The sequence below is a fragment of the Streptomyces sp. CB02009 genome, from assembly GCF_001905825.1.
GTDB lineage: Bacteria > Actinomycetota > Actinomycetes > Streptomycetales > Streptomycetaceae > Streptomyces.
This window is the reverse complement of record NZ_LIVV01000002.1, coordinates 1,073,688-1,131,358: the sequence shown is the minus strand read 5'-3', so window position 1 is coordinate 1,131,358 and position 57,671 is coordinate 1,073,688. Positions and strand designations below refer to the sequence as shown.

Sequence of the window (57,671 nt, the reverse complement as noted above, 5' to 3'; positions counted from 1 at the left end):
GACGAGCGCCCGGCGCTGCGGCGGTCCGGTGGTGCGCGGTGGACGGTGGTGGGTGCGGAGGCGCAACTGCGCCTCGGCGAGGACGGCCGCTGGTGGCCGTACCTGAAGGCGGGTGCCCGCTGGTCCCCCGCCGGACCGGCGGACCGGGATCCGGCGACGGCTCTGGCGACGGCCCTCGCCGCCGGTCCTACTGGAGCCGACGGCTGAGGGCGCCCTCACCGCTGGTGTTGGCGGCCAGGCTGCAGGCGATCGCGTCCGAGCCGAGGAGGTAGCTCGTCCGGTACGGGTACTGGACGAAGGTGGTCCAGCGCGTACCGAGCGGCTGACGTGCCGCCTTGCGGCGCAGTGGTTCACGGCAGAGCAGCGTGGCCGCCTCGCGGATCGCCGTGTCCGTGGCATGGAGACCGGTGAGGCGGAGCCGGGCGACGAGTTCGGCGTGGTGCGGCGTGTCGCAGGCCCGCCGGAGTGCGGTGCCCGGCGCGCCGCGGTCGATGTCGAAGCAGTCACCGACCCTCAGCGCCTCGAAGGAGACGGGACGGGGCGCACCGGCGCCACCGGTCGCGGGGCGGGTCGGCCGGGATGTGGCGGTCGTGCCGCCGGTCCGGGAGGGCGTCGCGGACGCGGTGCCCCCGGGGCCGGCGGTCCGGTGCGGGGAGGCGGTACGGCTCGGCGTGGCGTCCGAGGTCAGGGCCGCCGACGGCGTGTCGGCGCTGCGGACGGCGGTCGTCCCGGCGTCGCCCGTGGGTGTGCCGGTCGGTCCTCCGCCGCCCGGCGGGGTGGCCTCGGGGCGGCCCTCGTCGGAGACGACGGGTGAGGGCGCGCCGGCCTGGTCGCCGCCGGCCCGTTCGCCCGTGGACAGGGTCTGTTCGGTCCCGCCCCGGGAGGCGACGAACGCGGTCGCCACGAGCCCGGCGACGAGCAGCGGGACGAGCGGCACGCCGAACCGTCGGGCGCCTCGGGCGGCCGGTCCGGGCCGGGGCGCGCCGAGCCGGACGAGGCGGGGCGACCAGCCGGAGTCGGTGCCGGTTTCGGCGCCGGTTTCGGTACCGGTGCCCGTGCTGCTGCCAACGCGTGCACCGACACCGGCACCGGTTTCGGGATCGGGTGGTGCGGGTGCGGCAGAACGGGGAACCGGGTGCGTACCGGCGACATCATCCGCCCCGGGTTCATCACGCGTATCCGATGAATCTGACAATCTCGATATCCCGGGCAAGTCATCACGATCGGCGCGTTCGGCGCAACCGCCGCGATCGGTCGTGTCGAGCGAGTCGGGCTCACCGAGCGGATGGGAATCGCCCGGTCGGCGGTCCGGTGACGGCGGGGTGGAGGGGGACGGGTGGGGCACAAGGTCAAGGTTCGCCCGTCGGCGGCTCCGCGGCCACCTTTTTACGGGTGCGGGGAGCGGCCTGTACAGAAACGTGACCATCGTCGGCCCCGATCCCGCCCGCCGCTCCTTCCGCCGCCCCGTCACGAACCGCTCCTACAGGCCGAGCTGGCGCTCAGCGCCCTCGACGGTCTGGGCGAGGAGCACGGCGATGGTCATGGGGCCCACGCCACCCGGCACGGGCGTGATGAGGGAGGCGCGCTCGGCGGCCGAGGCGAAGTCGACGTCGCCGACGTTGCCCGGGTTGTAGCCGGCGTCGATGACGACGGCGCCGGGCTTGATGTCCGCGCCCTTGATGAAGTTCGGCTTGCCGACGGCGGCCACGAGGACGTCGGCCTCGCGGACGACCGAGGAGAGGTCCTCGGTGCGGGAGTGGCAGTAGGTGACGGTGGCATCGCGGCCGAGGAGGAGGAGTCCGGCCGGCTTGCCGAGGATCGCGCTGCGGCCGACGACGACGGCGCGCTTGCCTCGGAGTTCCACGTCGTAGGCGTCGAGGAGGCGGATGATGCCGCCCGGGGTGCAGGAGACGAAGCCGGGCAGGCCGAAGCCCATGGCGGCGAAGGAGGCCATGGTGACACCGTCGACGTCCTTCTCCGGGGCGATGGCCTCGAAGGCGGCGCGCTCGTCGATGTGGGGGCCGACGGGGTGCTGGAGGAGGATGCCGTGGACCTCGGGGTCCTCGGACAGGGCCGTGATCGCGGCGACGAGCTCCTCGGTCGTCGTGGTGGCGGGCAGCTCGACGTGCTTGGAGCGGATTCCGGCCTTCGCGCAGCGGTTCTGCTTCATCTTCACGTACGTGACCGAGGCCGGGTCCGCACCGACCAGGACGGTCGCGAGGCACGGTGTGACGCCGGTGCGGCGGGTGATCTCGGCGGCGCGGGCGGCGGTCTCCTCGACCGTACGGCGGGCGAGGGCCGTTCCGTCCATGAGGGTGGCGGTGCTGGTGGACATGGCAACTCCTGGGCGTCGTCTCTGACAGGTGATTCGCCCAGGCGCACGGCATCGGTACGGGCGCGCCGGTCGAGCACGCCCCCGCCGGACCGCTCCCCGGTGGTGATCCACCTCAAGCGCCAGTCACGGCCCGAGCCCCACTGTACGTGAGCGGTCGGGGGCCGGTCCCGGACAGGGTGGGCGGGAGGGGGCGCCCAGGTGCTTGTCGACGGCGTTCCCGCGCATCACGATGAGCCCGACGGGCCGGGACGACCTCGACGAGGAGGCCGAGTTGAGCGACGCGTGGGTGGCCGGACGGGCGAAGCGGGTGGACGGGACGGCCCGCGGCGGCGGGGAGGCGGGAGCGACGGTCGGGGGCAGGGAAACGGGACCGGCGACCGGCGGCGGCGAAACAGGAACGACGATCGGCGGCCGCGGGACGATCCGACCGCTGGTCGCCGCTTCGTGGCGGCGTTCCGCACGCGCGCGCGTGAGTCCGGACGGAGCGGCCCGGGTGGAGCTGGACGAGGACGAGCTCGCCGACTTCCGGGACGGCCATCCGCTGGCGGCGGCGATGCCGGTGATCCGGGAGCTGATGGGGGCGTACGCGACGGACGGGGAGCACCTCCTCGCGGTGTGCGACGCAGCCGGCCGGATGCTGTGGGTCGAGGGCCACCCGGCCACGCTGCGCAAGGCACGCGGGATGAACTTCGTGGCCGGGGCCCGCTGGTCGGAGGCGGCGGCGGGAACGAACGCGCCCGGCACGGCCCTCGCGGTCGACCGGCCGGTCCAGGTGGTCGCCGCCGAGCACTTCCGCCACCCGGTGCGGGCCTGGACCTGCGCCGCCGCGCCCGTGCACGACCCGCGCAGCGGGCGGGTGCTCGGCGCGGTCGACATCACGGGCGGACGCCGGCTCGCGCATCCGCACAGTCTCGGCTTCGTCCAGGCGGTGGCGCGGGCAGCGGAGTCGCAGCTGGCGCTGCTCGGGCCGGCCCCGGAGGCGGACAGGGCGAGCCTCGCGGCGCTCGGCCGCGACGAGGCGTCGCTGTCGCTCGGCGGCCGGCGGGTCCGGCTGAGCCGCCGGCACAGCGAGATCCTGGTCCTGCTCGCGCACCGCCCGGAAGGGGTCAGCGGCGACGAGCTCCTCACGCTCCTGTACGAGGACGAGTCCGTCACGCCGGTGACACTGCGGGCGGAACTGTCGCGGCTCCGGGCGCTGCTGGGTCCGGACGTGCTGCGTTCCCGCCCGTACCGGCTGGCGGGCGGGGTGGACGCGGACTTCGCGGCGGTGGACCGGCGGCTCGCGTCGGGGGCCGTCGCGGCGGCGGCCGGGGAGTACGGGGGCCCGCTGCTTCCGGCCTCGCTCGCCCCCGGGGTCGTACGGCTGCGGGAGCGGCTCGCGGGCCGGCTGCGGGCGGCGCTGGTCGACCGGGGCGACCCCGGGCTGCTCGCGGACTGGGCGTACAGCAGCTGGGGCGAGGACGACCTGGAGGTCTGGCGGGCGTTGTGCGCGGCCGTTCCGGCGGCTCGGCTCCCGCCCGTACGCGCGCGTCTCGACTCCCTGGAGGCGGAACTGTCCGCCGGTGCAACGGTCTTGCAACGTTCGGGGCCGCACACTCGCCGGTGAGCGCCGGCCAGGGACGGCCGGCGCGTCCCAGGGAGGCCATGCCATGACCCGATACGCCGCACCCGGTACCGAGGGCGCGCTCATGTCGTACGAGGCCCGCTACGACCACTGGATCGGAGGCGCGTACCTCGCTCCCGCGCTCGGCGGCTACTTCGAGAACCCCAGCCCGATCGACGGCCGCCCCTTCACGGAGGTCGCGCGCGGCACCGCCGAGGACGTGGAGCGCGCCCTCGACGCGGCGCACGCGGCGGCCCCGGCGTGGGGACGGACGGCGCCGGCCGAGCGGGCCTCCGTGCTCCTGCGGATCGCGGACCGGATGGAGAGCGGCCTTGAGGCGCTCGCCGTGGCGGAGAGCTGGGACAACGGCAAGCCGGTCCGGGAGACGCTGGCCGCCGACATCCCGCTCGCCATCGACCACTTCCGCTACTTCGCGGGGGTGCTGCGGGCCCAGGAGGGCGCGCTGAGCGAGATCGACGACGACACCGTCGCGTACCACTTCCACGAGCCCCTGGGAGTGGTCGCGCAGATCATCCCGTGGAACTTCCCGATCCTGATGGCGGTGTGGAAGCTGGCGCCGGCGCTCGCCGCGGGCAACGCGGTGGTCCTCAAGCCGGCCGAACAGACCCCCGCCTCGATCCACTTCTGGCTCAGTCTGGTCGCGGACCTGCTGCCGCCGGGCGTCCTCAACGTCGTCAACGGCTTCGGCGAGGAGGCCGGGAAGCCGCTCGCGTCCTCGCCGCGCGTCGCCAAGATCGCCTTCACCGGCGAGACCTCGACCGGCCGGTTGATCATGGGGTACGCCTCCGAGAACCTGAAGCCGGTGACCCTGGAACTCGGCGGCAAGTCGCCGAACATCTTCTTCGACGACGTGTGGGCGGCGGACGACGACTTCCGCGACAAGGCGCTCGAGGGCTTCACGATGTTCGCGCTCAACCAGGGCGAGGTCTGCACCTGCCCCTCGCGCGCGCTCGTCCAGCGCGGCCACTACGGCGAGTTCCTGGAAGCGGCGATCGCCCGCACGGAGAAGATCGTCCCGGGCCACCCGCTGGACACCGACACCATGATCGGCGCGCAGGCCTCGGCGGAGCAGCTGCGGAAGATCGTCTCCTACCTGGAGATCGGCCAGCAGGAAGGCGCGAAGATCCTGACGGGCGGCCAGATCGTCGAGCACGGGGGCGATCTGGCGGGCGGCTACTACGTCCAGCCGACGATCTTCGAGGGCGACAACCGCATGCGGGTCTTCCAGGAGGAGATCTTCGGTCCGGTGGTGGCGGTGACGTCGTTCACGGGCTTCGACGACGCGATCGACACGGCGAACGACACCCTGTACGGCCTGGGCGCCGGCGTCTGGACCCGCGACACGAACACGGCCTACCGTGCGGGCCGCGCCATCCAGGCGGGCCGCGTCTGGACGAACTGCTACCACGCGTACCCGGCCCATGCCGCGTTCGGAGGCTACAAGCAGTCGGGCATCGGCCGCGAGACCCACCGGATGATGCTGGACCACTACCAGCAGACGAAGAACCTGCTGGTGAGCTACTCACCGAAGAAGCTGGGCTTCTTCTAGGGACACGAAAGGAGGCGCCTGAGCTGGGCATTCGCCTGTCAGGCGCCTCTCTCTCGCACCGCAGAAACATGCCTCGACAGCGGCCGTATCCGAGTGACCTGTCCGATGCCCGGTAGGAGTTGATGCAGCCCATTCTGTCGGCCTGGCGGGCCGAGCGGAGGGCGAAGGGTCTGGGCATAGGCCGGCCGCCCGAGCACGACCTGCGGCGGATCATGGAAGCGGTCCTCTACGTCGACCGCACCGGCATCCCCTGGCGATATCTGCCGCACGACTTCCCGCCATGGGAAACGGTCTACGGCTACTTCACTGCCTGGCAGAAGGACGGAGTCTTCGACCAACTCAACGGGCCCCTCCGCCGTCTGGTCGGGGAGGCGGAGGGGCGCGACGGCAAGCCGAGTGCGTGCGTGCTGGACGCGCAGAGCATCAAGACTTCCGCGAACGTCCACGCGGCCGGCCAGGGCATCGACGCGGGCAAGAAGATCGCGGGCCGCAAGCGCCGTATCGGCGTCGACACCCTCGGTCTTCTCCTGGCCGTGCTGGTCACCGCCGCGAGCGTCTCCGACAACGCCGGCGGCATCCAGGTGCTCTCACAGATCTCGAAGGCCCACCCGCGAGTGACCAAGGCCTGGGCCGACAGCGGCTATCGAATCAAAGCCATCGAGCACGGAGCCCGCCTGGGCATCCACGTCGAAGTCGTCCATCGCGACCCGGCCACGAAGGGCTTCAAGGTGATTCCGCGGCGCTGGGTCGTCGAGCGGACCTTCGGCTGGCTCATGCACCACCGGCGCCTCAGCCGCGACTACGAGACCCACCCACACCGATCCGAAGCGATGATCAAGCTGGCAATGGTCGACCTCATAAGTCGCCGCCTCACAAGGGAGTCCACCCCGAACGGGCGTGATGCCTGGACACCGACCGCGTCAATGGAACGGGTGGGACCGCTGGCTCGGACCGGGAGGGTCGAAGCTCACCCCGTTCTCGTCGAGTGCGTTGAAGACGGTCACGCGACCCGAATCGCAGACGAAGCTGATGTCGACGTTGCCCTGAGCGATATCCCTGCCTGTCCATTCGAGCAGTTCGGCCCCCGTGAGGGGCGTCCCCAGCAGAGCGTGCAGTCCGGGGAAAGGTTCGGGGCGCCACTGCAGGTCGAAGCCAGGCCACCGGACTGGACGGGTGGGGTCGATCATGTTCCACGTGAGGGAGAGATCGCCGAGCTTTCGATGGTTGATCTCGACCTGCTCGCCATCGAAGTCGAACAGCACCGGGCAGTCGCAGAACCACTCGTCATCCCTGAGGTCCCAGACCATCCAGACTCTCGTGAGCGTCCGACCAGCAAGACCGCGCAGGCGATTTCCATGCTCCTGCACGACGTCACTACGGCCGTCCAACCATGCTGGCTGGTAGCCCGCGATGCCGAAATCGAGCATGACGTCATCCTGTCAGAAGTGCCCCTCCTCGGGTCAGAGCCGTCCCGAACGGCGACCAACCCGTCAACTTCTCAAACACCCCTGCCGGGACAGAACGCCCTTATAGGACCACGACCCATGTGAAAATCCGCCCATGGATCAGGGGGACGCGGCCGTCTGGGCCGCAGCAATCACGGGTGGCGTTGGTGTCGTCGCTGCCGTTGTGCTTTCGCCGCAGGTAAGGCTCAGGCCAACGGCAAAGTACGCGGCGTGAAGTTGCAGCTACCGGGCCAGCGTGAGGACGCGCTCTGGCAGTCAGAGGCTGACGCATACGCCGAGCTGGTAGTCCAGTTCAACAAGACTCGGATGCAGGTGGGCAACGTGTCGGCACTGTTCAGTGCGACCCGTAGTCAGGCTGCGAGCATGGCTCCATACGGGTTCGGAACACGCGAGGAGGCGCTCAGGGAGCTGATGGACCTCGCCAAGACCTGTGCGTAATCGCGCCCGGTCCTTCGACCGTACGCCCGACCATGGATCAGATGCGAACGTATCCACCCGGGCTGGCCGAGGAACACGGTCTCGGACGACGTACCGTCGTTCCTCCGGACGGATCTGCCGAGCTTGTGCGTGCCGTGAGTGATCCGGCCGTTGCCCGTCCGCCGGCGCAGCTCACCTGAGCCCTCGTAGCCGGCCCCGGTTCACCCGGTCGCCGGCCCGGCCGCGCACTGGCCAGGATATGGAACGTGGAGCCCTCCGCGATCCCCCACGATGGGCCGCCCACGCACGCCATGGAGATCTTCCGGCTCACGGAGCAGCACGAGGTGCGGATGCTGTGGATCAGTGCCACCGACCCGGCCGTCTCCCTGCCCGAACTGGCCCGGATCCGCTCGATCCTCGACCAGGAAGAGCTGTTCCTGGTGGTTCAGGACCTGTTCCTGACCGAGACGGCCCAGTTCGCCGACGTGGTCTTGCCGGCGGCGACCTGGGGCGAGAAGACCGGCACGTTCACCAACGCCGACCGCACCGTCCATCTCTGCGAGAAGGCCGTCGACCCGCCCGGCGACGCCCGCCCGGATCTCGACATCTTCCTCGACTACGCCGCCCGCATGGGCTTCCAGGACAAGCGCGGCGCACCCCTGGTGCACTGGAACGGCCCCGAGCAAGCCTTCGAGGCATGGAAGCACTGCAGTGCCGGCCGCCCCTGCGACGGCACCGGCCTCAGCTACGCACAGCTCCGCGGCCCCAGCGGAATCCAGTGGCCCGTCACCGAAGACGCCCCCGACGGCACCGACCGGCTCTACCCGGACGGCGTCACCTGGGCACACCCGGACCGGTGCGTGACCTACGGCAAGGACCTCGTCTCCGGCGAACCGCTGGGCGAGGAGTGGTACCGGTCGGTGAACCCGCGCGGCAAGGCACTGATCCGGTCCGCCCCCTACATTCCGCCGAAGGAGTGGCCCGACGACGAGCACCCCTCCCCGCTGACCAACGGCCGCACCCTCTACCACTTCCACACCCGCACCAAGACGGGCCGGGTCCCCGAGCTGGAGGTCGCGGCCCCGGGCGTATGGGTGGAGATCGCCGCCGCCGAGGGCGACCTCGTCGACGTCACCACAGAACGCGGCACACTGCACGCTCACAGCGCGGCTGGAGCAACTACGGACCCGCTACTCCGTCGACCTCGCCCTGCGGAACCCCTCCTCCCCCTCACGCACCGTCCGTCTGGTCTTCGGCTCGAACGTCACCGGGCCCACGGACGTTCCGGGCAACACGTGGAACGGAGCGGTGGCCGTGTCGGTAGACGGCGCAGCACCACAGATCCAGACCGTCTACGTGCGGCCCACAGCGCCCAGGAACACGATCGGCACCTACACTCTGGCCCCCGGGTCACGCGCTCGGTCGGACTCGATTTCACCGTCCCCGGCCTGATCACCGCAGGCTCCCAGCTCCTGCTGGAGAGCATCGCCGGCTGACAGCCTCCCGCACCCGCACAGATCCGGACGCCCCCGCGCTGTGCTCGGTGGGCGTCCGGGTGCCGGCCACGGCGGGCCTGGGTGGTGCGGCTAGGCGAACGTCGTTCCCCAGGTGGTCGGGCCGACCAGGCCGTCCACGGTGAGGCCCTTGCGGGATTGGAAGGTGCGGCAGGCCGCATCGGAACCCGGGCCGTACTGGCCGTCCACGGTGAGGGCGAAGCCGTGGGCGGTGTTCATGCGTTGCTGCCAGGTCGCCACACTCGCGTGCACGGTGGCCGGGGACTGGCGGAAGGTGACCCCGGGATACGGCAGGGGGCCGCCGCCGGGGTTGACCTCGCCGCTGACGACCCGGGTGTAGAGGGCGGCCGGGCATTCCGTCGCGTGGTGGTCCCGATGGCCGGTGATGGCCTGGGCGGCTCCACCGGACGAGCGCAGACGGTTGATGCCGTACCGGATGGCGTCGATCAGCTGGCTCGTGATGACGTCGTAGCTGCCGCTGGTGCCGCCGGTCAGCGCGCAGACCGCGTACCAGTCGTCGTTGCCCTGCGTCGTGCCCTGTGCCGCCGTGCGCACGTACTCGCCGCGCCCCTGGAAGAGGTAGCCGTGGACGCAGGCGAGGTGGCTGTAGGCGATGTCCGACCAGCCGTTCGAATCCATGTGGTAGTTCTGGATGCCCCGCACCTGAGCGGCGCAGTCGGCGTGGTCGGCCCTGGCCACTTTGACGGCGTCGACGTGGTGGACGACCACACCGCCCTCCGCGGGGGTGATGTTGCCGCTGGTGCTCTGGGGCGCTCGGGCGCCCCACTGGGCGCGGGTCACGAAGGTGGCCATCAGCGGTGCCCCCCACGGGCCGTGGCGCATGCGACGGCGGCGTTGAGCGGTTCGGCGTGCGCGGTGCGGGCGGCCTCGGGGCCGTAGACGGCGCCGGGGTCTCGGGGGTTGGTCACGGGGGCCTGCCCGCGTTCCGTCGGCGGAAGGGGGCTGGAGGCCTGCGCGGCGCCCGCCTGGACGACGGGCAGCACGAGTGCGCTGCCGACGGCCGCGCGCAGTGCGACGCGACGGGAGAGGTCCTGGGTCAACTTGGCTCCAGATGAGATGAGTTGGCGAAGCAGCTCGGGTGGTCAGGTGATGCGTGCCCCCTTCCGTACGGTCGGGGCTTCCAGAGTGCGCAGCCACGCCTCTCCGGCGGTCGCGACATGCGGACGCGGGAGATCACGTCGCCCGCATGCGCCTCCGGAGCCGGCGTCGCCTGCTGCCGAGCGGTGTGTTCGGCGGAGGGCGTGAGGTCCGGCTCCTGAGGCCGGCCACCCGTCCTGGGGCCGGCGCGCGTGCGGGGGGGCGGGTCAGCAGCCGCCGCAGTTGTAGAAGGTCACGTCCCAGTGGTTGCCCTCGTCGGCGTAGACGTTGCCCGCGCCGGACTTCCACTGCGGGGCGCCGTCACCGCGGACGCCGATGTACGTGAACGTGTTCTTCACGTAGTTGGTGAGGCAGGTGGCCTTGCCGAAGTCGAGCTTGTAGCCGTTCCAGTGGGAGTACGTGCCGCTCGCGTGGCCGGTCTCGGTGCCGCCGGTGATGTTGAGGGCGCAGCCGCTGGCGCTCCTCAGGGTCTGGGCTCCCTGGGCGGTGGCCAGGTTGAGCTGGTCGAAGGACGTGCACGTGGCGACGTTGCGGTTGGAGCAGCCGCCGGACGAGGACCAGGTGATCCCGGAGGACCGGAACATCGAGGTCGCGGTGGCGTGGCTGATCTTCGTGACGGCGTGGGCCTCGCCCGCGGCGGTGAGGACGCCGACACCCGGCGCGAAGAGCGCGCCGAGGACGAGGGCCAGCGCTGTCAGGACGGACCGGATTCTCATGCTGATTCTCCTGTCTGACGGGTGGGGGTGAAGCGGTCCACCGGTACGGATCACACGTGTGGAGCCCGGACCGGTGGCCGCCGGGGTTCGCTGCACTCGTCCCCCGTGGACGCGACGCGGTACCCGTGTGCCGATCCGGGTCCGATCGCACGCCTGTCGGCTCCGTCGGCCTCGGCAGATGCCCTCCCCCGGGGGGGGGAAGGCGGACTGCCTCGGCCGTAGTCCGTGCCGGCTCGACCGGCAGGCGTACGGTAGGAAGCGGGGCGGGCGCCTGGACATGGACGGAATGTCGATCCGCTCACGGGCGGCTTCGACTGTTCAGCCCTGTTGGGGGACGGCGTTCCGGTGTCTCCGCTGATGGGGCGCGGCGGTGCCGACCGCTCGTGCCGTCAGCGCGAGCCAGAGGTCGATCCGGTCCTCAGCGCGGTCCTGCTGTCTTCCCGTCAGTCTGGTCACTTTCTCGATGCGGTTCTGGACCGTGTGCCGGTGCAGGCCGAGCCGGGTGGAGGTCTCCGCCCAGGAGCCGTTCGTCTCAAGCCAGACGCGCAGCGTCTCGGTGAGTTCGCCGACGGGGTCGGCCGCGTCGAGGGGGGCCAGTACCGTGTCGGCGAAGGCTGCCAGCGTCGCGGGACTCCCCAGGCTGAGCAGGAGCCTGACGGACCCCGCCTCCGAGGCGCTGACGGGGCGTCCCAGCTCCGCGCTGGAGGAGAGCAGCGCGATCGCCTGCCGGAGCGAGAGGGCGGCGTGCTGGGGTGCGACGGCGGGACCGATCCCCGCCGGGCGGCCCGGCGCGAACCGGCCGAGCACGGCTGACGTGTCGAGTTCCTCGGAGACGACCATCTCGACGGTGTCGCCCGTCACGCGGGCGAGTCCACCCGGTACCGCCAGGGCGAGGTCTGCCGCGAGTTCGACCGGTTCGCCGGCGGCCCGCACCGCCACCGCCCGGACGGTCGCCGAGGGGACGCCCGCCGTGCGCAGCAGGGCCCGTCCCTGGTCCGCCGTGATGTCCGTGTGGAACAGCCTGGCGAGCAGGGCCGCCCGGCGACGGCGCTGCGGCTCGTCGGCCAGGTGGCGGCGTTCCAGTTCGACGGAGAGCAGCGAGACGAGGACGCTGATCAGCAACCGGGCCTCCGGCGAGTCCGCGTCCAGGAGAACGAGGAAGCCTCGCAGACGCGTGGTGCCGAGCGGCTGCACCACGAGCTTGCCGCACGGCAGGTCCGCGCGGCCGCTTCCCCGGAGACCGTGCAGCGAGACGGTGTCGATGACGGGTGCGGCGTCGGTCAGCAGTTTCTGCCCGTCGGTTCCGGCGGAGCCGAGGAGCCGCCCCGAGGGATCGCATACGGCCACGCCCGAGTTCACCGCCTGGAACCAGGACGAGAGCAGCCCCGTCAGCCCGTCGTGGGAGGCCGCCGCCGACGACAGGCGACGTTGTGTGCGCAGGGTTCGCTCCAGCAGGCGCCGTTCCTCGGCCCCTCGCGCCCCGAACACCGCCTTGGTGATGGAGGCGAAGGAGACGCTCGCGGGCGCAGTGAGCAGGGGCATTCCGAGGTGCTCGGCGTGCCGGCTCAGGGCGTCCGGCACCGACTGCAGGGGCAGTCCGGGGCCCACGCCCACGATGAGGGCGGCGGCCTTGCCGGAGGTGAGCTCTTCGACGTACGCCGAGCAGTCGGACTCGTCCGCCGACAGCAACAGGCCGCTGGTCATGACCACTTCTGCGCCTTCGAGCCAGGAGGCGGGGCGGGTGTTCTCGGTCGCGTGCGCAGCCTCGACCACTCTGCCGAGGCCCGTACCGCCCGCCACCAGGCGCAGACGCAGGGAGGGAATGGCCAGCAGATCGCGAACGGTGAGAGGCATGGGACGCATGGTCCAGGAAGGTCCTCCGCCTGTCGACCGTATGTCCAGGCCCAGGTGGTGAACGTTCCGCGCCCTCGCCACAAGCGACGCAGGAGGGGCGCGCGGCTCGTCGGTCGCTCCCCGCGCGGGGAGCGACCGACGACGACCGGGCCTGTCAGAAGGCGGGGCGGGACATCCTGCCCTGCCGCTGGACCCGGTCCACGGCGGACACCGCGTACCAGCACGCGGCCGGTGCCGCGGAATCGCGGTAGACGGCGTTCTTCCCGCCGGGCACCACGGCGACGAGGGTGCCGTTTCCACGGGAGGATCGGCGCCCGGGCCTGCCGGGGAAGCGGTGGACCGCGTACTGGAACGGGGTGTCGCCGCGGCCGTGGGTCCGTGCGGTGATGTGCAGCGTGGCGGCGCCGGTGACGGCCTCCCGCCGGACCTGGACGGTGGGCGGGGGCGGGAGGGGGCCCTTGTCCAGGCGGGCCGGGAGCGGGCCGAGGACGGGCTGTCCCCAGTGGGCGAGCCGCATGGCCGCGAAGTCGCCGACGCGATCCTCGCGGACGTCCTTGGCGCTGAAGAAGAGGTCGCCGCCGATCTCGGGGAGTGTGGCGTTGAGCGTCAGGTGGCGCGTGAGCTCCTTGCCGTCCTGCCAGGGAGCCGGTTGTCCCGCCGCGCCCGACTTGTAGACGGCCTGTCCGATCCACAGTTCCGTGTCGGTGTCGCGGACCACCTCGGCCCACCAGGGTGCGAGGACGGCGTAGTCGGCCACGGGCAGGCCGATGTGCCAGTACACCTGCGGTGCGATGTAGTCGAGCCACCCCCGCTCCACCCAGCCTCGGGTGTCGGCGTGCAGGCCGTCGTACGACTGGAAGGCGGCGGTGGCGGAGCCGCGGGCGTCCGTGGTCGCGTTGCGCCACACTCCGAAGGGGCTGATGCCGAAGAGCGCGTCCGGACGCACGGCGCGTACGGCGTCCCGCATCTCACGGACCATGAGGTCGACGTTGTGGCGGCGCCAGGCGGCCTTGTCGGCGTAGTCGGCGCCGTATGTACGGAACGTCTCGTCGTCGGGGAAGGCGGCACCCGCCACCGGGTACGGGTAGAAGTAGTCGTCGAAGTGGACGCCGTCGATGTCGTAGCGCCTGACGGCGTCCAGCATGGCCTCCTGGCAGAAGCGGCGCGCGGCCGGCACACCGGGGTCGTAGTAGAGCTTGCCGCCGTAGGAGACGGTCCACTCCGGGTGGGTGCGGGCCGGGTGCTCGGGAACCAGTGCGGAGGGGTCGGGCTGCATCGAGACGCGGTACGGGTTGAACCAGGCGTGGAACGCGAGGCCGCGGGTGTGGGCCGTCTCGACCATGAAGGCAAGCGGGTCGTAACCGGGGTCCTGACCCTGCGTTCCGGTGAGCCACTGCGACCATGGCTCGAAGGGCGAGGGCCAGAAGGCGTCGGCCGTCGGGCGGATCTGGACGAACAGGGCGTTGAATCCCCAGGCGAGGGCGTCGTCCGCCAGCCGTGTGAACTCCGCACGCTGGGCGGCGGCGTCCAGGCCGGTGCGCGTGGGCCAGTCGATGTTGACCACGGACGCGATCCACAGGCCCCGCATCTGTCGTTCGACGGGTACGACGGGCGCGAGGGAATCGGTGGGGGGAGCCGCGGCGTGGGCCGTCATGGACGGAAGGGCGGTGGTGCAGCCGGCCGCCGCGATGGCGGCGAGCACCGTGCGGCGGGCGAGGGCGGGCAGGGGCGTGGAACCGGCGGTGCGTTTCGGTGACATGCGGGCCTCCGCGGGCGAGGTGGCGACAGGGGTGGCGGACGAACACCGCCCTGTTCGGAATCGTGGTGCGGCCAGGACGGGCGCGTGCTGTCCCTCCGGACCGGACGGTCCACGCGGTCGCCGCCGACAGCCGGGCCGTCACGAGGGCGGCGGGGCCCGGGTGGCGGTGGACGCGCCGCGGCACATGCTCGCCCTCGTCGTCCCGCGGCGGCAACAACCCTTTGTCCAGTTCGTCGTGGAAGGCATGGACATGGTGTCGATCGTCTCCTCACCGGCCGGAACCTACTGTGTCGCCGCGGCCTCGTCACCGGCGCGCGCACGGCGCCCGCCCTTCCGGTCGCCGTCGTCCTCGGACCGCTGCGCGGCCCGTCGTACCGGGGATGGCTCGGAGCTGCTGGTCGGGAACTCCGGCCGTTAGCATGTGGGCCCCGCCCCGGCACCGGCATCGGACCGGGTCGCACCGGAGCTACGAGAGAGCGGCAGGAAGACCGTGACTGGCGAGAACCGTGGGCGAAGCGACGACCCGACCGTGCCGCGGGCGGTTCTCCACCGCTGGTCGGAAGCCCGTGACTTCGACGATGTCGTCCTCAGAGGTACGGCGTGGTCGGACGGCGCCCTGCGTCTGGAGTCCGTCGAGGGCGACGAGACCTTCGTGGACCAGCACGGCCACGCCGCCCTCGCGTGGCAGTACGCGACCTGCTCGACCGGCTGGCGCGAGCTGCCGTTTCCGGCCGAGGAGCTGATCCCCTCGTGGACGGCGCTCGCACCCGCCGGGACCCGCCTGATGGTCAGGCTGCGCGTACGCGACGAGGAGGGGGAGGTCTCTCCCTGGTACGTCATGGCGCACTGGGCCTCGGGCGACGAGGTGGTGCACCGCACCACCGTGCCCGGCCAGGCGGGCCCCTTCGGAGCGGTGGACGTCGACGTGTTCGTGGCGGCCTCCGGCCGACCCGTCCGGGCCTATGAGCTGGACGTCCGACTCGCGCGGACCCGCGACGTATCGGAGGGGCCCGTCGTGCGGGCCTTCCAACTCGCCGCCTCGTCGACACCTCCCGAACACCGACAGCCGGTGAGCGGCCCCGCCGGCGCCTGGGGTACGGTCCTCGACGTCCCGCGGCGCTCCCAGGAACTGCACACCGGCCACAGTCCGCAGTGGGACGGGGGCGGGGAGGCCTGGTCGGCCCCGGCGTGCACCTCGATGCTCGTCGAGTACTTCGGGCGCGGCCCGGCCGACGGGGAGATGACGTGGATCGACCCGGCGGACACGGCGCCGCAGGTCGACTTCACCGCGCGGGCCGTCTACGACTACGCCTACAAGGGGTGCGGCAACTGGGCCTTCAACGCCGCCCATCCGGCTCGCTACGGGCTCGACGGGATGGTCACGCGGCTGCGTTCGCTGAACGAGCTCGAACGCTTCATCAGCGCGGGCATCCCGATCGCCACGGCGCAGAGCTTCCGCATCGGCGAGCTCGCGGGCGCGGGCTTCTCGCCGGCCGGCAGCATCAAGATCGTGTGCGGATTCACGGCCGAGGGGGACGTGGTGGTCAACGACCCGCTGTCGGCCACCGACGAAGAGGTGCGCCGGATCTACCCGCGCGGGGAGTTCGAACGCGTCTGGCTGTCGGCGTCCGGCGGTGGCGGCGTGGTCTACCTGATTCACCCGCGCGAGCTTCCGCTGCCGGCCAACGTGCCGGGCCTCGAACCCAACTGGTAGTCCCTGGGGTGGGCCGCGGTCGATGGCCGGTGCTGCGGGCGGCCAACGTGGCCGTGTCCCTGACCTCGGGTCGAGCCGGACCGCGGACCGGGTCGGTCCACGGCGTCACGGTGGGTCGTCTGTCGGGGTGCACGCACCAAGCGGAGCAGGGGCGCCCCGCCGACCAGGGCGAGAACGGCCGCGGCACGCAGCACCGTCTCGATGGCCGAACCGTCCGAGGCCGCTCCCGAGGCCGAACCGCTGAGGGCTTCCAGCACCGTACCGGCGACCGCGACGGCGAGCGCGCCCAGGAGGACAAGGGACGTCAGGACGAAGCCGGACGCGGCGGCGAGATCGCCCCCGTCCGCTGCGGTACCCGCCACGGGTTGGTGGTCCGCAGAGGGTGCGGCAACAAGGCCTCAGGCATGTTCTGGTAGGCGACCGGACGCAGCCACCGGGCGACGGCGGTGCCGCCCACGCTGGTGTGCAGCGGGTTGGTCGTGGCCGGCCAGGGGCCGCCGTGGTGCATGGCGCGGGTGACCGCCACTCCCGTCGGCCAGTCGTTCCAGATCAGGCGGCCGGCCCGCAGGGCGGACCAGATCTCGCGGGACAGTTCCTCGTCCGCTTGCTCCTGGCCGTGCACCGTGGCCGTAAGGCTGCCAGGGAGCTTGCGGAGGCTGGAGAGCAGGTCCTCGGTGGAAGCGTAGGTGACAACGGTGGATGCCGGGCCGAAGCATTCTCGGAGGAGTTCGGGGTGGGCGCGTAGGTCATGGGCCGTGACGGTGAGGAGCGTCGCCGAGGGTCCTTCGGTGGATCGCCCGACGCGGTGGGCGTCGGTCGGTGCGGCCGCGATCCGTCGGACTGCGGGGTGGGCGGCCAGCTCGTCGAGGGTTGTGCGGTACGCCTCGGCGATCCAGGATCCCAGCATCGGTGCGGGAGGGGTCTGGGTGACGGCCAGGCGGAGAAGTTCGTCCAGGTCGTGCCGATCGGGCAGGAAGAGGAGGCCCGGCTTGGTGCACAGCTGACCCTGGCTGCGGGTGACGGACGCGATGTACTCGCTCACGAGGTCCGGCCCACGTGCTGCGAGGGCCTGGGGAGTGACCACCACGGGGTTGAGGGAGCCCAGTTCCCCGTAGAACGGGATCGGGTCGGGGCGGCGGGCGGCGAGGTCGAACAGCGCCCGGCCGCCGGGGGTGGAGCCCGTGAAGCCGACGGCCTGGACAACGGGGTCGGTGACCAGGGTGCGGCCCGCCTCGCGGCCGTGGACGACGGAGAGCGCCCCCGGTGGCAGGACTTCGGCCGCGAGGGCGGCGGTCCGGTCGGTGAGACGGGGGTGCCCCTCGTGGGCTTTGACCACGACAGGGCAGCCGGCGGCGAGCGCACTGGCCGTGTCTCCGCCGAGCACGGAGAAGGCGAAGGGGAAGTTGGAAGCGGTGAAGACGGCGACCGGGCCGAGCGGGACGAGCATGCGCCGTACGTCTGGGCGCGGGGCGGGGACGACCGTGTCGTCCGCCCGGTCGATCATGACATCGAGGTGGGCGCCCTCTTCGGCGATCTCAGCGAACATCTCCAGTTGTGCGCGCGTACGCAGTACTTCGCTCCGCAGTCTGACGTCGCCGAGTCGGGTCTCCTCCTCTGCGACGGCCACCAGTTCGTCGGTGTGCTCACGGAGGACGACGGCGAGGTCACGGAGGAGTGTGGCGACCTCGGCCGGGGCGAGGGCGGCAAGGGCGGGAGCGGCGGCGCGGGCGGCTTCGGTGGCCAGGGGGTCGAGCGAGGCGCGGGAGGGCATGTCTTCTCTCAGTGGTGTGGGAAGGAGCGTGCTGAAGTCGGTTTCCCGGGCGGGGCGTCGGGCGTCCTCAGGTGCTCGGGCATCCGTTCTCTTCTGCCATGAGCAGGAGTTCGGCGAGGTGCACGGCCTTGGCTTGCGAGCGTCTGCGGTGCAGGCCGGTGCGGAGCTGGCGCAGACAGCCCGGATTGACCGCGGCGACGAAGTCGACTCCGGCGGCCTCGATCTCGTCGATCTTGGCGGTGAGGATGCGTCGCGATGCACGGGGTCGCAGCAGGGAGTAGGTCCCGGCGGCACCGCAGCAGGTGCCGGCCGAGGGGAGTTCTACGTAGTCGGCGATTCCGGCGAGCAGATCACGCGGGGCCGTCCAGACTCCGAGGCCGTTGCGCAGGTGGCAGGAGTCCTGGAGGGCGACACGCGCTCGACGGCCGTCGACCCGGAGTTCACCGGGGGGCCGGAACGAGGAGTCGGCGGCAAGGTGGTCGGAGAGTTCGCGGACGCGGGCCCTGCCGAGAACCGAGGCGAGGTGGGCGGCGCAGCCGCCGGAGGTGGTGACGATGGTGCCGGGAAGGTCCTGGCCCATCCGGTGCGCGAGGCGCTCGCCGGTGGCGGTGTCGCCGTTGTGGGCGTGCAGCGCGCCGCAGCAGCCCTGGGAAGCGGGAACGGTCAGTCCGGGGACGAGAGCGAGAGCGGCGCGGCCGACGCGAGGGAAGAGGACGCGCTCGAAACACCCGAGCATGAGCGAGGCCCCGCCGGACGCGACGGCCGAGGTCTCGGCGACGTGCGTGCGCGGGGTCCCTCGCAGCCGTCCCAGCAGGCGGAAGATGCCCCGGCGGCCGGCGACCAGCATGAGGGCACGGGCGAGAACGGGCATCCGGTGCCCGCGCCACTGGTGGTCGCGCCACTGTTCCAGCAGCTGCCCGTACTCGACGCCGGCCGGGCAGACCGGTTCGCAGGCTCGGCAGCCCAGGCACTGCGAGGACTGTTCCTTCAGGGTGGGGTCGTCGGGTTCGAGATCGCCGGTCTGCAGGGCGCGCATGAGGTTGATGCGGCCTCTGGGAGAGGAGGCCTCGTCACCGGTCTCGGCGTAGGTGGGGCAGGCGGGGAGACAGAAGCCGCAGGAGATGCAGCGGGAGAGGAGGTCCGGGTCGAGGACGGGCTTCGGGAGTGGGCGGTCCGTGCGGTCGGTCATGAGCCCAGCTTTCCGGGGTTGAGGATGCCGGCCGGGTCGAAGGCCGTCTTCAGTCGGCGCAGGAGGCTGATCTGGTCGGCGCCCAGCTGCGTGGTCAGGTAGGGGAGTTTGGCCGCGCCGACGCCGTGTTCGCCGGTGATGGTGCCGCCCAGGTCGATCGCGGCGGCGAAGATGTCGGCGAAGGCGCTCTCCGCGAGGGCGATGCCGTCCGTGTCGTCCTGGGACTTCACCACGCAGGTGGGGTGGAGGTTGCCGTCGCCGGCGTGGCCGAAGGTGGCGATCGTGACGCCGTGTCGGGCTCCGATGGCGTCGATGCGGTCGACCATCTCCGCGATGCGGGGCCGGGGCACGGTGGCGTCCTCCAGGATGGTCAGCTCACCCAGCCGGGAGAGGGCGGGAAGCGCGCATCGCCGGGCGGCGAGCAGAGCCTCGGCCTGCGCCACTTCGGCTGCGGTCGTGACGTCGAGAGCCTGGTGGGCCGTGCAGACGTCACTCATGCGCTCCAGGGCGCGGGCGACCGTGTCGCTTTCACCGTCGTCGCCGAAGAGAAGCAGTGCGCCCGCGTCGGTGCGCAGCCCGAGACGGGCGAAGTCCTCCACTGCCTGGATGCAGGACCGGTCGAGGAATTCGAGGGTGGCGGGGAGGATCCCGGCGGCGATGATCGCGGTGACGGCCCGGCCCGCGGCTGCCAGGTCGGGGAAGTAGGCGACTCCGGTACCGGCCGTCGCAGGGGCGGGCCGCAGGGCGAGGGTGGCTTCGGTGATGACGGCGAGGGTGCCTTCGGAGCCGGTGAGAAGCCGGGTGAGGTCGTATCCGGCGACGTCCTTGTGGAGGCGGCCTCCGGTGCGGATCACCTCTCCCGTGGGCAGGACCGCCTCCAGGCCGAGGACGTAGTCGCGGGTGACGCCGTACTTGAGGCCGCGCAGGCCTCCGGCGTTGGTGGCGATCGTGCCGCCGATGGTGGCCACCGTCCGGCTGCCGGGGTCGGGTGCCCACAAGAGGTTGTCGCGGGCGGCGGCGTCGGCCAGGGCCGCGCTGGTGACGCCGGGCTGGACCCGGGTCAGGAGTTCGGCAGGAGCGATCTCGAGGATCCGGTTCAGACGGGTCAGGACCAGGACGACGCCTCCTTGGGAGGCGACGGTGGCGGCGCACAGGTTGGAGCCGGCGCCGCGTGGGATCACGGGGACGGCGTAGCGGGTGGCGATGTCGAGGACGGCGGCGACCTCGGCGGTGTCGGCCGGGAAGACGACGGCGTCGGGCCTGGCGTGGAACAGCGGCGTCGCGTCCCGGCTGTAGGGGACGAGTTCGCCGTCCGTCTCCCGGAAGTGGGCGGGTCCGACGACCGACCGCAGGGCCGCTCGTGCGGTGGCGTGCATGGAGGTCTCCTCGGAGCCGGGGCCCCGCCCGGGGCAGGGAGCGGGGCCCGGCGGTTCTAGAGCCTGATCGCGGAGCGGTCGGCGATGAGGACGGGCGAGTCGTACACGGGCACGTTGCGGAAGGTGTGGGTGCTGCCCGACACGGTCCAGTCAGCGGCGGGGATGTCGAAGACGGCGCCGGTCCGTACGTCGACGTAGACGGGGTCGGTGAAGTCGCCGTCGGGGAGGGTCAGGCGGACCGGGGTGCGGGTGGTGCTGTCGCCGGGGGTGGCGGTGCCGTTCCAGACGCCGACGATCTGGCGCCCGGTGTCGCGCTTCGCGAAGCCCTGGACGGTCAGGGTTGTGGCGGAGTCGGTGGTGAAGGGGTAGGCCGGCAGCGCCGTCACCGTGCTGTCGATGACGGAGGCGAGGGTCTGGACTGCGTAGTAGGACGGCTTGGCGTAGCGGATCGACTTGTCGCTGTTGGTCTGGAGCAGGCCCTTGCTGTTGATCTTCGACGGGTAGTGGAGGTCGGAGATGCTGAAGGCGCTGGTGCTGATGCCCTGGCCGAGGTCGTGCGTGAGGCGGCGCAGGAACCATTTGGTCTGGCTCAGTTCGGTCCAGTCGAGGTCGCCGAGCGCGCCGAAGCTGTTGGGGGCGCTGGGGGCTCCGTTCTCGCCCTGTCTGAGTACGGCTCCGGGTGCGTACTGGTTGATCAGGGCCCGGATCTTGTCGACCTGCTGGTAGGTCCAGACGTCGTCGGGGTTGGGGTTGTAGGGGTGGTAGCTGATGCCGTCGAGTAGGTGGCTCTTGCCCTGTCCGGAGAGCCGGACGAGGAAGTCGTTGGTGTACGGGACGTCGATGCCGGCCTCGCCCGGACCGTAGATGACGGAGTCGGGTTGTTCGGCGCGGACCCGGGCTGCGGTGCGGGCGAAGAAGTCGGCGTACGTGGCTGCCGGGATGCCGGCGAGGTTGGGCTCGTTCCAGATCTCCCACTCGGCGACCCGGTTCTCGTACCGCTTGACCATGGCGGTCACCCAGGCGTCCCAGGCAGCCAGGGCCTCGGTGGACGTCGGGATCTGGCCGCCGAGGCCGGAACCTCCGCCGCCCGTGTAGATGCCGTTGCCGTAGGACAGCTGGAGCCAGGGCTTGACGCCGCGGGCCGTGGCGTCGTCGACGATCCGGTCGAGCCATGTCCAGTCGTAGACCCCCTTGGTCTTCTCGGTCTTGGCCCAGCCGCCCTGCAGGCGGACCCCGGTGGCCCCCAACCGCCCCAGGTAGGGGGCGTATGCCTGGTAGTTCGTGTAGTCGCGGTCGAGGGTCTCGGCCCCGACGAGCAGCTGGGAGGTGCCCACCTGTGCGGCCGTGCGGGGGGCGATCGTGCCGAGGTGCGGCCAAGTCGTCGGGGATGCCTCGGCGGTGGTGCGGACGTCGTCGAGGTAGGCGGTACCGGTGTCGGCTACGGACACGCCGGCCTGCAGGCTGGCCAGATCGGTGGTGGAGGTGCGAAAGCGCAGGCCGGCTGCGCGGCGTTCGCCGTCGATGTGGAGGTCGGCAGTGGCGGTGCCGGGGCGGGCGACGAGACGGATGTCGTACCAGCGGTTGGCGACGTAGGTGCCGAGGTCGATCTGGGTTGCGCCGTCGTAGGTGTAGAGGCGGCCGGCGGGGCTCATGGCCACCGTGACGCTGTGGCCACCAGAGCCATCGAGGTGTACGCCGACCGTGGCGGTGGACTGGGCGGCCCGCAGCCGGAATCCGGCGACGACGGTCGACGTCGTGGTCCCGAACGTGGCGGCGGCGGTGGTGTTGGCGGTGGTGGAGGCGTCTCGCAGGCGGAGGCTTCGGTCGACGGTGCCGGTCACGTCCTGAACGGTGACGTCACCGCTGGTCGTCCAGCCGGGAGCGGCAGAGCCGGGGGCGACGGCGTCGAAGGTGCTGGAGAGGTTCGCGGCGGCGGCCGGGCCGGCCGAGGCGACGGAGATCAGGGCGCCGACCAGAGCGCCGGAGAGGAGGAGCGGGACGTTCCTTCCCGTGCGAGAACGTACGGAGCCGGATGGGGCGGGGTTGATCATGGTTCCTGCCTTCTGCGGGGGAGGGCGGATTGATCGGTGGACGGGATTGAGCCGTGCTTCCGGAGCGCCGGTTCCGGCGCTCCGGAGACCGGGCCCCCGGCGTGGTCCGGGGGGCGCCGGGCGGACGGGTGTGTCAGTCGGTCGCCGGGAGCGCGCGGCGCGATTCGGCGTAGGCGCGGCGGGTCGCCTCGTCCGGGGGGTAGGTGCCGCGGAGGGGGGCGCCGCCTGCGACGCGTGCGGCGATGAACGCCTCCTGCAGTTCCTGTTCTCGGGCCGCCTTGGCGATGACCGGAACGAGGTGGCGGGGTACGCAGACCACACCGTCGGCGTCGCCGACCATGACGTCCCCGGGGTAGACGGCGACGCCGGCGCATCCGATGGGGACTTGCAGGTCGACCGCGTGGTGCTGGGCGAGGTTGGTCATGGCCGCCGCCCCGGTGGCGAAGACCGGCAGGGGCAGGCGGCTGATCTCCTCGATGTCGCGCAAGGTGCCGTCGGTGACCACACCGGCCGCGCCGTTGACCGCCATGCGGGTCAGCAGGATGTTGCCCGCGGCGGCGGCGCGTCCCTGACCGCGGCAGTCCACGACGAGAACCTGGCCGGGGCCGGCCTGCTCGACCGCCAGGCGCTGCGGGTGGTCGTAGTCGTCGTAGACCTCAAGGGTGTCGATGTCCTCGCGGGCCGGGATGTAACGCAGGGTGAAGGCCTCGCCGACCATGCGCCTGGCATCGGGCGTGACACAGGTCAGGCCCGCCAGGAAGGTGTTGCGCAGACCGTGCTTGAAGAGCTGGGTGGTGATGGTGGCGGTGCTTGCCTCGCCCAGGGCGGCCAGATCATCGAAGTCGAGGGGCTGCCGGGGGGTCTGGGTCATGTCGGGCTTCCTTCGGTGCGGCAGAGAACGGCTGGCGGATACGGACCGGGACGGTGGTGCGGCAGGTCAGGGGACGGGACGGTCGAGAGCGGGGTCGGTCCCCGGCGGCCTGAGCTGCGCGCTCAGTCCTCCGTCGACGTTCAGCACCTGTCCGGTGATGAAGGACGCGTCCGCCGAGGCGAGGAACGCGACGGCCCCGGCGACATCGGACCCGTCGCCGACCCGACCCAGCGGGACCGGCTGCGCGCGAGTCTGCTGCTGGGCCGGATCAAGGAGGGCGAACCGGTCGTTGATGACCGGGCCGGGGGCGACCGCGTTGACGCGTATCCCCCGAGGCGCGAGCTCCAGGGCCATCGCACGGGTCGCCGCGTCGACTGCGCCCTTGCTGGCGTCGTAGGCGACGGCGGCCCGGTGGGCACGGGTGGCCCCGACCGAGGAGATGTTCACGATGGAGGAGCCGGCGGGCATCACCCGGGCGGCTGCCACCGTGCACAGGAACACCCCGCGGGCGTTGACGGCGAAACTGCGGTCCCAGTCGGCGACGTCGATGTCGAGCAGGGGACCACGGCCCAGCATGGGGGCGGCAGCGTTGTTGACCAGTAGGTCGAGTCCGCCGAGGGCATCGACCGTACGGTGGAGGCAGGCGTCGACCTGATGCGCGTCGGATACGTCGCCGGGGCAGGCCACCGCGGACATGCCCCTGTCGCGCATGGCCGCGGCCGCGGCTTCGGTCTCGGTCGGGTCGGGGCCGTTGAGGGCCACCGCCGCGCCTTCCTGCGCGAGCCGCCATGCGATGGCGAGGCCGATGTTGCGTGCGCCGCCGGTGACCAGCGCGACCCGGCCGCTGAAGCGGCCGTCGGCACGGGCGTCGCTCGTCGGCTGCGGTGCGTCGCTCACGTGGCGGCCACCTGTCGGTCGACGACAGCGGCGGCACTGGTGGCCGCCCATGTCAGCGGTCCGGCGGAGGCGGAAACCCGCTGCGGGTCGAGCGTCATGCCGAGGCCGGGGCCGTGCGGCACGGACAACAGCCCGCCGGTGTATCGGACGGGGTCGGTGACGACGTCCCGTGTGTACAGGAGCGGTCCGACCGGGTCGCTCGGGACGGTGACGGCCGACATGGCCATCGCGACGTGCGCGGCGGCCGCCGTGCCGATGGACAGCTCCTGCGTGGTGCCGACCAGGCACGCCTTGTCGGCGGCGTCGGCTATCGCGAAGATCCGGCGGGCCGGTGTGATCCCGCCGATGGCGATGACGCTGACGTTGAACACGTCCACTGCGTCCGCTGCGACGAGGTCCAGTGCCCACCGGAAGCTGTAGACGTGCTCGCTGATCGGGACGGCGAGCCGGTCGCGGGCCTGGACCAGACCCCGGATGTCGTGGTGCGGGGCGGGCGACTCGATGAGGTCGTAGCCGACGTCGGCCACCCGCTCGGCGAAGGCGCAGGCCGCCTTGGCGTCGAGGAGGTTGGAGAAGTCCAGGGACTTGACGGTGATGCGGTCGCCGAACCGTTCGCGGGCGGTGCGCAGGAACCGCTCGTCCAGGTCGAGGCGGCGTCCGACGTACACGCGGAAGAAGGTGAAGCCCTCCGCCAGCCGGCGCTCGACCATAGTGAGGTTGCGTTCGACGTCATCCTCGTGCTGCTGGCGGAAGATCGGGTACGCGATGGGCACGGACTCGCGGACCGCGCCGCCGAGCAGGTCGCACACCCGGACCCCGAGCTGTTTCGCGGCCAGGTCCCAGAAGGCGATGTCGACTCCGCACTTGATGGCGCGGCTCTTGTCGTAGATGTATCCGGCCTGCGGGAAGTTCGCTTCCAGTCGGCGTTCCATCTCCGTGATCTGAAGGGCGTCCAGGCCGACGAGGAGTTCGTTGAGGGTGGCCTCAAGATCGGGTACGTCGAGGTGGTAGCGCGGGAGGTGCTGGAGGTCGGACATCTCACCGATGCCCGTCAGCGCGTCGTCGTCGGTGAGGAGTTCGACCAGGATGTGTCCGCAGGTGATGCTGTTGTGTCGCGGCGTGTTGACCGAGGTCAGGCGGATTCGGGTCACTTTGGCCATGTGATGCTCCGTTCCTTGTCGGTGCCGGCAGTGCTCTGCGCGTCGGCGAGCCGGGGTGCGGTGCGCCCCGGAGCCATGGAGAGCAGCTCCCGGGTGTACGGGTGGGAGGGGGTCTCGTAGATCTGGTCCGCCGGTCCTTCTTCGACGATCCGGCCCTGCCTCATGACGGCGATGCGGTGGGCGACCGACCTGACGACGGCGAGGTCGTGGGTGATGAAGAGGTAGGCCATGCCGCGTGCGGCCTGGAGGTCGGCGAGCAGGTTGAGGATCTGGGCTTGGACGGAGACGTCCAGGGCGCTGACGGCCTCGTCGCAGACGATCAGTCGCGGCTGCAGGGACAGCGCCCGGGCGATCGCGATGCGCTGGCGCTGTCCGCCGGAGAAGGCGGAGGGGAAGCGTTCCAGCGCGTACGCGTCGAGGCCGACGTCCTGGAGGAGGTGTACGAGTTCGGGTTCCGCGGTGTCCAGCCCGTGGACCCGCATCGGCTCGGCAAGGATCTCGCGGACCGTCATGCGGGGATCGAGGCTGGCGTACGGGTTCTGGAAGACGACCTGGATCTCCCGCTGGAGCCGCCGCAGCTCCGAAGCGGACGGCCGTCGGACGTCGATGCCGTCGTAGCGGACGGTCCCCCCGGAGGGAGTCTCCAGCCGCAGCAGCATCTTGGTCAGGCTGGTCTTGCCCGAGCCGGACTCCCCCACGAGAGCGAGGGTCCGTCCCGGCTCGACCTTCAGGCTCACCTGCTGGACGGCGTCGACGTGCCCGGTGATCCGGCGCAGCGCCCCGGTGCGGACCGGATAGCGCAGGTCGGTGGCATCGAACTCGACGAGCGGTGTACCGCTCTCTCGTTCGACGTCCTGGGGCGGTTCGTCGGTCGCCACGGGCAGCGGCACGGGCCGTTCGCGTGGTGCGTCGGCGAACAGGCATGCCGCGGCATGGCTTTCGCCGACGGTGAGCAGCGGGGGCACCACGCTCTTGCAGCCGTCCGTGCGGACCGGGCAGCGCGGTGCGAAGGAGCAGCCCGTAGGGCGGTCGCTGAGGCGGGGCGGCCGGCCCTCGATGGAGGCGAGGCGGGTGCGGGCAGGTGCGTCCAGGCGGGGCGTCGCTGCCAGGAGCGCCTGGGTGTAGGGCATGCGCGGATCGGCCAGGACCTGAGCGGTGGGTCCGCTCTCGACGATCCGTCCGGCGTACATGACCGCGACCCGGTCGGCCTGTTCGGCGACCACGCCGAGGTCGTGGGTGATGAGGATCAGGCCCATGCCGAGGTCGTCGCAGAGCGAGCGGAGCATGGTCATGATCTCGGACTGGACGGCGGCGTCGAGGGCGGTGGTGGGTTCGTCGGCGATGAGGAGGCGTGGGCGGGCGGCGATCGCCAGGGCGATGGCGGCGCGCTGGCGCATGCCTCCGGACAGTTCGTGGACGTACTGGGTCAGGCGCTTCTCGGGCTCGGGCATGCGGGCCTGCGTCAGCGCCTCGACCGCGCGCTTCCGTGCTTGATCGCGGCTCATGCGTTCGTGCGCGCGGACGGCGTCCATGATCTGTGTGCCGATGGTCAGCAGCGGGTTGAGGGCGGTGCCGGGGTCCTGGAAGACCATGGCGACTCGGTTGCCGCGTATCTCACGCCAGGAGCGCCGGTCCAGGCTGCGCAGGTCGGTGCCGTCCAGTCGGATCGACCCGGTGGTCTCGCACAGGGGCGGGGGCGGGTTGAGGCCGAGCAGGCTCAGGGCGGTGACGGTCTTGCCCGAACCGGATTCGCCCACGATGGCGAGGGTCTCTCCGGTGTCGAGGTGAAGGCTGACGTCGTCCACAGCGTGCACGGGCGGCTCGTCGGAGGCGCCGTGGAAGGTGACGCCGAGCCCGCTGATGTCGAGGAGGGTCATGGTGGGCCCCTCAGGCGCCGAGCCGGGCACGCTCGAGGCGCCACTGGCCGTCGACGTCGAGGCCGACGCCCTTGAGGTCGCTGCTGTGGATCAGCGGGGACTTGGCCTGGTGCAGGAAGACCCAGTAGTTGTTCGCCAGGATGCGGCGCTGCACGTCGACGTAGGCCTGCTTGCGCACGGCGCGGTCGTCCGTGCTCAGGCCCTTGTCGAGCAGGGCGTCGAGTGCGGAGTCCTTCAGGCCCGACCAGTTGCTCGGGCCGTCGCTGGCGAAGTACGGGTCGAAGGTGAGGGAGGGGTCCAGGCGGGGGATGTCGATGACGAGGATCGCCGCGTCGAAGTCCTGATTCCGCATGCGTTCCAGCTGGGTCTGGAATTCGAGGATCTCCACCTTGGGGGCGAATCCCGCCGCGGTGAGCTGGCTCTGGAGCAGTTCCGCGACGGTGGGGTCGGGGGCGCGGCGGCGGGCGACGAGGGTGATGGGTACCTTTCCGCGCAGTCCGGCCCTGTCCAGGGTGGCGCGGGCCTTCTCGGGGTCGTGCGGCAGGGGGGCGAGGGAGTCGTCGTAGAACCAGTCGTCGGAGGTGGCGAAGGAGGGGGCGATGTCGAAGTCGCCGCCGGCCGCGGCCTTGCCGACGGAGCTGCGCTCGACGGCCATCGCGAAGGCCGCGCGTACCCGCGGGTCGCGGAAGGGTCCCTTGGTGACGTTGAGCGAGGCGTAGTAGTTGCGGCGTACGCCCTCGTCCTTGATGGTGACGCGTGAGGCTTCGGCCAGCTGCTTGTACTCCTCCGGAGGCAGGGCGCGCACCAGGTGCACTCCCCCGGTGGACAGTTCGGCGCGCAGCACCTTGGCCTCGGTGACGAAGCGCAGGACCACCTCGTCGAGGTACGGAAGCGCGTCGCCTTCCCCGGTCTTGGCCCAGTACGTCTTGTTGCGCTCGGCGGTCAGCTGCACCTTGGTCCGCCACTGGCGGAACGTGAAGGGGCCGGTCCCGACCGGCCTGCGGCCGAACTCGTCTGCCCCCTTGGCGAGCGCGGTGGGCGAGGCGATCATCCCGGGCTCGTGGGCGAGCTGGGTGAGCAGCAGCGGATCGGGCGCCTTCAGGGTGACGGTGACGGTCCGCGGGCCGGTGGCCTTCACTTCGCGGACGGAGGCCAGTGCGGCCGTCTTGGTGGAGCGGGTGGTGGGATCCGAGATCCGCTTCAGGTTGAGAACGACCGCATCGGCGTCGAACGGGGTGCCGTCGTGGAACTTCACGCCCTGGCGGAGCTCGAAGGTGATCTCGGTGCCCGTGTCGGTCCATCGGGTGGCGAGGGCCGGTTCGAACGTCCCGTCGCGGCGCTGACGCAGCAGGGTGTCGAAGAACAGGTTCAGGACGTTGCGGTCGGAGGAGATGGCCGAGCTGAGCGCCGGGTCGAGGGTGACGGGCTCGTTGTCGAAACCGGCGGTGAGCGTCCCCCCGGAGGTTCCGTCGGAGGAGTCCGAGGAGCCGCATCCGGCCAGGGTGACGATGGCCGCGGTGGCTGCGGCACCGGCCAGGATGGTGCGACGTGGTATTCCGGGCGGCGTGGCGTTGGGCATGACGAAGCACTTCCTCTGTACGGGGAAACGGGGCGGAGGGCGGGGAGACAGCTCAGCGCGCGGGTGCGAGGTCCGGGCGGTGGGCGTCCAGTGCGTCGCGCAGGGCGTCGGCGAGCAGGTTGAACGCGGCGACGGTGAGGAGGATCGCGAGGCCGGGGAAGACGCTGAGGGACCAGCTCGCGCTCAGGTGGTCGGTGCCGCTGGCGACGATCGCGCCCCAGCTGGGCTGCGGAGGCTGAACGCTCAGTCCCAGGAAGCTCAGCGCGGCCTCGGCCATGATCGCGGTGGAGACCTGGAGGGCGGCGAAGACCAGCAGGGTGCCGGCGAGGTGGGGCAGCAGGTGGCGGCGCATGATCGTGGTCCGTGTGACGCCCACGATACGTGCGGCGGACACCCATTCTCGGGTGCGCAGGGAGAGCACCTCGCCCCGGACCACACGGGCGAAGCGCGGGGTGGTGACGACGGCGATCGCGATCAGGGCGTTGCGCAGCCCGGGGCCGAGGGCCGCGACCACGGTGAGGGCGAGGACGAGGAGGGGAAAGGCGAGCAGTCCGTCGGAGACGCGCATGACGAACGTGTCCACCCAGCCGCCGCGGTATCCGGCGATCAGGCCGAGGACCGTTCCGGCGATCAGGGCGGCGCCCACGGTGATGGTGGCCACCCCTACGGTGACCACGGCGCCGGCGACGATCCGGGCCAGGACGTCCCGTCCGATCTCGTCGGTGCCGAGCAGGTGCCGGGAACTGGGGCCGGCCAGGAGCTGGCCGGTGTCCGCGGCGCTGACCGCGTCAGACATGAAAGGTGCGGCGGCAGCGGCCACAAGCAGAACGGACAGCAGGGGTACGGCGATGTGGGCGCGGCGGTCACGGCGCAGTCGGTCCAGAACCGGTCTGCGGGAGACTTTCGGCGCGAGGTCTATGGCCATCGGCGCTCCAGGAGGTGCGTGCGGGACGTGCGGTGCGGGACGTGCTGATCGGCGCGCGGGGAGGCGCGGATCGGGTGACGCTGTGCGCGAGGGCCGACTCAGTACGTGATGCGCGGGTCGAGCCAGGCGTAGACCAGGTCGGCCAGAAGGTTCACCAGGAGGACGAGGACCACGACCATCAGCACGGCGCCCTGGACGACGGGGAGGTCCCGGCTGAAGATGCCGTTGACGATCAAGGTGCCCATGCCGGGAACGGTGAAGACGGTCTCGGTGACGACGGTGGCACTCATCAGCGCCCCGATCTGGAGAGCTATCACGGTCACGACCGGCACGATGGCGTTCCGCAGGGCGTAGACGCCCACGATTCGGCCGCGTGAGAGACCTGATGCCTCGGCTGTGCGGATGTAGTCCTCGTTGAACGCGGCGAGGAGAGCGGCGCGGGTCTGGCGCATGGTGACCGCGGCGATGGTGGAGCCGATCGTGACGGCTGGGAGGATCATGCGTCGCAGGTTCTCGACGGGGTCCTCGGTGAAAGGAACGTATCCCGAGGGCGGGAGGACCTTGAGCCACAGGGCGAAGACGAGGATGAGCAGTGCGGCAAGGTAGAAGTGAGGTGCGGACAGGGCGAGCAGACCGACGGAGTTCAGCGCGGTGTCCGTACGGGTGCGACGGCGTACGGCGGCGAGAATGCCAGCGGGGATCCCGACGAGAACGGCGAAGACCAGCGCGATGACTCCGAGCTCGACGGTGGCTGCGAATCGGTCGGAGATGACCGTGCCCACCTTCTCGTCGGTGAGCCATGAGCTACCCAGGTCGCCGCGGACCAGATCGCCGAGCCACTGGGTGAACTGCTGCCACAGCGGTGCGTCCAGGCCGAGGTCCTCTCGGAGTACCGCTCGGTCCTGCTCGGTGGCTTCCTGGCCGAGGATGGCGAGGGTGGGGTCGCCCGGCATCAGCCGCAGGAGCATGAAGAGCACCAGGGAGACGACGAGGGCGACCGGGATCAGTTGGAAGAGTCTGCGTATGAGGTACCCGGTCATTTCACCGGCTCCGGTAGAGGGGGTGAGAGCGTGGGCTTGGCCGGGCCAGGGCGGGCGGTGGGGCGTGCGAGATCGCTCAGCCACGCGAGGCGCTGTGCCGGGGCCAGGTCGTAGGCGTACAGGGTCAGGGAGCGGGCTCCGGCCGCGTACGCGTCATGGGCGACATCCGTGAGTTGCTGTTCACCGGTGGTCCGGTCTACGGCCAGGTTCCATCCGGCGCTCACCCGTGCACCGGTCCGGGCCGCCGCGGTGAGTTCGCGGCGCAGGGCGTCATGGTCCCCCGACAGGTCGGTGACGGTGAGGGCGCCCGCCGCTGCGGCGAGGGCGCTCGTGTCGGCGGCGGACTTGCCGTCGCAGGCGTACGGGTCGCCGGTGGAGCGTACGGAGACGGGCAGCCCGCCTGCCGCGGCGACGGCGTCCCGCACAAGGGTCACGGTGATGCGCGAGCGCACGGCGAGGACGGTGTCGTGCAGTTCGGAGCCCAGGGCGGCGCGGGCGTCGGCACCGAGTTCGCCGGCCTCGCGCGGCTCGGCGAGTTGGGCGAGCAGTGTCGCGCGGACGGTTTCGGCCAGGGCGGGCACGTCGATGCCCGCGTCGGTGAAGCGTTCCGTGCAGGCGGAGCAGAAGCACAGTGAGAGGAGCCAGCGGTCCACCGGGCGAAGCGCCGCGCCGATCTTGTCGTGGGCGCTCTGGTGCTGCCAGCCGAGGTAGCCGAAGGCTTCGAGTTCGAGGGCGGTGACTCCGGGCCGGCGGGCGGTTCGGGCGACGAGGTCTGCGGCATAGGCGCGGACCTCGGGCCTTGCCGGGCACAGTGCGTGACGGTAGTGGTGTCCGAAGGCGTTGCGCAACGCCGATCGGGGACGGCGGGTGGCGGGTCCGGACTGGTGGAGCCCGACGAGCCAGGCGGTCACACCGAGGCCGGCCCGCAGCAGGGCGGTCGTGGCGGTCGTCGCGTCGTCGCCGAGGACCGGCAGGGCAAGGTTCCCGTCGGCGGGGGCGGCTTCGTCGCGGAACCACTGCCCGGCCTTGAAGTCGGCCACGGCACACGGGTCGCTGGTCGTCAGCAGCCACCGTCCACCGTGATAACTGAACGCCAGGCGGACACCGTTGACGCCGTGGGCGGCCAGTCGGTCCGCCTGGGCCTGCGGCTGCCGGCGGAAGGAGAGCGGGTGGGCGAACAGCTCGACTTTCATCGGCCGTCGCCGATGCCGTCGCCGAGTGCGCGGGAGATGGTCTGCTTGGCCTTCTCGATGTGCGCGCGGGTCAGCCGTTCCACGAGCGGACCGTCGCCCTGCTCCATCGCCTCCAGGATCGCCGCGTGTTCGGCGGCCTCTTCCTCCCAGGTGGCACGCAGTCGCCAGCCCAGGCCCGCTACGAAGGCCGTGAGGTCCTGGAGCTGGTCCAGGAAGCCGCAGAGGAAGCTGTTGCCGCAGGCGCTGTAGAGCTCGCGGTGGAATCGCCGGTTGGCGATGCCCAGACCCCGCGTCTCGCCCGAGCCGATCAGCGTGGTCGCGTCCTGGAGCGCCTGACGGGCGGGGGCGTGGGCGGTCGCCCCGAGACGGACCGCGCCCAGGCGTACGGCCTCGGGTTCCGCCGCGCAGCGGGCGGCATAGAGCTCCTGCACCAGAAGGTTGTCGGGGCGGCGGACACTGACTCCCTGGTAAGCGTTGATCTCCACCAGACCGGTGGAGTGCAGCTGCTTCAACGCTTCGCGTACCGGCGTCTTGGACACCCCGTACACCTCCGCGAGTTCTCGCTCGACCAGGGCCTTTCCGGGCGGGAGCACACCTTCGAGGATCGCCTGCCGCAACGCCTCCCGCACCCGGTCTGTTCGGGAGACGGCCTGACGCAAAGGGGGCAGTGAGCCGGGAGGCAGGGCTTCAGCACTGTTCACTGGGTAGTCGATCTGTGGCATGGCGGCATGCTGATATACCAGCATGCCAACTCGCAACCCCCGTGCAGAGGTTCTTCGAAATGACCTCGCAACAGCCGTAGACGCCGACCCGGCCTACCTGACCTACCGTCAGAACATTTACAGACGGTACAGGGTTGCGTTCAATTTCCACTTCTGTAACTGTCGTTCCCACACCACCCCACCCCCACAGCGGACTTCGGAGCGCACCCGTGTGTCGCGCGCCGCTCCGGGGCAGCGCTCTGACACGGCGTGACGCCCTGGCCCTGTCCTTCCCGGCACCCTCCTTCCTGTGCACGGTTCGCGACCGAGGGAGACACGGCCCGCTTCAGTCCGGACGACTTCGGAGACCAGGCACCAATGAAACGCACGCGCACCTTCGCCGTTACCGCAGCACTGCTCGCGTCGTCCACCCCGCTCGGCATCGTCACCATGGGAGCCGGTACAGCCCATGCGGCAGACCGCACCTACTTCGTGAGCCCCGAAGGGGACGACAGCAATCCAGGAACGTCGGCCGGAGCGCCCTTCCGCACCCTGCAGAAGGCCGCCGACAGCGCCGGCCCCGGCGACACCGTCTCGATCATGAACGGCACATACTCGGAGCGCTCCGCAGGATCCAATGTGCTGACCATCAAGCGCTCGGGCCGGCCCGGCGCACCCATCACCTTCACCGCGCACCCCGGCCACAAGCCGGTGATCCACCCGGTGAAGGCGTGGAACGGCATCAGCGTCTACGGCGCCTCCTACATCTCCATCAAGAATCTGGAGATCAGAGGCAACAACGGCGCCCTGAACCTGGCCGGGGCCGAACGCGGATCGAAGAAGGGTGACCCCACCTACAACACCAACTGCATCTCGATCGAACGAGACAGGTCAACGGGTGCGGTGTCGCACCACATCGACGTGACCGGCAACAGGGTGCACGCCTGTGCGGGCGGCGGCATATCGGCGATCGAATCCGACCACCTGACCATCTCCGCGAACCACGTGTACTCCACCTCGTGGTACACGGTCTACGGCACCAGCGGCATCTCCGTCCTCACCCCGCGCGACGTGGGAGGCTCCGACGCCAGGACGTACAAGATCCGCATCACCGGCAATCGTGTCCACGACAACGAGACCAAGATCAAATGGGAGGGATGCCGCTGCTACTCCGACGGTAACGGCATCATCATCGACACGCTCAAGGGCGACCCAGGCCACCCCGCCTACGGAGGACGCGTCCTCGTCGCCGGCAACCTCTCCTACGACAACGGCGGCTCGGGAATCCACTCCTACAAGAGCCAGCACGTCGACATCGTCCACAACACGGCGTACCTGAACGGCCGAAGCACCCGCATGAAGAGCTACGCCAACGTCTTCGCCCACGACAGCACCGACGTCCGGCTGCTCAACAACATCGCGTTCGGCCGACCCGGCCAGGCGACGAACAGCAAGTCGCGCAACGTGGACGTGACCTATGACTACAACGTCTACTTCGGCGGCAAGGCTCCCGAGGTCAAAGGTCCCCACGACATTCTCGCCGACCCGAAGTTCGCCGACGCCGGCACCACGGCGGACACGGCCTTCCGGCTGCGAGACGGCTCCCCGGCGATCGGTTCGGGCACTCCGTTCACCGCCGTCCCCACCGGCACCCGCCGGGCCGGTGGCGCGCCTGACCGCGGCGCCTACGGATTCGATGCCATCGCGCAGGGGGCTTCCGATTCCGACCTCGACGATTCCGGCTCCAGCGGTCAGCAGGACGAGGCTCAGCCCAGCGAAGAGCAGCCCGGTGAGACCGGCACAGGGACCTCGCCCGGCACCGACGGAACCACCGCCTCGCCCAGCGCGGCAGGACCGAGCGCCGGCAAGAGCGACAGCGGCTCCCACCTGAACGCGGACGGCGGGAGCGGTTCGCTCGCGCAGACCGGCGGCTCCGATCCCCTGCTTCCCCTCGGCATCGCGGCGGCCGTGCTCGTCCTCGGCGGCGGTCTCGTCATGGCTGCCCGTCGCAAGCGTTCCTGACCGTCCGGTTCACCCGGGCTCCTGACGTGGTGCCGGCCCCCGTCCCCCGTACCGAGGGGCCGGCACCACCGCGTACTCGTCCGGCCGCACCTTCGCGGACCTCCTCCGCTCCGGCGGCTCAACCCGCTGACAGGCTTCTGACATGGCAACCGACCGACAGCGCAGCACGAATGGCCTCGTAGGAGAAGACCCACCCGACTCTCCGCGCATCGCCTGGCGCAAACAGATGAGGGCGAGCATCCTTGATGCCGCGCACGAACTGACATGCGAAGCCGGGTGGGACGAGGTCAGCCTTACGGCCGTTGCAGCACGTGCTCAGGTCTCCCGCCCCTCCGTCTACAAAGAGTTCGGCAATCGAGCCGGTCTGGGACGCGCACTGGTGATCCGTGAGACCCAGCAGTTTCTCGCCGGGGTGGCCGACACGCTCCATCCCGGCCTACCCGACTCTCACGCCTGCCTCGAAGCCGCCATCCGGTACGTCCTCGAGGAAGCTCACACCCAGCCCCTCATAAGGGCTGTCATCGCAGCCGCCCGCCACGGCTCCGACAGCTTGCTCCCCTACCTCACCGCCCGGACGGACCCGATCTTCGACGCGGGCCAGTACCTGGTGCGCGAATGGTTGAGCACACGCTACTCGGAGCAGCCCACGGAGAATCGTGAGATGGCAGCAGACATCATCGTCCGTATGACCATCAGCCATCTCATCCTGCCTGCCGCAGAACCGCACGTCACCGCCCGAAGGCTTGCCACGGCCGCGCTGAAACTGCTGCACGGCCGGAACCGTCCACCGGCGGGCTCCTGACGGCCCGGCTGCGGCTACTGTGCGGATCATGGTGTTCAAACGACTGCTCGGCAGTGGAAGCGGTGGCAAGACGGCAGCAGGCATACCGCTGGAAGCCGACACACTCCTCCCGGACGAACCCGTGCGCCCCGGAGAGATCCTGCGCGGTGAGGTGGTGCTGCGCGCGCTCGACCGCGATGTTCGGATCCGGACGGTCAACGCGCGTCTGGTCGCCGACAGGGCCCCCTCCGCCGTCACCAAGAGCACGACGACAGACGTCGACACAGACACCGGCGTCACCCTCGCCCACTTTCAGGTGACGAGTCTCTTCACCATCCCGAAGGGCGAGGAACGCCGGGTGCCGCTCCGGTACCGGCTGAAGTGGGAGACTCCGGTCTCCGAGGTTCGCGGGTTGCCGCTGGCCGGGATGCGGATCGGTCTGTACACGGAGGTCGATGCCGACGGCATCGCGGACCGCACAGACGTCGACGCGGTCCGCATCGAGACGACGCCCCTGCACGAGACCCTCCTCGACGCGTTCGCCGCCGCCGGATACGCCTGCCACAGCGCGTGGGTCGACCCCGAGTACATTCCGCGCACTGAGCGGGAGATCCTCTACAGCCGACAGGGGTTCCATCTCGCCGCGACCGACGCCGACCACCCGAGGAACATGGAACTGTACCTCCACTCCAACGCGGTCGGCGCCGAGATCTACCTCCGAAGGGCCGCCTTGGCGGAGAAGGACTGGTGGGGCAAGCCTCCAGCCCTCCGGTACGTCGCCGCCCACCACGAGATCGGCCACGTGGACTTCGAGGCCAAGGCTCGGCAGTGGATCGACGATGTCGCCGCACTGCCCGATACCGCTGTCGATGACCGCGAGCGAGTCGACTACCACCTGGACAGCCCCCGATGGTGGCGCGACACCTGAGCACCACGGATCTTCCCGGCTGCCGGCTCGGACGGCGGCCGGGACGACTTCGGCAGGGCCACCTCACGTTGCTACACCGTCAAGTTCAGGGGATGAGCCCCTCGGCCACAGCGCGGTCGTCGAGCCGCTTACGCCACTCGTGGGCGTCCGGTCCGGGGTCGATGGTCAGAACGGGGTTCGGGCCCGTCTCGATGATATGGAGAAGCGTCCGGGCGACGCCGTAGCAGTCGTCGCTTCGCTTCGATGGCATCATCGATGTCCGGACCGACCAGGGCCAACGTAGGCGGCGCCGAGGTCGTCGGTAGTGCACGTCGAGTGGATCTGACGCCACAGCATGGTGACCAACCACCCCAGCCGGCCCTTGCGGAATCTGCCGGCCCGCCTCTCGCTTGTGCGCCGACTCGCCGCCGCCACGGGCCATCGGCTCAGGGCCCCTCCGCGCCGACCACGATCCGGGCCATACGCGGATCAGCCGCCTGCAGCTTGGCCGCATCGTGGCCGTTTCCGCTGGTCAGCGACCATGCGGGGCATGTACCACCAGCAGACGAAAAACCTGCTGGTCAGCTACTCACCGAAGAAGCTGGGCTTCTTCTAGGGACACGAAAGGAGGCGCCTGACCTGGGCTTTCGCCCGTCAGGCGCCTCTCATCGCGCCGGTCTGAGCGCCGGGATTTTGGTAGCCCGCGACTACGGGGCCGCCGGCCAGGAGCTTGGCCAGTCCTGCCTGACGGGCTTGGATGATGTCCGCACAGCTGCCGGGCTCGGTCGGGCTGCACCACAGCACCCGGCCCCCCGTCTGTTCGCCGGTGCCGAGGTGGTCGACGACCTCGGCCAGGGTCCGCAGCCGGATGCCGGGGCGGATCGTGCACCCCGCTCGGCGAGCAGAGGCCGCACCTCGCCGATGGCCCGGGTGATGGTGGAGCGGTCCACGCCGAACCAGCAGGCCAACACGTGCTGGATGCCCCCGTGACGGAGATGGCCGAGCGTGGCCAGGAGCCGGTCGACGAACACCAGCCGGTGCATCGCGTCGGCTCCCACACGCCGCTGCCGCGGCAGGGAGGCCCGCTTCGCCTGTTGACGCTCATGCCATAACGAGCCCAGCTCCGCGACGAGTTCAGCGATCACACCGGCGCGACAGGCCCGTGATCCGACGATTGCTACGGGAACGAGTGGAGAACGGAGGAGCGGTGGGAGTCCTGCCGTTCGTCCCTCTACTTCACCGCTGGCGACTCGCCGGACCAGGTGAAGCGGACCCAGCGGCAGCTCCAGTCGTCGTCGGCGTAGGACACCGCCGTCTCGTTGATCTCGTCTTCGGTCATGTACCGTCCGCGCGTTCCCTCGTGCCATCCGCAGGTGACGCGGTACGTGCCGGGCTTGACCCAGAGCACCGTGCCGAGACCCCGCTGGCCGTCCAGGTTGAGCTGGATCGGTGGACGGAGCCGGGCCAGGGCCTGGATCGCGGCTTCTCGTTCCCGCGGTGTGGCGTACGAGCCGGTCTCGTCGGCGCTCACCGCCGCCCCGACTATGACGGCCCTCCCGCTACGAAGGTTCAGTTGTCCCACACACTGCTCGTCGCCCACCGCTCGAGCTGCATGCCGACGCGGCGCCGGCGTCCTGTCCGTGGGAATCCATGCACGCATGATCAGAAAGCTGTCATCGTCAGTGGCGGGACCCCCCGGGGTCCGGGCACAAGCGATCTCCGCTGAGGCGTCGCCGTCCGTCTCCCAGACGAGACCGGTGTGCTCCTCCTGGTGGCCGAAGCGCACCGACGCGGCTTCGAGTTCATCGTCCTCGGGGTGGAGTGCCGACCAGGCGCGGGCATAGTCGCAGCCAGGGTCCAGCTCGAAGTCGCGGTCGTACACCGCACCGCCCCAGTCGGAGAAGGCTGTGACGTCGCAGACGAGCAGCCCACCGCCGAGGGAACCGACCCTCACGGACTCCCATCTGTACGGGGCTTGCGACATGGATTCCTCAGTGTTCACGGAAGCTGCTGCCGATCAATGACGGGTACGAGACACGGACGGGCACCAGTGTGCGTCACCACAGTGCCCCTTGCGTCAGTAGTTTCACCTCACCTCCTACGGGGGCGGAGGCCAGGCCCCGTCGACATACGTTCCGGGTCCCCTTCGACCTGCCTGACCCGGCTCACAAGGTCAAGTGCAGGCCAGTACGGGGGGGGCTGGACAGCGCTGGAACGACGGTCGCCAGGTACGAAGGGTGCGCGCACCGTGACCGTGCCCGCGCACGACCTGGTGAACGCGAACTGACCGCACACCGTACGGCGTGAACCCTCGCGTGCTCCCGGGAAGCAGCTCTCCCGGCGGTACGCGCGTCCCCGCACCTCCGGCTCAGGCCGTCGGGCGCGGGCACTCCGGCAGCGTCGGCCGCTCCTTGGTGCGCACGGCCGGCAGCCAGGCCACCGAGGGAGCGGACCCGGAAGGGAGCCGGACGCGGAACCAGCGGGTGGACCACCGGGCCTCCTCGTCGACGATGGGCTGCCCGTCGGGGACCTGGCAGTCGGCGGCGAGCACATCGCCGTGCCACACCCTGGTCGGCACGACGTTGTCCGCCGTGTACGGCCGTACGGGATCGATCGCCAGCCCCAGACTGCACCCGGGGTGCCGGTCGACCCGCTCGCGGCAGCTCCGCTCCGCGTTGAACACCCGGACCGTGCCGGCCGTCGAGCTCACGACGCCGGGCGGCACGGACCCGACCGGCCGCACCGCGTCCGAGCACAGGGTCGCGGCGGCGACCCCGCACATCGCGGTCGCGAGGACGGCGGCGCGGGCCCGGGTCCGCTGACGCCCGCCGCCGGGCGTCTCCTGATGGCCGGCGATGCGGGCGAGCAGGCTCTCGGCGGTGTGCGGCGCCCGCGCCTCGTGGGTCGGGGCGAGACAGTCGGCGGCCAGCTCCCGCCAGAACGGCGGCACCGCGTGGTCCATCCGCAGCGGCGCCCGCCCCTCGCCGTACTCCTGGACCGCGGCGCCTCGCGCCACCGGCGTGGCGCCGGAGAACGGCGAACCGCCCGACGAGAACACCTCGTGGACGACGATGCCCAGGGCCCAGATGTCCGCGGTCGGCCTGATCCGGACGCCGAGTTCGCCGAGGGGCGCCCGCCAGCGCTCGGGCGGCAGATAGTCCAGGGTTCCCATCGGCGGGGCGTACCCGTGGGTCCCCGTCAGCTCGGTCGCGAGGCCGAAGTCCGACAGCTTCACCGAGCGGTCGGCGCCCAGCAGGACGTTCTCCGGCTTGAGGTCGGCGTGGACCCAGCCCGACCGGTGGAGATGCGCGAGCCCCTCGCAGATTCCCGCGATCAGCGGTCCCCGGTCCGCCTCGGGCACCCCCGCGTCGAGGAGCTCCCGCAGGCTGCCGGAGGCCCGTTCCATCACGAGCACGATCGCGCCGTCCACGGCGGGCCGGTCGGGCGCCGCGAGCACGAACGAGCCGAGGAGACCGATCAGCCGGGGATGCCCGACCCTGCTCCCGAGCTCGACCTCGCGGCGGGCGGACTCCATGATCCTGCGCGCCTGCCGGGGCGCGAGTCCCGCGGTCGGCATGATCTTGAGCGCGACGTCGGCGGGGCCCGCGGGCGCGCCCTCGGGGTCAGCGTCGGGGTCGGCGGCGGACGGGCCCGCGGGCCCGTCGGCCGGTCGCGCCGCGTAGACGGTGGACCACCCCCCGGACCCGATCAGTTCGGAGACCACCCAGCCTCCCACCCGGTAGCCGGGCGGGAGTTCGTCCGTACGGTCGTGCCCCGCGCTGCCTCCCGGGACGCCCGGGGAGGTCACGACGCGCCCTGCCGCTCCCGCCCGCCGGCCCCCGTCAGGGGCGGCAGCAGCGCGAGGTGCTCCTCACGCACGAGCCCGAACCGCAGGGCGAGCCCGACGATCTCCTCCCGCTTGCCGTTGCGGCGGTCCCCCTTGCCGGACTCCCCGGTGGCGGGGCCCGCGATGCGCAGCTTCTCCTCGGCCAGGTAGTCGATGTGCGAACTGACCGCCCGAGCGGTCAGCGTGCCGCACGTGACGTGCTCCCTGAGCCGCTCGACGATCTGCGGGGTGGTGGGCACCGCGACCCGGGACTGGTCCCGCAGACGCGGCTCGCAGAGCGCGACGAGAACGAGGAAGTACGTGGCCGTCTCGTCCAGCGAGTACGCGGTCACCGTGCTGTTCCCCCAAGGGACGTCCATGGCCTCCGGGTCGAGGAACACGTGGTCGGGGGCGAACACCTGGAAGGAGACGGTGGCGTCACCCCTGGTGGGCAGCACCACCCGGGAGAACTCGAACGGGATGGGCGCCCCGACCCGGCGCGGCGGAATCCTCAGGTACTCCCCCGCGCCCTCCGGGTTCTCCACCAGATAGCTGTGGCCGGCGCTGTAGTTCGTCAGCTGCCAGTGGTCCTGGGTCACCCGGATCTCCCCGGCGAGCCGCGAGATCGCCGGGTCGTCCAGGACCAGCTCGACGGGGACCGCGGCGGAGCCCCGTCCGAAGCGGGCCACCTCGCCCGGGCCGAGCCGGAGCGTCACCGCGTCCCCGCCCGGCTCACCGCCGTCGGCGCCTCCCGTACCTCGCGGCAGATGGACGACTACGCCGCTCACCCGTTCCCCCGTTCCCCCGGCCGTACTCTCGGACGAGCCGAACGATACTCATCCGTAGGGGGAGTTCACCGTCGTACTTTGGCCACCTCGTCCGGACGGGCCGCCCGGCGGCCGGAGCCGCCCGCCACGACGGTGCGCGGGGCGCCCCGGAGTCTCTCCCCCCGTGACTCCGCGCGCCGCGGACCGCCGGGGACCTTCTCGCCGGGCCCAGGTCATGTCGGCGCCGTGAAATGAGCCGCCATGTGGGACTGTTTCCGGTCCTCCGCCGAGGAGTCGGGACGTGGAGCGTGCACCGGGGAGAGCGGGAGACGGGCCGTGTCCGCGGGCCGCCGGAGCGCCGGACCGGCCGGGCCGGGGCCGCCCGCCGCCGCCTGGCCCGGGGCCGTACAAGGTGGGCAACGTCACCGTGAACGGGGGGCGGAATCCGGGTCCGGGGCCCTCACAGGCGACCGGGGGCGGCCCATGTCACCGTTCACGTGGCGCGATCCGTACGCTCCGCTCACAGGGCGGGAGCATGCGACACCAGCGGCGCCACCGCACGCTCGCCGAAGGAGGTCCACGGCAGCCACCCGCCGCTCGGCCGCTCCTGGACACGGGTCCGGATCCGCCCCGCGGCGGTCACGGCGAAGACGTGTAGCCGCCCGGCCGGGTCGCGTACGGCCGTGGGGGTGGCGACGAGCCGGACGCCGGGCTCGCCGAACTCCCGCTCGGGGCCCCAGTCACCGCCCGGAGCGAGCTGCCAGCGGTGACTCAGCCGGGCGCCGCCCGGGGCGAGCGAGAACGCCTCCAGGCGGCCGTCGGCGTTGGCGGCGGACGCCGGGGCGGCGGCGCTCCACCCGAACATCGGCAGCCACGCGTCCCAGCCGCCGCTCGGCGCGGTCTGCCGCCGGGTGAAGGTCCCGACGCCCGACGGCCCGATCGCGGCGACCGCGAGCCGGCCGCTGCCGTCCTCGGCCACCCGGGGCGCGGAGCCCGCCGCGGTGCCGTACGGGTGCCATGCCGGGGTCCACGGCCCGCCGGGGGTCTCCTGCCACCGGTGGACGATCCCGGCGCCGCCGGGCGCGAGGGCGAACACCTCGAGCCTGCCGTCGGCGTTCGCCGCGACCACCGGTGGCGCGCCCGCCGTAGGACCGAAGCCGGGTTCCCACGGGTCCCAGGCCAGTGCCCCGGGCGACCGCTGCCGGCGCCGTGCGAAGGACGCGCCGCCCGGGCTCAGGGCGAAGACCTCCAGCCGGCCGGCCGCGTCACGGGCGACGGCGGGCGCGGCGCCGGCCGGGCCGCCGAACCCCTCCCAGTCGTGCCACCCGCCGTCCGGGCGCTGCACGCGGCGGTTCAGGTGGGTGCCGGCCGGGGCGATCGAGAACACCTCCAGCCTCCCGTCGGTGTCGCGGCCGAGGGAGGGAACCGCGCCCGCCGGACCGCCGAACGGCTCCCACTCCGACCAGCCGTCGCCGTACGGGTCGAGCTGGACGCGCCGCAGCATCGAGCGGTCGGCGGCGTCGAGCGCGAACAGCGTGAGGCGGCCGTGCACGTCGAGCCCGGCCACCGGGTGGTCGGGGCTCTGCCACGGGACCGGAGTGTCGCGCCACTGGAGCGGCGCGAGGAACAGTCCGTTGCGGAACCAGCCGGCCGCGCTCGCGTACCAGGTGCCCGCGTCGTCGATGACCTCGACGGCGTGACCGGCCACATGCCCCGCGTATCCGGCGAGTTCGAAGCGGAAGGGGTCCCGCGACGCCAGTACGTCGGTCCCCTCGTAGCCGCCCCGCGGGCCGATGAACAGGTAGTACCAGCCGTCCCGCCGGACGACGTACGGCGACTCGGTGACCGAGACGGTCGCGTCCGTGCTCGCGTCGGTGAAGGCGACGCCCGGCTCGCTCCAGTGCGTCAGGTCGGCGGACCGCCGGTGGGCGACGACGTGGTGCCCGCCCGGCCCGGAGAGCTCCGTGTAGTACATGACCCACTCGTCCCCCACCCGCAGCACCATCGGGTCACGCGCCGCGAGGCCCCGGAACAGCGGGCCGGACGGTACGCGGGTCCAGGTGAACAGATCGGTCGACGTGGCCAGGTTGACGGCCGCCCCGCTCGCGCCGCCCGCGGCGTAGAACATCCAGAACGTGCCGTCGGCCTCGATGACGTGCGGCGCCCACAGGTGCTCCTCGCCGAAGTAGGACGGGTCGACGGTGAGGGCGTCGGCGTGAGCGGTCCACGGACCCAGCGGGCTCGGGGCGGAGGCGTGGGCGAAGGAGATCTCCGCCGAGCTGTCCGGCGCCTCGCCGCGCGGCGCGCTGTCGCCGACGATGCCGAAGACGTGCCAGCGGCCCCGCGCTCTGATCAGCGTGTGGTCGTTGAGATAGCGCGGGCCGGCGGGGGTCGACGGGTCGTGGACGTACGCGAAGGGGCCGGTGCCGACCCACGAGGGCGCCGGGGCGTCACCGGTGGGCGCGGCGACGGCCGGGGAGAGGCCGAGCAGAGGCAGCGTCCCGGCTCCGGCCACACCCCGCAGCACACTCCGTCTGCTGATCGGAGACACGGATCTGATCCCTCCGGGTGGGTGGTCAGCCCTGGCCGGGGCCGGGGGAACCGCCCAGCCACTCCCAGCCGGACCAGCTGGAGAACCCGGTCTGCCAGATGTGGAAGGTTCCGGAGGGGTTGGTCCCGAAGACCTCGATCCGGCCGTCGGCGTTGGAGGCGGCGGTGACCTCCGTACCGCCGGAGCCGAAGGGGGCCCAGTCGCTGTAGGGGGCGTTGACGGCGGTCTGCCAGCTGTGCATGGCGGTGGTGCCGTTCATGGCGAAGACCTCGACGCGGCCGTCGGGAGTGCGTTCGCTGGTGAGCTGCGCGTCGGCCGGACCGCCGGTGCGTTCCCAGCCCGACCAGCCGGAGGGCCCGGTCTGGTACCGGTGGAACACGCCGACCGGACCCGAGGCGAAGACCTCCAGGCGGCCGTCGGCGTTGTGGTCGACGGTCAGGTCGTGGCCGCCTTCGCCGAACGGGCCCCACGCGGACCAGCCGCCGCTGGGCGCGGTCTGGTAGCGGTGCTGGAAGGTGGTGCCGTTGAGGGCGAAGACCTCAAGGCGTCCGTCGGGAGCCTTCCCCATCTCCACACGGCTGTCGGCGGGGCCGCCGCCCGTGGACTCCCAGCCCGACCAGCCGCCGTTGGGGGCGAGCTGGTACCGGTGGAACAGCCCGACCGGGCCGGAGGCGTAGACCTCGATGCGGCCGTCCGCGTTGACGCCGGCCGCGGTGTCCCGGCCTCCCTCGCCGAAGCCCTCCCAGTGCGACCAGCCGCCGGACGGGCTCAGCTGCCAACGGTGCTGGAAGGTGGTCCCGTTGAGCGCGAACAGCTCCAGCCGGCCGTCGGCGTTGGGCGCGAGCGCGAGCTCGGCGTCGGCGGGACCGCCCAGCGACTCCCAGGGCGACCAGTCGCCGTTGACCTCCCGCTGCCAAGCGTGGTGGATGCCGTCGGCCCCGGCCGCGAACACCTCCAGACGCCCGTCCGCCGACCGCGCCGACACGACCCGGCCCGACTCCGACGGATACACGAGGGGCTTCGGCCGCGGCCCCGTGCCCGGGGTGCAGGGCAGCACGACGCCGCGTTCGGCGAGATAGACCTCGGGGTCGACGCCGTAGGAGGCGGACGAGTCCCCCCAGATCCGCAGATGCAGGTGGGGGCCGGTGGAGTTCCCCTCCGAACCCATCAGGGCGATCTGCTGGCCGGCCAGGACACGGTCGCCGGCGAAGACGTCCCGCCGGGACATGTGCCCGTACTCGGAGATCCGCCCGTCGGGCTGCTGGATCCGGATCCACTGGCCGTAGCCCGGCTCGTACCCGGAGATGGTCACCTCGCCGTCGGACACGGCGTGGATCGGCGTCCCCACCCCGTTGGCGATGTCGACGCCGTTGTGGCCGGAGTGGAAGTGCTGGGACACGGGCCCCGCGGCCGGGCACGCCGCGGTGGAGGCGGCTGATGCGACCGAAGCGGCTGGAGCGGTGGATCGGACGGACGCGGTGGAAGCGGTGGTCCGGGCCGCGGCCGGGGACGTGGGCACCAGGGCCGGCAGCAGCAGGGCGGCCGACACCGCGAGCACGGAGCTCACCGCGCGGCGGGAAAGTCCACGAAGCACAGGAAGCTCCTCCAGGGGGCGCGGGCCGCCGACCGGGTGGCGCGAGCGGGCGGTAGGGAACGTAGCAACGCCCCGACGGCCTGGAGACCCCGGAAGGTTACGGGGTGACAGCCGGCCCGGCCTCGGGTACCGGACCGCCCGCCGGCGGCGGTCCATCATCGGGATTTCATCGCCCCTTCCTAGCGTGACCGCGTTCGCACGAGAGCGGTACGAAGGGGAGGACGGGCCGATGACACGCACGCGAGCAAGAGCGCGGCTGCCGATGGCGGTGGCGGCCGCCGTCGCGGTGATGAGCACGATGGCCGCCACGGGCTCCACGCGGCCGGCGGCGGGACCGGACAGGCCGACCATCCGGTACACCGAATACGGCATCCCGCACATCATCGCCTCGGACTGGGAGGGCCTGGGCACCGGCTACGGATACGCGGCGGCCAAGGACAACATCTGCACCCTGGCCGACACCTATCTGATGGTCAACGCCCAGAGGTCCCGCCATCTGGGGCCCGACGGCAGGGCGAGCCCCGGCCAGAACCAGCACACCACCACCAATCTCAAGAGCGACCTGTACTTCCAGCGGATCAAGGACGACGGGGTGGTGGAGCGGCTGATCGCACAGCCCGCCCCCGACGGCCCGGAGCCCGAGGTCAAGGAGGCCGTCCGGGGCTACGTCCAGGGATACAACCGGTTCCTGTCCGAGACCGGCGTCGACGCCCTCACCGACCCGGCCTGCCGGGGCGCCGCCTGGGTGCGGCCGATCACGGAACTCGACGTCTACCGGCACGCGCACGCCGAGATCATCATGGGCAGCGCCGACGCGCTCCTCGACGGTCAGGTCGACGCCGCGCCCCCGGGGGCGGCGTCCGCCCCCGCGAAACCCGCGTCCTCGCCCAAGGAGACCGCGGCGAAGATCAGCTCCGCGCTGGCGGTGAGCCGGCAGCAGAGCATGGGCAGCAACGCCCTGGCCGTCGGCTCGCAGGGCGTCTCCGGCGGCACCGGCATGCTGCTGGCCAACCCGCACTTCCCGTGGCAGGGCAAGAACCGGATGTGGCAGAGCCATCTCACCATCCCGGGCAAGGTCAACGTCTCCGGGGCGAGCCTCCTGGGACTCCCCGCGGTGAACATCGGGTACAACGACGACGTCGCCTGGAGCCACACGGTCGCCACGGTCGCCCCGTTCGGGCTCTTCGACGTCCAGGTGGATCCGCTCAACCCCACCAAGTACCTCGTCGACGGCGTCTGGGAACAGATGACCTCGCAGCAGGTCACCGTCGACGTGCGGAAGCCGGACGGCTCCCTCGGCAAGGTCACCAGGACCCTGTGGTCCACCCGGTACGGCCCCGTCACCACGTCGATGCAGGGGGTGCCGCTGCCCTGGGTGGTCAGCGCGCACGCCGTGCGCGACGTCAACATGAACAACCTGCGGGCGCTGAACACCTGGTTCCGTCTCGACCAGGCCAAGGACGTCGAAGACGTCGTCAACACCCTGGAGACCACGCAGGGCGTCCCCTTCTTCAACACGATCGCCGCGGACCGCAAGGGCAAGGCGCTGTACGCGGACATCCAGGCCACCGCGAACATCACCGACGCGCACGCCCAGTCGTGTCTCACGATGACCGGCCAACTCCTCTTCAACCAGCCCCTGAGGCTGCCGAACGTGCCGCCGATCTCCATCTTCGACGGCAAGCGGAGCGCGTGCGACTGGCCCGACGACCCGAACGCGGTCGCGCCGGGACTCCTGGACCCGCACAAGCAACCCCGCCTGATCCGGGACGACTTCGTGGGCAACGCCAACGACAGCGCCTGGCTGGCCAACCCCGACCAGCCGCTGACCTTCCCCCGGGTGATGGGCGACGCCCAGGCACCCCGCTCGCTGCGCACCCAGGAGCTCATCCTGACCGCCCGGAAGCGGATCGACGGCACGGACGGGCTGCCGGGCAGGGGCTTCACCCCGGAGACCATGGGGAAGCTGCTGTTCGCCGACAACAGCCGAGCGGCCGACCTCGCCCTCGACGCCACCGTGGCGATGTGCAAGAGCGTGCCCTTCGGGCTCATCCTCGTGGACGGCACCCTGGTCAACGTGAGCGAGGCGTGCCCGATCCTGGCCGCCTGGAAGAGCCACGACTACACGGCGGACAGCCGGGGTTCCCTGCTGTTCGCGAACTACTGGGCCTCCCTGCAGGGCGGACAGGGCATCGAGAAGCTCCCCTGGCGGGTCCCCTTCGACCCCAAGGACCCGGTGCACACACCGAACTCGCTGGACTCCGGCAGCTCCGCCGTCCGCGACGCGTTCGGCCGGGCCGTCCTCGCGATGCGCAAGGCGGGCATCCCGTTGAACGCGCCGCTCTCGGACGTCCAGAAGGTCACCCGCGGCGGCGAGCAGATCCCGATCCACGGAATGATCGGCGAACTCGGCGTACTCAACGTGATCACCATGGGCCAGGTCGACGGAAAGACGGACGTCGTCTTCGGGTCCAGCTTCATCCAGCAGGTCCGGTTCACCGCCGAAGGGCCGCCGCAGGCCCGCTCCGTCCTGGCCTACTCCCAGTCGGCCGACCCGAACTCGCCGCACCACGCCGACCAGACCAGGCTCTTCTCGGCCGGCCAGTGGGTGACCGAGCGGTTCACCGAGGAACAGATCGCGGCCTCACCGGCCCTGGTGGTCAAGGTCCTCGACTGATCAAGGTCCTCGACTGATCTAGGTCCTCGACTGATCCGACGCACGTAGTCCGAAGCGCAGACAGAGCATCACGAGAGAGGGAGCACCGTGAGAAGAACAGCGAACGTCCGGCGCACGGCGCTGGCATGGGTGTTCGCCGTCCTGGCCGTGGTCACGGTCATACCGGCGGCCTCGGCACAGGCCGCCGACGACGGCACGCCGCCCCCGATGGCGAACGGGTTCGGCCTGACGCAGGTCGGCACGGCGACGGGCAACGCGACCGAGTTCTACCTGACCGTGACGACGCCCGAGGTCGCGGAGGAACAGCACATCAAGATCATCCTGCCGAAGACCTACTACGACGACCCGAACCGGCGCTTTCCGGTGATGTACTTCCTGCACGGATCACCCGACGACCCGATCCAGCAGAACTATCCGGCGCTGCGCATGTCGGACCGGATGATCACCGTCATCCCGGACGGCGGCGCCCGGGGCTGGTACGCCAACTGGCTCAACCAGAAGACCGCCGCCGGTGCCCAGAACTGGGAGAACTTCCACCTCAAGCAGGTGATCCCGTTCATCGACGCCAACCTGCGGACCATCGCCACCAAGAAGGCCAGGGCCGTCGCCGGTGTCTCGATGGGCGGGTTCGGAGCCCTCCACTACGCCCAGGCGCGCCCGGACCTCTTCAGCCAGACCGCGTCCCTGTCCGGCGACATCGACCTGTCGGTGCGGTCCATGGACCTGCGCCTGGCCGTCGTCGCCTCCCTCGTCGCCTACGAGCCCTCCGTGGACAGCGACGCCGCGTTCGGCTCGCCGTACCCGGTGTTCAACGCCGACTGGCGGTTCAACGAGGTCGACCCCTCGCAGCACATGGACCGGATCAAGCAGGGCGGGATCGGGGTCTCGATCTACGTGGGCAACGGCGGAGGCTCGGTCACCGACCTGGAGTTCTGGCTGGAGGGCGCGGCCAAGCACGTCAAGAACGCCATGGACGCGCTGGGCATGTCGTACCACTACGTGAACTACGGCGACGGTTCCGGCTGGGGCACCCTGTGCAACGGCGGCCACAACGCCGGTTGCTGGGAGGAGGACCTCCGGGACCTGGTTCCCCGGCTGGAGAGGCACTTCGCCTCCTGACGCCATGAGCCCGCCCCCGTCCCGTACCGCACGAGCGGTACGTGACGACGGCGGGCTCGCACCATCCGCCGGCGGGCCTGCGCGGTCCGCCGGCGGACGCGTCTAGCCGACCGCCGGTACGGGCCGGCCGACGGGCGCGCTGCGGGCGGGCTCGGAGGCGGACCGGGCGGGCGCGGCGGGCCTGCCGACCGCCGGGCCGGGGCCGTTCAGCCAGCCCCATTGCGACCAGCTGGCGAACCCGGTCTGCCACCGGTGGTAGACACCGGCGCTGCTGGTGCCGAACACCTCGATGCGGCCGTCGGCGTTGTTGCCCGCGCCGATCGCGGTGCCGCCGGTGCCGAAGTTCTCCCACGGCGAGAACGGCGCGTTGGGGGCGGTCTGCCAGGAGTGGCTCGCCGCGTCGGCGTTGATCGCGAACACCTCCACCCGGCCGTCGACCGAACGCGAGGTGGTCAGCTCGGCGTCGGGCAGTCCCCCCGTGCCCGTGCCCGTCCATTCCGACCACGTGGTGGGGCTGGTCTGCCAGCGGTGGAACACCCCGTCGGCGTTGGAGGCGAACACCTCCAGCCTGCCGTCCTGGTTGTGGCTCGCGGTCACGGCGTGCCCGCCCTCGCCGAAGTGCTCCCAGGCGGACCAGTCGCCGTTGACGCCTCTCTGGTACAGGTGCCCGAACGTCGAGTCCGACAGCGCGAACACCTCGAGTCGTCCGTCGGGCGCGTTCTCCATGGCGAGCCGGGCGTTCGCCGGGCCACCACCGGTCCCCTGCCAGCCGGACCAACCGCCGCTCGGCGCGGTCTGCCAGCGGTGGAACACGCCTTCGGCGTTGGAGGCGAACACCTCGATACGGCCGTCGGCGTTGTTGCCCGCCGCCAGCCGGTACCCGCCGGTGCCGAAGGTCTCCCAGCCGGACCACCCCGCACTGGGCCCGGTCTGCCACATGTGGTCGAGCGTGCTGCCCGACAGCGCGAACAGCTCCAGCCGGCCGTCGGCGTTGGCGGCCACCGCCAGCTGGGCACCGCGTGGGCCGCCCGCGAACCGCCATGGCGCCCAACCGCCGTTCACCTCGTTCTGCCACGAGTGGTAGACGCCGTCGGCGCCCGCCGCGAAGGCCTCCAGGCGTCCGTCGGCGGACCGGCCCGACACCACTCGTCCGGAGCCGTACGGGTGCCGGGGGCCCGTGCTCATCCCGGACCAGAGCGCGTTGGCGATGATCACCGCGTCGCCCGCCTCCAGGCCGTACTTGTACCGCAGGTCCTCGCGCGGCCGCTGCACCTGCCAGCACACGTCCCCGATCGCCACGTCGTTCCACGAGCCGCCGGGGAACATGTCCTCCATCGCGTCGAGGAACGCGTTGGTGGCGTAGACCGGATCCAGCCGCTGCGCCTTGCTTCCCCACCAGTCCTGCTGCTGGAACAGCCCGATGCTCGTGTAGTCGACGGCCTGGGAGTAGTTGTTGATGTCGGTCTCCACGATGACCGTCGCGATCGCGATGGCCGCGGCCCTCGGGTTGAGCCCCCGGTCCTTCACCGCCTTGGTGACCATCCGCGCACAGGACATCCTGTAGGGCGTCAGCAGGCCCGCCATCCGCGCCCCCATCTGGGGGTTGAGCTGGCCGGCCATGATGCCGTCGGCGGCCGACGGGCCGGCCGGGTCGCAGGGCTCGGTCGGTATGGCCAGGGCGTCCGGTCCCCTGAAGTACCGGGAGACGCCGTAGTGGTCGTCGCGCGGGGCCGGTCCGGGGTCGGGCAGGGCCACGGCGACCGAGGCCGTCAACCCGACGACCAGTGCCCAGACGCCGGCCAGCAGGGCCAGTCTGCCGAGCACGCGTGTGAAGCCGGTTCCTCTCATCGTGTGCCTTTCCGTCATGCGTTCAGGTGGTCGGCGGCCGACAGTAGGAGGCACCGATGAAATGCCGATGGAATCGATTCCCGAGCGCGTTTCATCGGGATGTCATCGGCCGCTGCCAATCTCGTCGTACGCAGGCCGAACACACGGGAGGATCGACATGCGAGCGAAGAGGATCAAGGCCGCGCTGGCCGGAATTCTGCTGACGGCCGGGATTTCGGTGACGCAGGGCGCCACGGCGCAGGCGGCGGCGACGGCTCCGTGCGAGGGCACGTACACGATCGTCGTCGGCGGTACGGGAAGCTCGTGGAACAACGACGGCTTCTCCGGCAACATCCAGCAGCACGTGGGATATCCGACCCAGATTCCCAACGGCGCGAGCGCCCGGGCCGGTGTCAACGAGCTGAACCGGCTGGTCCGTGACCAGCGGGCCGCGTGCCCGTGGCAGCACGTGAAGATGGGCGGATACTCGCTGGGCGCCGCGGTCGTCCACATCTGGGTCACCGAGAACTGGCAGACGTTCGGCAATGTCAACGCCATTCTCATCGCCGACCCGAAGCGGCAGGGAAATCCCGGCGCCAACGGCGGATCCGTCCCCTTCGGCGGAATCGTCGGCGCCCCGCTGGCCGGCGCCGACCGGTTCTTCGGCAATGTGCCGGTCAAGACCATCTGCCACTGGGACTACGTCTGCGACGAGTCCGCCGGAATCTGGACCTACCCCGGCAACCACGTGAGGAACTACCCCAACGACTTCAACATGGACTTCCACAACGACGTCGCCAACGAGCAGTGGTACAACGGCGCCTGGTATCCCGCGTCCTGGTGATCACGCGAAAGCGGTGCGACCGGCCGAGGGAATGAGGCCGAGGCCGATCTCGTCACCGCGCAGGATCATCTCGTGCGTCCGCCGCAGGGTCCGGCCGGGGGAGACGCCCAGTTCGTCGGCGAGGCCGCGGCGGGCCCGGTCGAACACGGTGAGGGCGTCGGCCTGGCGGCCGTCGCGGTACAGCGCCCGCATCAGCAGCGCGGCCACCGGCTCGTCCAGGGGGTGCGCGGCGGACAGGGCGAACAGTTCGGAGATCGCCTCGGCGTCCCGGCCGAGCCGCAGTTGGCACTCCACCTTGCGCTGGACGACGTCGATCCTGCGCCGGGTGAGCCGCAGCCGCTCCAGCTCGGCGAGCGGCCCGGGCAGACCGGCCAGCGGTTCCCCGCGGAACAGGTCGAGGGCCTGGGCGCACAGGCGGACCGCCTCCGCCGGTTCACCCGCGCGCTCGGCCGTGCCGATGCCGACGAGGAGCTCCTCCATCCGCGCCACGTCCACGTCGACCGCGCCCGGGACGAGCCGGTATCCGTGCCGGGCGTACTCGATGACCGAGCCGGGACTGTCCCCGATGCGCAGGGTCTTGCGCAGGCGGTAGACGTACACCGGCACCACGTTCGCCACCGGCGCCTCCGTGCCCCAGACGTCGTCGAGCAGTTCCTGCCGGCTCAGGGAGCGCCCCGCGCACAGCGCCAGGGTCGCGAGCACCGCCTGCTGGCGCGGATGCCCCAGGTTCAGCGGCCGCCCGTCGTGCCACGCCCGCAGCGGTCCGAGCAGGGAGATCCGCACCGCAGGACCGGTCGCCCGGCCGGCCGCTCGGGGCGCCGTGCTCACCGGCTGCGTACGGGTGCCACGGCCGGGGACGACCAGGCCGCAGTCGAAGGCGTGGACGATGGCCGCTGCCCGGTCGCGGAGCCGGAGGGTGACGAGTATCCGCGCGAGGAGTTCGGCCACGGCGTCCTCGGGGATCGCGAGGGCGACGGCTATCTCGTCGTCCCGCAGGCCGCAGCCGACCGCGGAGAGCACCTGGCGCTCCCGCTGCCCGAGGGCGGTGTCGGCGGGACGGCGGGCGATGGTGGCGGTCGTCGGCATCGTTGCTCCCCGGGCTCCGGACTGGTCGGGTCTGGTGGGCGCCGTCGACACGGTAGGACGGGGAGCGCCGGGCGGGGCATCCGGAACGCTCCGGAGTGACACGCGCGATCCACGGCGTCACTCCTTTCCGCCGTCCCGCTCGCCGCCGCCGGTGCCGGGCCCGTAGTCGTCCAGTCCGCCCCGCAGCGAGAACGGGCCGGCCGAGGGGTCCTCCCCGAGGAGCGTGAGGAAGCTGCCGAGGGGGTGGTGCCGGGACCGGGCGTCGGAACTCGTACGGCCCTGCCTCGGTTGCTTGCCCGACCATCGGTACCGCACTGTGGAAGCCGATCCGACAGGCCCGTTCCCGCTTCGTCTCCACACTCGTGTGCGTATGGAGTGGCGCATACTCGTGGACCTGACCCACGGCCTCTACGTCTACGAGTCGACATCACGGCCCCACATCGTCTGGGTCCGCATGAGCGAGCTCGACCTCTCGGAGGGCGCGCCGGCACTGAAGCTCGATCTCGCGAACGACACCGGCCTGACGGGCGGACTCGTCGGTGACGTCACCGACCGCTTCGACCGGGCAGCCGCGATGCAGTTCCTGCCCGCCCGATAGTCACCTGACCGCAGGCCTTCTGGGGACCGTCGGCGGCCCGACGCTTCGCCGACTTCGCGGTCCTCGACCTGGACCCGCGCGCCGCGCCGTGCCGCCCGGCGTGCCGCGTGAGGAGGTACGCGTCACCGGGACGTATCTCTCCGGTCGCCGGACCTCGGCGGAGCGGGGCTTACGCAGGCACACGGTTCCAGCCACGAGTCGCCCTTTCTCGTTCGCAGCCCACCCTCAGCCCCCTGTCGACCGGGGAGTGCGAGCAGGTTCCGGGAGCGGGCTGGGGGAAGGCCCTCACGGCTGGCGAGGCGCGTCGGGTTCGGTGGTCCGCCCCGGGCTCTCAACTGCGGTGACCGGTCTCTCCCTCGCGCAGGCCGACACGATCAGATGGTCCAGACCATTGACCTCGCATCAGCCCGCTCCCTAGCATCGGTGCCGTCACGGCGACCGCCCCACGAGGGCTCCCGTTCCTCCGAACACCCCTCTTCTCATGTCCGGAATCGCTCCGTTCAGGTACGCGCGGTTCCGTTCCGCGCGGCACCCCAGAGGGGCCGCACCCTCGCACTGAAGTCGAACAGGAGTCCATGTGGTGACCTCGGGAGCCGAGCCGCCGGCCGGTGCAGTGGACGGGGACTCCGGGGTCCTGTCCGTCGGACAGGAACGACTGTGGTTCTTCGACCAGTTGGAACCTGGTGACCCCGCGTACAACATTCCGTACGTGCTGCGGCTCGGCGGCGAGCTCGACGCCGCCGCACTGAGGCGGGCGCTCGATGGAGTCGTCGCCCGCCATGAGGCGTTGCGCACGCGGTTCCCCGCCGAGGACGGGCGGCCGTCGGCGGTCGTGGACGATCCGGGGCCCGTGCACCTCGACGAGCGCGATCTGCGCGGCGACGGAGCGCGGGACGTCGCCCGGACGCTGGCCTCCCTCACCAACACGGGGTTCGACCTGGCCGCCGGGCCGCTGCTCAGGGCAGCGCTGCTGCGTACCGGCGACGACGAGCACCTGCTCTGCCTCGTCCTGCACCACATCGTCGCGGACGGCTGGTCGCTCGGGCTGCTGCGGACCGAACTCGCCGAGCACTACGCGGCATACCGGCAAGGCCGTGATCCCGCTCTCCCCACCGTGCCCTCCTACCGGGCACACGCCACGGCCGAACGCGCCTGGCTGGACGGCCCCGAGGCCGCCGACACACTGGCCCACTGGCGTGAGTACCTGTCCGGGGCACCCGTGTTGGAGCTGCCGCTCGATCTGCCGCGGCCCTCCGCGCCCAGCAGTTCCGGCGCGTACCACACACGGGTGCTGCGCGGAATCGGCCCCGTCCTGGACGCCTTCGCCCGCGCCCACCGCGTCACGCCGTTCATGGTCCTCGCCACCGCCTACGCGAGCGTGCTCCACCGGAGCACCGGCCAGGACGACTTCTGCGTCGGCGTGCCCACCGCCGCACGCGACACCGTCGACAGCGAGCGGACCATCGGCTACTTCTCCTCCGCCCTCGTCCTCCGGGCCGACTTCACCGGAGCCCCCACTTTCACCGAGGCGCTGCGCACGACCCGCTCGGACTGGCTGCGCGCGCTCACCCACCGACGGATCCCCTTCGAGCGCCTCGCAGAGGAGCTGAGAGCCGAGCGGGACACGGGCCGCACGCCCGTCTTCCAGACCCTGCTCGCCGTCCACACCCACGAGGGCGGCGCGCTCGGCGAACAGAGCTTCGCAGATCTGACCTGCACCGAGGCCGACGGCGGGCACACAGCAGCCAAGTTCGAACTCGGGCTGGACATCCGGCCGGACGGAGACGACCTGCACGCGGTCTTCGGCTACCGCACCGACCTGCTGCACGCGCGGACCGCCGCCGCGTTCGCGTCCCGCTTCGAGACGCTCCTCCGGGCCGCGCTCGCCGCCCCGGAGTCACCGGTCCACCGGCTCCCCCTCCTCGACGCGGACGAACTCCGGCTGCTCGCCGACGGATCCCGCGGCCCCGGCCCCACCGGGTCGGCCGCTCCGACCGTCCTCCAGGCCGTCGACCTGGCCGCGGCCGAGCGACCCGGCGCCCTCGCCGTCGTCGGTCCCGACGAGAGCCTGACCCGCGGCACGCTCGTCGAAGCCTCCAGGACGCTGGCCGCCCGGATGGCCGCGTGCGGCGTCGCGCGCGGTGACCTGGTCGCGCTCTGCCTCCCCCGCGGGCCGCGGGCCGTCGTCGCCATGCTCGCCGCCTGGCGGCTCGGCGCGGGCTACCTCCCGCTCGACTCCGCGTACCCCGCCTCCCGGCTCGCCTTCATGCTCGCCGACAGCGGCGCCAGGCTGCTCGTCACCCCGGACGGAACGCTGCCCGAAGGCTTCCCCGACAGGGCTCCCGAAGGCGTCCCGCTCCTGTCCCTGCTTCCCGACGCGACGGAGCCCGTACCCGACACGTCGGCGGAGCCGACCGCCGAGGACGCGGCCCGCCCCGACGACCCGGCGTACCTCATCTACACGTCCGGCTCGACGGGGACGCCCAAGGGCGTGCTCGTGCCGCACCGGGCGCTCGCCGCGCGGGTCGACTGGATGCGCGAGGGGTACGGCCTCACCGGCGACGACCGCGTTCTGCAGTACGCCACGCTCTCCTTCGACACCAGCGCCGAGGAGCTGTTCCCCACGCTCGCCGCGGGCGCCGTCCTCGTCACCGCCCGGGCCGACACCCCCCTCCCCGACCAGCTGGCCGAGCCGTACTGCGCCGGCATCACCGTGCTCGACCTGCCCACTCCGTACTGGCACCACCTGGTCGCCGACCTGGACGAGACCCCCTGGCCGGACCGGCTGCGCCTGCTGATCCTCGGCGCCGACCAGGTCCGACCCCACGCCGTCGCGGCCTGGCGGGCACGGTTCGGCGACCGGGTGCGGCTCGTCAACTCGTACGGCCCCACCGAGACGACGATCATCGCGACCACGGCGGTTCTCGGCGACGAGGACGCCACCACGCGTCCGCCGATCGGGCGTCCGATCGGCGCGACCACCGTCGCGGTCCTGGACCGGCACGGCGGTCCGGTGCCCCCCGGAACCCCCGGAGAGCTCGTCATCGGCGGTGCCGGAGTGACCGACGGCTACCTGGGCCGGCCCGGCGCGACCGCCCGCGTGTTCGTCCCCGACCCCGACGGGCCGCCGGGCGCCCGCCGCTACCGGACGGGCGACCTGGTGCGGCGCCGGGCCGACGGGGAGCTGGAGTTCCTGGGGCGCATCGACGAACAGGTCAAGGTTCGCGGCTACCGGGTGGAGCCAGGGGAGGTGGAGGCCGCGCTCCTCGCGCTCCCGGGCGTCACACGGGCGGTCGTCACCGCGCACGGGGACGTCCTCGTCGCCCACGTGGTCCCCGTCCCGGACGCTCCCGCACCCGACGCGGACTTCCTGCGCGGCGGACTCGCCGCGTTGCTGCCTCCGCACGCCGTCCCCCACGCCTACGTCCTCCTGGACGCACTGCCGCTCACCCCGAACGGGAAGCTCGACCGGGCCGCGCTGCGGGCGCCCGACAGGGCAGCCGCGCCCCGGGCCGTGGGCGTACCGCCGCGAACGGAGGCCGAGGAGCTCGTCGCCGACGTCTGGGGTGAGGTCCTGGGCGTCGACGAGGTCGGCGCGCACGACGACTTCTTCGCCCTGGGCGGACACTCCCTCCTCGCCACCCGGGTCATCGCCCGCCTCCGCGCCGCCGTCGACCTGTCCGTACCGCTCCGCACCCTCTTCACCCACCGCACGGTGGCGGCCTTCGCCGAAGCCGTCGAAGCCGCCCTGGCCGCCGAGATCGACGGCCTGTCCGAGGCCGCCGCCGTCGAACTCCTGGCCGCCCAGGACGCCCTGGAAGGAAACCGACCGACGTCATGAGCACCGCCGACACCACGACTCCGGCCGACCCGTCCCCGGAAGCCCCGCGCGCCCGCGCCACCGACACCGCGCCCCCCGCACCCCGGTCCGCCCCCGCGCCCGCCCTCTCCGACGCCAAGCGCGAGCTGCTCCGGCGGCGGCTGGCGGCACGGGCGAAGCCCGCGGCCGCCATTCCCCGGCGAGCTCCGGGAGCACCCGTCCCGCTCTCCTTCGCGCAGGAGCGCCTGTGGTTCATGGAGCAGTTCGCCCCCGGGACCTCCGCGTACAACATTCCCGTGGTGCGGCGGCTGCGCGGACACCTGGACACCGACGCCCTCCGGGGCGCGCTCGACGCGAGCGTCGCCCGCCACGAGACGCTGCGGTCCCGCTACCCGGCGACCGAGGACGGCCGTCCGCTGCTCGTCGTCGACCCGCCGGGGCCCGCCGCGTTCACCCTGCTGGAGGCGGCCGACGAGCACGCCGCCGAGCGGATCGTGGACGAGGCCGCCGCGGTCCCCTTCGACCTGGAGGAAGGTCCGCTGTTCCGGTCGCTGC

Annotated in this window: 43 protein-coding genes, 3 pseudogenes and 1 riboswitch (2 of these 47 cut by a window edge); of the genes and pseudogenes, 16 read left to right on the top strand and 30 right to left on the bottom strand. The window is 71.6% G+C overall.

What is annotated here, in order from left to right:
- Positions 1 to 207 carry the 3' end of an SWIM zinc finger family protein gene (locus AMK27_RS12095; protein WP_073905426.1) on the top strand. It extends 1,191 nt beyond the left edge of the window, so 207 of the gene's 1,398 nt are visible here — the last part of the coding sequence; its start codon lies beyond the left edge, outside the window; its stop codon occupies positions 205 to 207.
- Here the strand turns inward: AMK27_RS12095 and AMK27_RS12090 are convergent.
- Positions 188 to 937, bottom strand: a complete 750-nt coding sequence (locus AMK27_RS12090) for a hypothetical protein (RefSeq protein ID WP_073905423.1) — start codon at positions 935 to 937, stop codon at positions 188 to 190. The genes AMK27_RS12095 and AMK27_RS12090 overlap by 20 nt on opposite strands.
- A 543-nt stretch (positions 938 to 1,480) precedes the next feature.
- Positions 1,481 to 2,335 (bottom strand): bifunctional 5,10-methylenetetrahydrofolate dehydrogenase/5,10-methenyltetrahydrofolate cyclohydrolase, encoded by an 855-nt coding sequence (locus AMK27_RS12085; protein ID WP_073905420.1) that lies wholly within the window; start codon positions 2,333 to 2,335, stop codon positions 1,481 to 1,483.
- A 28-nt stretch (positions 2,336 to 2,363) separates the two neighbouring features.
- Positions 2,364 to 2,472: riboswitch (ZMP/ZTP riboswitch) on the bottom strand.
- Between the two features lie 92 nt (positions 2,473 to 2,564).
- On the opposite strand from AMK27_RS12085, the gene AMK27_RS12080 reads away from it, so the two are divergent.
- From AMK27_RS12080 to AMK27_RS12055, 5 genes and pseudogenes are all read left to right on the top strand, one after another.
- The gene (locus AMK27_RS12080; protein WP_073906082.1) at positions 2,565 to 3,941 is read left to right on the top strand and encodes a GAF domain-containing protein; all 1,377 of its coding nucleotides are present in this window, start codon (positions 2,565 to 2,567) and stop codon (positions 3,939 to 3,941) included.
- Positions 3,942 to 3,984: 43 nt separating this feature from the next.
- Positions 3,985 to 5,508 carry an acetaldehyde dehydrogenase ExaC gene (gene exaC, locus AMK27_RS12075; RefSeq protein ID WP_073905417.1) on the top strand — a complete coding sequence of 508 codons (1,524 nt, stop codon included), beginning with the start codon at positions 3,985 to 3,987 and terminating at the stop codon, positions 5,506 to 5,508.
- Between the two features lie 122 nt (positions 5,509 to 5,630).
- Positions 5,631 to 6,416 (top strand): annotated as a pseudogene (locus AMK27_RS12070) (IS5 family transposase); the annotation flags it as partial.
- Positions 6,417 to 7,184: 768 nt separating this feature from the next.
- Positions 7,185 to 7,412 (top strand): hypothetical protein, encoded by a 228-nt coding sequence (locus AMK27_RS12060; RefSeq protein WP_073905415.1) that lies wholly within the window; start codon positions 7,185 to 7,187, stop codon positions 7,410 to 7,412.
- A 227-nt stretch (positions 7,413 to 7,639) separates the two neighbouring features.
- Positions 7,640 to 8,545: pseudogene (locus tag AMK27_RS12055) on the top strand (molybdopterin oxidoreductase family protein); the annotation flags it as partial.
- A gap of 432 nt (positions 8,546 to 8,977) precedes the next feature.
- Here the strand turns inward: AMK27_RS12055 and AMK27_RS12050 are convergent.
- The 5 genes and pseudogenes from AMK27_RS12050 to AMK27_RS12030 form a co-directional block, all read right to left on the bottom strand.
- Positions 8,978 to 9,718: a peptidoglycan recognition protein family protein gene (locus tag AMK27_RS12050; RefSeq protein ID WP_073905412.1), complete on the bottom strand. Its 741-nt coding sequence runs from the start codon at positions 9,716 to 9,718 to the stop codon at positions 8,978 to 8,980.
- Entirely contained in the window at positions 9,718 to 9,966 is a 249-nt protein-coding gene (locus tag AMK27_RS12045; protein WP_073905409.1) for a hypothetical protein, read from the bottom strand. Before AMK27_RS12045 ends, AMK27_RS12050 begins: the two co-directional genes overlap by 1 nt.
- 264 nt (positions 9,967 to 10,230) lie before the next feature.
- The gene (locus AMK27_RS12040; protein WP_073905406.1) at positions 10,231 to 10,740 is read right to left on the bottom strand and encodes a hypothetical protein; all 510 of its coding nucleotides are present in this window, start codon (positions 10,738 to 10,740) and stop codon (positions 10,231 to 10,233) included.
- 318 nt (positions 10,741 to 11,058) lie between these two features.
- Entirely contained in the window at positions 11,059 to 12,594 is a 1,536-nt protein-coding gene (locus AMK27_RS12035) for a PucR family transcriptional regulator (RefSeq protein WP_073905403.1), read from the bottom strand.
- Positions 12,595 to 13,093: 499 nt separating this feature from the next.
- Positions 13,094 to 14,248: pseudogene (locus AMK27_RS12030) on the bottom strand (glycoside hydrolase family 10 protein); the annotation flags it as partial.
- A gap of 595 nt (positions 14,249 to 14,843) precedes the next feature.
- Here AMK27_RS12030 and AMK27_RS12025 point away from each other — a divergent pair.
- Positions 14,844 to 16,067 carry a C39 family peptidase gene (locus tag AMK27_RS12025; protein WP_073905397.1) on the top strand — a complete coding sequence of 408 codons (1,224 nt, stop codon included), beginning with the start codon at positions 14,844 to 14,846 and terminating at the stop codon, positions 16,065 to 16,067.
- Between the two features lie 304 nt (positions 16,068 to 16,371).
- On the opposite strand, the gene AMK27_RS12015 is transcribed toward AMK27_RS12025, so the two are convergent.
- The 13 genes from AMK27_RS12015 to AMK27_RS44160 form a co-directional block, all read right to left on the bottom strand.
- The gene (locus AMK27_RS12015; protein ID WP_073905391.1) at positions 16,372 to 17,838 is read right to left on the bottom strand and encodes an aldehyde dehydrogenase (NADP(+)); all 1,467 of its coding nucleotides are present in this window, start codon (positions 17,836 to 17,838) and stop codon (positions 16,372 to 16,374) included.
- 67 nt (positions 17,839 to 17,905) lie between these two features.
- Positions 17,906 to 19,027, bottom strand: a complete 1,122-nt coding sequence (locus tag AMK27_RS12010) for a (Fe-S)-binding protein (protein WP_073905388.1) — start codon at positions 19,025 to 19,027, stop codon at positions 17,906 to 17,908.
- Entirely contained in the window at positions 19,024 to 20,403 is a 1,380-nt protein-coding gene (locus AMK27_RS12005; protein ID WP_073905385.1) for an FAD-binding oxidoreductase, read from the bottom strand. Before AMK27_RS12005 ends, AMK27_RS12010 begins: the two co-directional genes overlap by 4 nt.
- Positions 20,404 to 20,459: 56 nt before the next feature.
- A complete protein-coding gene (locus AMK27_RS41785; protein WP_107425534.1) occupies positions 20,460 to 22,454 on the bottom strand; it encodes a GH39 family glycosyl hydrolase in 1,995 nt (664 codons plus the stop codon).
- A 133-nt stretch (positions 22,455 to 22,587) separates the two neighbouring features.
- Positions 22,588 to 23,325 (bottom strand): ribonuclease activity regulator RraA, encoded by a 738-nt coding sequence (locus AMK27_RS11995; RefSeq protein ID WP_073905382.1) that lies wholly within the window; start codon positions 23,323 to 23,325, stop codon positions 22,588 to 22,590.
- A gap of 66 nt (positions 23,326 to 23,391) precedes the next feature.
- Positions 23,392 to 24,222, bottom strand: a complete 831-nt coding sequence (locus tag AMK27_RS11990) for an SDR family NAD(P)-dependent oxidoreductase (protein WP_073905379.1) — start codon at positions 24,220 to 24,222, stop codon at positions 23,392 to 23,394.
- Entirely contained in the window at positions 24,219 to 25,382 is a 1,164-nt protein-coding gene (locus AMK27_RS11985; RefSeq protein WP_073905377.1) for a mandelate racemase/muconate lactonizing enzyme family protein, read from the bottom strand. Before AMK27_RS11985 ends, AMK27_RS11990 begins: the two co-directional genes overlap by 4 nt.
- The gene (locus AMK27_RS11980; RefSeq protein ID WP_073905374.1) at positions 25,370 to 27,259 is read right to left on the bottom strand and encodes a dipeptide ABC transporter ATP-binding protein; all 1,890 of its coding nucleotides are present in this window, start codon (positions 27,257 to 27,259) and stop codon (positions 25,370 to 25,372) included. Before AMK27_RS11980 ends, AMK27_RS11985 begins: the two co-directional genes overlap by 13 nt.
- Positions 27,260 to 27,269: 10 nt before the next feature.
- The gene (locus AMK27_RS11975; RefSeq protein ID WP_073905372.1) at positions 27,270 to 28,838 is read right to left on the bottom strand and encodes an ABC transporter substrate-binding protein; all 1,569 of its coding nucleotides are present in this window, start codon (positions 28,836 to 28,838) and stop codon (positions 27,270 to 27,272) included.
- Between the two features lie 52 nt (positions 28,839 to 28,890).
- The gene (locus AMK27_RS11970; protein WP_198955842.1) at positions 28,891 to 29,634 is read right to left on the bottom strand and encodes an ABC transporter permease; all 744 of its coding nucleotides are present in this window, start codon (positions 29,632 to 29,634) and stop codon (positions 28,891 to 28,893) included.
- Positions 29,635 to 29,861: 227 nt separating this feature from the next.
- Positions 29,862 to 30,803, bottom strand: coding sequence for an ABC transporter permease (locus tag AMK27_RS11965; protein WP_073905369.1), 942 nt, complete (start codon positions 30,801 to 30,803; stop codon positions 29,862 to 29,864).
- Entirely contained in the window at positions 30,800 to 31,996 is a 1,197-nt protein-coding gene (locus tag AMK27_RS11960) for a hypothetical protein (RefSeq protein WP_073905355.1), read from the bottom strand. The genes AMK27_RS11965 and AMK27_RS11960 overlap by 4 nt, the downstream gene beginning before the upstream one ends.
- Positions 31,993 to 32,718 (bottom strand): GntR family transcriptional regulator, encoded by a 726-nt coding sequence (locus AMK27_RS44160; protein WP_079188359.1) that lies wholly within the window; start codon positions 32,716 to 32,718, stop codon positions 31,993 to 31,995. The genes AMK27_RS11960 and AMK27_RS44160 overlap by 4 nt, the downstream gene beginning before the upstream one ends.
- 357 nt (positions 32,719 to 33,075) lie before the next feature.
- Between AMK27_RS44160 and AMK27_RS11950 the strand changes: the two genes are divergently transcribed.
- The 3 genes from AMK27_RS11950 (at position 33,076) to AMK27_RS11940 (ending at position 36,428) form a co-directional block, all read left to right on the top strand.
- Complete coding sequence (locus AMK27_RS11950; RefSeq protein ID WP_073905353.1) at positions 33,076 to 34,719, top strand: right-handed parallel beta-helix repeat-containing protein; 1,644 nt, start codon at positions 33,076 to 33,078, stop codon at positions 34,717 to 34,719.
- A 142-nt stretch (positions 34,720 to 34,861) separates the two neighbouring features.
- Complete coding sequence (locus AMK27_RS11945; RefSeq protein WP_079188358.1) at positions 34,862 to 35,521, top strand: TetR family transcriptional regulator; 660 nt, start codon at positions 34,862 to 34,864, stop codon at positions 35,519 to 35,521.
- Positions 35,522 to 35,549: 28 nt separating this feature from the next.
- On the top strand, positions 35,550 to 36,428 hold the full coding sequence (locus AMK27_RS11940) for a sporulation protein (RefSeq protein ID WP_073905349.1): 879 nt from the start codon (positions 35,550 to 35,552) through the stop codon (positions 36,426 to 36,428).
- Positions 36,429 to 36,513: 85 nt separating this feature from the next.
- Here AMK27_RS11940 and AMK27_RS43225 read toward each other — a convergent pair whose 3' ends face one another.
- From AMK27_RS43225 to AMK27_RS11905, 7 genes are all read right to left on the bottom strand, one after another.
- On the bottom strand, positions 36,514 to 36,678 hold the full coding sequence (locus AMK27_RS43225) for a hypothetical protein (protein ID WP_206745434.1): 165 nt from the start codon (positions 36,676 to 36,678) through the stop codon (positions 36,514 to 36,516).
- 436 nt (positions 36,679 to 37,114) lie between these two features.
- Positions 37,115 to 37,450, bottom strand: coding sequence for a helix-turn-helix domain-containing protein (locus AMK27_RS44530; protein ID WP_445194848.1), 336 nt, complete (start codon positions 37,448 to 37,450; stop codon positions 37,115 to 37,117).
- A 188-nt stretch (positions 37,451 to 37,638) separates the two neighbouring features.
- Positions 37,639 to 37,938 (bottom strand): hypothetical protein, encoded by a 300-nt coding sequence (locus AMK27_RS43220; protein WP_143204848.1) that lies wholly within the window; start codon positions 37,936 to 37,938, stop codon positions 37,639 to 37,641.
- Positions 37,939 to 38,775: 837 nt separating this feature from the next.
- The gene (locus tag AMK27_RS11920; protein ID WP_073905343.1) at positions 38,776 to 40,215 is read right to left on the bottom strand and encodes a serine/threonine-protein kinase; all 1,440 of its coding nucleotides are present in this window, start codon (positions 40,213 to 40,215) and stop codon (positions 38,776 to 38,778) included.
- Positions 40,212 to 41,021, bottom strand: a complete 810-nt coding sequence (locus tag AMK27_RS11915) for a serine/threonine protein kinase (RefSeq protein WP_198955841.1) — start codon at positions 41,019 to 41,021, stop codon at positions 40,212 to 40,214. The genes AMK27_RS11920 and AMK27_RS11915 overlap by 4 nt, the downstream gene beginning before the upstream one ends.
- A 499-nt stretch (positions 41,022 to 41,520) precedes the next feature.
- Entirely contained in the window at positions 41,521 to 43,551 is a 2,031-nt protein-coding gene (locus AMK27_RS11910) for a family 43 glycosylhydrolase (RefSeq protein ID WP_073905339.1), read from the bottom strand.
- Between the two features lie 25 nt (positions 43,552 to 43,576).
- A complete protein-coding gene (locus AMK27_RS11905) occupies positions 43,577 to 45,145 on the bottom strand; it encodes a peptidoglycan DD-metalloendopeptidase family protein (protein ID WP_073905337.1) in 1,569 nt (522 codons plus the stop codon).
- Between the two features lie 229 nt (positions 45,146 to 45,374).
- On the opposite strand from AMK27_RS11905, the gene AMK27_RS11900 reads away from it, so the two are divergent.
- Positions 45,375 to 47,822: a penicillin acylase family protein gene (locus tag AMK27_RS11900; RefSeq protein ID WP_073905335.1), complete on the top strand. Its 2,448-nt coding sequence runs from the start codon at positions 45,375 to 45,377 to the stop codon at positions 47,820 to 47,822.
- 87 nt (positions 47,823 to 47,909) lie between these two features.
- Positions 47,910 to 48,941, top strand: coding sequence for an alpha/beta hydrolase (locus AMK27_RS11895; protein WP_073905333.1), 1,032 nt, complete (start codon positions 47,910 to 47,912; stop codon positions 48,939 to 48,941).
- Positions 48,942 to 49,043: 102 nt separating this feature from the next.
- Here AMK27_RS11895 and AMK27_RS11890 read toward each other — a convergent pair whose 3' ends face one another.
- Entirely contained in the window at positions 49,044 to 50,789 is a 1,746-nt protein-coding gene (locus AMK27_RS11890) for a peptidase M23 (RefSeq protein ID WP_241847435.1), read from the bottom strand.
- Between the two features lie 157 nt (positions 50,790 to 50,946).
- Here AMK27_RS11890 and AMK27_RS11885 point away from each other — a divergent pair, with 157 nt between their 5' ends.
- On the top strand, positions 50,947 to 51,612 hold the full coding sequence (locus tag AMK27_RS11885; protein ID WP_073905331.1) for a cutinase family protein: 666 nt from the start codon (positions 50,947 to 50,949) through the stop codon (positions 51,610 to 51,612).
- Here AMK27_RS11885 and AMK27_RS11880 read toward each other — a convergent pair whose 3' ends face one another.
- Both AMK27_RS11880 and AMK27_RS11875 read right to left on the bottom strand, forming a co-directional pair.
- Positions 51,613 to 52,698 carry a BTAD domain-containing putative transcriptional regulator gene (locus AMK27_RS11880; RefSeq protein ID WP_073905329.1) on the bottom strand — a complete coding sequence of 362 codons (1,086 nt, stop codon included), beginning with the start codon at positions 52,696 to 52,698 and terminating at the stop codon, positions 51,613 to 51,615.
- A 117-nt stretch (positions 52,699 to 52,815) separates the two neighbouring features.
- Positions 52,816 to 53,013 carry a hypothetical protein gene (locus AMK27_RS11875; protein ID WP_073905327.1) on the bottom strand — a complete coding sequence of 66 codons (198 nt, stop codon included), beginning with the start codon at positions 53,011 to 53,013 and terminating at the stop codon, positions 52,816 to 52,818.
- A 55-nt stretch (positions 53,014 to 53,068) separates the two neighbouring features.
- On the opposite strand from AMK27_RS11875, the gene AMK27_RS11870 reads away from it, so the two are divergent.
- The 3 genes from AMK27_RS11870 to AMK27_RS11860 all read left to right on the top strand — a co-directional run.
- Positions 53,069 to 53,296: a hypothetical protein gene (locus AMK27_RS11870; protein ID WP_198955840.1), complete on the top strand. Its 228-nt coding sequence runs from the start codon at positions 53,069 to 53,071 to the stop codon at positions 53,294 to 53,296.
- A gap of 577 nt (positions 53,297 to 53,873) precedes the next feature.
- A complete protein-coding gene (locus tag AMK27_RS11865) occupies positions 53,874 to 57,137 on the top strand; it encodes a non-ribosomal peptide synthetase (RefSeq protein ID WP_073905325.1) in 3,264 nt (1,087 codons plus the stop codon).
- Positions 57,134 to 57,671, top strand: the 5' portion of a protein-coding gene (locus AMK27_RS11860; protein WP_079188357.1) for a non-ribosomal peptide synthetase/MFS transporter. 5,264 nt of this gene lie beyond the right edge of the window; only the first 538 of its 5,802 coding nucleotides appear in the window; it begins with the start codon at positions 57,134 to 57,136; its stop codon lies off the right edge, out of view. Before AMK27_RS11865 ends, AMK27_RS11860 begins: the two co-directional genes overlap by 4 nt.

What these genes read in the sequence shown, in the direction of transcription:
- AMK27_RS11950 (WP_073905353.1), top strand. Translation starts at nt 33,076, where the DNA reads ATGAAACGCACGCGCACCTTCGCCGTTACCGCAGCACTGCTCGCGTCG.
- AMK27_RS12010 (WP_073905388.1), bottom strand. Translation starts at nt 19,027, where the DNA reads ATGACCGACCGCACGGACCGCCCACTCCCGAAGCCCGTCCTCGACCCG.
- AMK27_RS12050 (WP_073905412.1), bottom strand. Translation starts at nt 9,718, where the DNA reads ATGGCCACCTTCGTGACCCGCGCCCAGTGGGGCGCCCGAGCGCCCCAG.
- AMK27_RS12085 (WP_073905420.1), bottom strand. Translation starts at nt 2,335, where the DNA reads ATGTCCACCAGCACCGCCACCCTCATGGACGGAACGGCCCTCGCCCGC.
- AMK27_RS44160 (WP_079188359.1), bottom strand. Translation starts at nt 32,718, where the DNA reads ATGCCACAGATCGACTACCCAGTGAACAGTGCTGAAGCCCTGCCTCCC.
- AMK27_RS12080 (WP_073906082.1), top strand. Translation starts at nt 2,565, where the DNA reads ATGAGCCCGACGGGCCGGGACGACCTCGACGAGGAGGCCGAGTTGAGC.
- AMK27_RS11975 (WP_073905372.1), bottom strand. Translation starts at nt 28,838, where the DNA reads ATGCCCAACGCCACGCCGCCCGGAATACCACGTCGCACCATCCTGGCC.
- AMK27_RS11885 (WP_073905331.1), top strand. Translation starts at nt 50,947, where the DNA reads ATGCGAGCGAAGAGGATCAAGGCCGCGCTGGCCGGAATTCTGCTGACG.
- AMK27_RS11960 (WP_073905355.1), bottom strand. Translation starts at nt 31,996, where the DNA reads ATGAAAGTCGAGCTGTTCGCCCACCCGCTCTCCTTCCGCCGGCAGCCG.
- AMK27_RS11890 (WP_241847435.1), bottom strand. Translation starts at nt 50,789, where the DNA reads ATGAGAGGAACCGGCTTCACACGCGTGCTCGGCAGACTGGCCCTGCTG.
- AMK27_RS11965 (WP_073905369.1), bottom strand. Translation starts at nt 30,803, where the DNA reads ATGACCGGGTACCTCATACGCAGACTCTTCCAACTGATCCCGGTCGCC.
- AMK27_RS44530 (WP_445194848.1), bottom strand. Translation starts at nt 37,450, where the DNA reads ATGCACCGGCTGGTGTTCGTCGACCGGCTCCTGGCCACGCTCGGCCAT.
- AMK27_RS11995 (WP_073905382.1), bottom strand. Translation starts at nt 23,325, where the DNA reads ATGACCCAGACCCCCCGGCAGCCCCTCGACTTCGATGATCTGGCCGCC.
- AMK27_RS11985 (WP_073905377.1), bottom strand. Translation starts at nt 25,382, where the DNA reads ATGGCCAAAGTGACCCGAATCCGCCTGACCTCGGTCAACACGCCGCGA.
- AMK27_RS12005 (WP_073905385.1), bottom strand. Translation starts at nt 20,403, where the DNA reads ATGCACGCCACCGCACGAGCGGCCCTGCGGTCGGTCGTCGGACCCGCC.
- exaC (WP_073905417.1), top strand. Translation starts at nt 3,985, where the DNA reads ATGACCCGATACGCCGCACCCGGTACCGAGGGCGCGCTCATGTCGTAC.
- AMK27_RS41785 (WP_107425534.1), bottom strand. Translation starts at nt 22,454, where the DNA reads ATGATCAACCCCGCCCCATCCGGCTCCGTACGTTCTCGCACGGGAAGG.
- AMK27_RS12040 (WP_073905406.1), bottom strand. Translation starts at nt 10,740, where the DNA reads ATGAGAATCCGGTCCGTCCTGACAGCGCTGGCCCTCGTCCTCGGCGCG.
- AMK27_RS12035 (WP_073905403.1), bottom strand. Translation starts at nt 12,594, where the DNA reads ATGCCTCTCACCGTTCGCGATCTGCTGGCCATTCCCTCCCTGCGTCTG.
- AMK27_RS11940 (WP_073905349.1), top strand. Translation starts at nt 35,550, where the DNA reads ATGGTGTTCAAACGACTGCTCGGCAGTGGAAGCGGTGGCAAGACGGCA.
- AMK27_RS11945 (WP_079188358.1), top strand. Translation starts at nt 34,862, where the DNA reads ATGGCAACCGACCGACAGCGCAGCACGAATGGCCTCGTAGGAGAAGAC.
- AMK27_RS11880 (WP_073905329.1), bottom strand. Translation starts at nt 52,698, where the DNA reads ATGCCGACGACCGCCACCATCGCCCGCCGTCCCGCCGACACCGCCCTC.
- AMK27_RS43225 (WP_206745434.1), bottom strand. Translation starts at nt 36,678, where the DNA reads ATGCCATCGAAGCGAAGCGACGACTGCTACGGCGTCGCCCGGACGCTT.
- AMK27_RS11970 (WP_198955842.1), bottom strand. Translation starts at nt 29,634, where the DNA reads ATGTCTGACGCGGTCAGCGCCGCGGACACCGGCCAGCTCCTGGCCGGC.
- AMK27_RS11870 (WP_198955840.1), top strand. Translation starts at nt 53,069, where the DNA reads ATGGAGTGGCGCATACTCGTGGACCTGACCCACGGCCTCTACGTCTAC.
- AMK27_RS12015 (WP_073905391.1), bottom strand. Translation starts at nt 17,838, where the DNA reads ATGCCCTCCCGCGCCTCGCTCGACCCCCTGGCCACCGAAGCCGCCCGC.
- AMK27_RS11980 (WP_073905374.1), bottom strand. Translation starts at nt 27,259, where the DNA reads ATGACCCTCCTCGACATCAGCGGGCTCGGCGTCACCTTCCACGGCGCC.
- AMK27_RS11900 (WP_073905335.1), top strand. Translation starts at nt 45,375, where the DNA reads ATGACACGCACGCGAGCAAGAGCGCGGCTGCCGATGGCGGTGGCGGCC.